Genomic DNA, 53,375 nt, shown 5'->3' with positions numbered 1-53,375 from the left:
AATCATCCCACCTCGACGCGGGAAAGGGCGCATGGCCAGCGACCGATGCGGCGGCGGGGGCGATCGAGCGGGAAGCTCTGTCGGATCCGGTCCGCGTTCGGTAGGGGCCGGAACAACCTCACATCTCTGGTGCCGGTCGGGCGTGGTCCACAGATACGACGTGATGTGAGGGTCGATCGAGCAGCAGGCGGGCTGTGACAGGCTCGCGGTCCGGGACTGGGTGTCGTTGATCCAGCCCGCCCGTCGGAGGCTTCAAGGCGGCGAGGTTCGAACAGGGCTCAGCGCCGCAGGCTTCCGGATAACGACCGCGCGGAGCGATCGGGCTTCGTCGAAACGGTATTCTCTAATTTCTTCCGGACGGTGTCCGGCGCTCCGCAACCCTTTCCATCCACTCAGCGGCTGGCCGCGTGAGATCGCGAAGCCATGCCCCCAAGATCCTCCCCCTGTGGGGGAGGTGGCCGAAGGCCGGAGGGGGGAGTGATCGGCGGATGGCCACAACCCGGATCTGCGACCCTAAAACTCCCCCCACCGATCGCTTCGCGATCGCCTCCCCCATAGGGGGAGGGACGCGGTCCGTAGGGGGCGAGGGGTGATCGCCCTAGTCCTCGAAGACCAGCACGTGCTTGCCCGCTTCAGGCCGGAACGTCGCTTCCTCCAGCGCCTGGCGATGGTCGTCGAGCGTCCAGCGGCCGGCGATGCGGACCTCGATCTCGGGATCGGCCAGCTCGGCCAGGACGCTGGCGAGATAGGCGGCGTCCTCCGGGGCCGGCGGGTCGAAGAAGTAGCGATAGACGTAGGAGCGGATTTCCTGCAGGTCCATCAGCACCTTGAGCGCGCCGGCCTGGAAAGGCCGCAGATCGTAGGCGCCGACCACGACCGCCCGGCCCTTGAACCCCAGGGCCTCGAGCAGCTGGGTCAGGACCTCGCCGCCCACCGCGTCGACCACGCCGCTCAGGTCCTCGCCGCCCGTCGCCGCGCGCACCGCCTCGGCCAGGGGTACGGTGAGATCGGCCAAGGCGATCACGGCCTCCGCGCCCAGGGCTGTAAGGTCGCGGCCTTCGATCCGCCGACGCACGATCGCCAGCACCCGCACGCCGCGTCGACGCGCCATCTGGATGACCAGGCTCGAGACCAGGGAATGGCCGGCCGTGACCGCCAGCCACTGTCCGGGGCCGACCTCGCTGGCCGTCAACACGTCGCGGGCGGTGATCGCGGGCATCAACTGGGCCGCGCGCTCGACGGGATAGTCGTCGGGCAGGGGGATCAGGGCCCGCGCGTCGATCGCCGCGAACTGCGCCCAGACGCGGCCGGCGCTGAACGCCACCAGCATTCCCGGCGCCAGGTCGGCGCGGCCGCCGGTCTCGACCACCCGGCCCACGCCGTGATTGCCGACGATCTGGCCGGGCAGGACCGGCCGCTTGGCCTCGGGATATTGGCCCTGGGTGAAGAAGAAGTCGCCGGGGTGGATCCCGGCGGCGACCATCCGCACCAGGGCCTCGCCCGGACCGGGGCGCGGCGTGGGCGCCTCCCGCAGTTCGACCACGTCGAGAGGCGGACCGAGACGATCCTGGACCAGCGCTTTCATCGGACTTGCTCCTGTCGCACCCGCCATCTCGCGGGGTGGAGGTCAGATGCGAGCGATCGCCGATCGGGACAATCGACCCGGATGGAGCGCTGTTTTCCAGATGAGCAACAATGGCGCCTTGCGTCGCTGACCGACGATCCCGATCTGCGGACCGGACGGAGAAGGCCAAAATGGGGATGGAACGGCGATGCTGGGATTCGACGACGCGGCGATCTTCCTGAAGGTGGCGCGGGAAGGCAGTTTCGTCGCCGCCGCGCGCGCCCTGGACCTGCCGACCAGCTCGGTCAGCCGCCGGGTCGCCGCCCTCGAGGCGCGGCTCAAGGTCCAGCTGCTGCGGCGGACCACCCGGGCGGTGGGCCTGACCGACGACGGCCGGGCCTTCGTCGACCGCTGCGCGGCCGCCATCGACGAGATCGAGGCCGCCGCCAAGGGTTTCGACACCAGCGAGGCGCGGCTCACGGGACGGCTGACCGTCACCGCCCCGCACCATGTCTGCAACGAGGAATTCGCGCCCAACCTGCTGGCCTTCGCCGCCGGCCATCCGGACCTGGTCATGGACCTGCGGCTGACCAACGGCGCGCCCGACCTGATCGAGGAGGGGATCGACGTGGCCTTCCAGCTGGCCCCGCTGCCCGAAGGCCGCCATGTGGCGCGCAAGCTGTGGTCCTCGCCCTACATGATCTGCGCCAGTCGCGAGTTCGTCGACCGCCATTCCGAGACCCGGCGGCTGGACCATCCCCGGCGCCTCTGCCCCCTGCCGGCGATCCTGACCCCGCCGATCCGCAACTGGCGTTTCGTCCACGCGAACGGCGAGACCTACGCCATGGCGCCGCGCACCCTGGGGGCGTCGGTGGACGATCTGTCCATGGGCGCCCTGGCCGCGCGCCGGGGTCTAGGGGTAGCCTATCTGCCCAGGGGCCTGGCCGGCCGCTTCCCCGACCTGGTCGAGCTGTCGTTCGGGGACTGGCGCGTCGAGGACCGCGAGCTCTACGCCCTCTATCCGGCCACCCGGCAGCTGTCGCCCAAGGTCCGGGCGGTCATCGACCACGCCCTGTCGACCCGCGCGGCGCATCAGTCCAGGCCGGCGGCCTAGGCTTCGCCGGCTACGACGCCCACGCCGAACTGGATCCAGACGGCCTTGTCCTTGAGGTTCTTCTTCACGAAGGCGGCGTGGATCTCGCGCTCTTCCTCGGTCGAACGCGGGGCCAACGGCCGGGCCCTCGCACCGTACGAACCGGCGCGGGCTATCGAGACGGCGGTGACGGCGACCGCGTGGGTCAGCTCCAGCGCCCGCTCCTTGCCGCCCTGCAGCTCGAGATAGACCTCGGCCAGCAGGTGGGCGTCGATCAGGGCGCCGTGCTTGTCGCGGCTGTCGAGGCTGATCTTGAACCGCTTACACAGCGCGTCGAGCGAGTTGTACATGCCCGGGAAGCGCTTCTTGGCCATGGCCAAGGTATCGACCCAGTTGGTCTCATGGATCGGGGCGCGGCCGCACTTCTCCAGTTCGAAATTGACGAAGCTGCGGTCGAAGGCGGCGTTGTGGGCGATGACCGGGGCGTCGCCGACGAACTCGAGGAACCGGTCGGCGATCTCCTCGAACTTCGGCTTGCCCTTCAGAAAGGCGCTGGACAGGCCGTGCACCTTCTCGGCCTCGGCCGGCATGTCGCGCAGCGGGTCGCAATATTCGTGGAACGACCGCCCGGTGGGCATGTAGTCGACCACCTCGATGCAACCGATCTCGACCAGCCGGTCGCCGGTCTTCGGGTCGAAGCCGGTGGTTTCGGTATCGAGGATGATTTCCCGCGCCATCGGATTTCAATGGCCCTGTTCGCGGCCGCCTTCAAGCGGAGCGGCGGCGCGCAGGCGAGTCAGGATGTCGCGGACCTGTTGACGGGCGTGGTCCAGGCCTCGGCCGGTGTCGATCACGAAGTCGGCGCGGGTGCGCTTCTCGGCGTCCGGCGTCTGGCGGGCCAGGATCGCCTCGAACTTGGCGAGGTCCATGCCCGGCCGAGCGAGGACCCGTTGCCGCTGGACGTCGGCGGGAGCCGAGACCACCACCACCTTGTCGACCTTCTTCTCGCCGCCGGTCTCGAACAGCAGGGGGATGTCGAGCACCACGATGTCGGCGCCCTGGGCCTGGGCGTCCTCGAAGAAGCCGATGCGATGGGCGCCGACCAGCGGGTGGACGATCGATTCCAGCACCGCCAGGGCCTCGGAGTTCCCCATCACCGCGGCGCTGAGCCTGGCGCGGTCGATGGCCCCGTCGACCACGACGCCCGGAAAGGCCGCCTCGACCGGCGCGACGGCCGCGCCGCCGGTGGCGTAGAGCGCATGGACCGCCGCGTCGGAGTCGTAGACCGGCACGCCGGCCTCGACGAACATCTGGGACGTCGTCGACTTGCCCATGCCGATCGAGCCGCTCAGGCCCAGGACGATCATTTCGCGGCCTCGCCGAGCTGGGCCAGGGCCAGGGCGCGAACGTCGACCTGGGCGGGCGGCGGGGCGCCGAAGAAGGCCTCGAAGCTGGGGACCGCTTGGCGCAGCAGCATCTCCAGCCCGTCCACCGTGCGGCGTCCGGCCGCCTCGGCGCGCTGCAGGAACTCGGTGCGGAGGGGCTTGTAGACCATGTCGACCACCACGGCGTTCCTCGGCGTCAGCTCCAGCTTCGCCGCCGGGCCGGCGCCGCCGCCCAGGCCTAGGGAGGTGGCGTTGATCACCAGGCCGGCCTGGGCGAGCAGGGCGTCCAGCTCGTCCTCCGACGCGGCCTCGACCACGCCGCCGATCGAGGTGGCGATGGCCTCGGCGCGGGCGAAGGTGCGGTTGACGATGCTGACCCGGGGCGCGCCGGCCAGGGCCAGGGCGGCGGCCGCGCCCCGGGCGGCACCGCCGGCGCCCAGGATCACCACCGGCGAAATGGCGAGGTCGAAGCCCGGCGCCTGGACGGCGATGGCGCCGATCAGGCCCGGACCGTCGGTGTTGTCGGCGGTGATCGTGCCGTCGGCCTCGAAGATCAGCAGGTTGGCCGCCCCGGCCAGCTTGGCCAGGTCGCTGCAGCGGTCGGCGCAGGCCAGGGCCTGCTCCTTGAACGGGATGGTGACGTTCAGCCCCCGGATCGCCCCGCCGCGCAGGCCCTCGGCGAAGGTCTCGAAATTGTCCTCGCCCGGTCCGAACGGGACGTACGCGGCGTTCAACCCGGCCGCGGCGATCCAGGCGGTGTGGATCACCGGGCTCATCGAGTGGCGGATCGGCTGGCCGCAGACCCCGGCGACGATGGCCGAACCCGTCACGCTCATGCTTCAAGGGCTCCATGCAGGCGAAGGAAATCGAGCAGGCCGGTGATCGGCAGGCCCAGGATGGTGAAATAGTCGCCGTCGATGCGGTCGAACAGCTGCACCCCCTCGCCCTCGAGGAAGTAGCAGCCGACCGACGACAGGACGTCCGGGGCGTTGCGGGCCAGATAGCCGTCCAGCCAGGTGTCGCTGAAGGGCCGTACCGACAGCCTGGCGGTCTCGACCACGCGCCAGATCGGCCGCCCGTCGCGGGCCACGACCACGGCCGAGTGCAGCTTGTGGATCTTGCCGCGCAGGCGGACCAGCTGGTCGCGGGCGGCCTCGACGGTGTCGACCTTGTCGAACAGCACGCCGTCCAGGTCCAGCGTCTGGTCCGTGCCGATCACCAGGCCAGGGCGCTTGGTCGAGACCTTGAACGCCTTCAGCTCGGCCAGGGCGTCGGCCACTTCGCGGGGCGAAGCCCCCTCGGCCAGCAGCCCGGCCTTGGCCGCGTCCTCGTCGACGCCGGACCTGACAGCCTCGAAGGCGACGCCGGCGTTGCGCAGGATCGCCTGGCGAGCCGAGCTGGTGGACGCCAGGGTGACGCCCAAAAGAGAGGAGGGGGTGCGGGACGATGACGTCATCCCAGGACCTCGACCTGGCCGCGGCCGCCCGACAGCAGGTTAATGATCGCCGCCGCGGTCTCCTCGACCGATCTGCGGGTCACGTCGATGATCGGCCAGCCCTGGCGCTCGAACAGCCGGCGGGCGGCGATGATCTCCTGCCGCACGGCGTCGGTGTCGATATAGTCGCTCTCGCGGTTCTCCTTCAGCGACAACAGGCGGTTGCGGCGGATCTGGATCAGCCGCTCGGGCGTCGTCATCAGGCCGACGATCAGGGTGTTCTTCAGCGTGAACAGCTCGTCGGGGGGCGGGCGGCCCGGCACCAGCGGCACGTTGGCGGCGCGCACGCCCCGGTGAGCCAGATAGATGCAGGTCGGCGTCTTGGAGGTGCGCGACACGCCCACCAGAATCACGTCGGCCTGGGTCAGGTCCTGGCCGCCCTGGCCGTCGTCGTGGGCGATGGCGTAGTCCAGGGCCTCGATCCGGTCGAAATAGTCGTTGTTCAGCGCGTGCTGGGCGCCGACCCGGGTCGAGATCCGCGCGCCCAGATAGCGCGACATGGCGCTGACCACCGGGTCGAGCGCGGCGATGCACGGCATCTCCAGCCGTCGGCAGCCTTCCTCCAGCGCCGCCCGCAGCCCCGGATCGATGATCGTGTGCATGACCACGCCCGGCGCCCCGGCGATCTCCTCCAGCGCCCGGTCGAGTTGGCGCGTGGAACGCACCAGGGCGTAGATGTGTTCAATCGGCAGGATGTCGGTGAAACGCGCGCAGACCGCCCTGGCCATGGCGTTCAGGGTCTCGCCCGTGGAGTCCGACACCAGGTGGATATGGAAGTAGGTCGCGAACCTCGGCGCGGCTCTTTCACCCTCAGGGGCGCCCGCTTCCTGTGGATCATCTGTTAAGGGTTGCTTAACCACTGGCTTGGCCCTTGGGGATGAGCGGGGGTGAATATGGGACGGTCACGGCGCGTCGAACTGACCCTGTGTTAAACGGTCACATTGATGCCGGACAATCCCCAGTCTCGGATCACCTCCACAGCCGGTGCGTTTTCGATTCCCCCAGAGCGGGGATGAGCGAACGCTCATGGTTACGGCGCCGTTCACCATCTTAACGTTTCATTAGGAATTACGAAGGCCTAGCGGACTATCCCCATAGTTCACAGGCGCGAGCCCACATGTGGGTCACGTTGGGATGGATTTCGGATGGGCAGGGGGCATGGTGCGCCGCACGCGGGTTTTCCCCGTTTGGCACTTGCCCACCATCTCCTACAATCTTCCTTAAAATCTTCTTAAAGAGAGAAGGAAGAAGGGAAGAAGGCCTCCGGGGAGATACGGGCTTGAGCCCACGGGCCTGACGGGATTTAAGGCCAGTATGACCTCGCTCGAAAAGCCCAAGCTCCTTTCCGTCCTGGATGGCACGATCGCCGAACGTCCGCCCGTGTGGTTCATGCGGCAGGCGGGACGCTATCTGCCGGAGTACCGGGCCGTTCGCGCCACCGAGCCGACCTTCATCGATTTCTGCCTGAATCCGGAGAAGGCCGCGGAGGTCACCCTGCAGCCCCTGCGTCGGTTCCCCTTCGATGCGGCCATCGTCTTCGCCGACATCCTGCTGATCCCCCAGGCCCTGGGCCAGAAGGTTTGGTTCGAGGCGGGCGAGGGGCCGAAGCTGGGCGAACTGCCGTCGATCGAGTCGATGCGCGACCTGACGGGCCAGGCCGGCCAGGCGCTGGGCGCGGTCGGCGAGACCCTGAGCCGCGTGCGCTCGGCGATGGACCCTGAGCGGACCCTGATCGGTTTCGCCGGCGCGCCCTGGACCGTGGCGACCTACATGATCGAGGGCGGATCCAGCGACCGTTCCGGCGCCCGGACCTTCGCCTACCAGCAGGCCGACAAGCTGGACGCCCTGATCCAGGTGCTGGTCGACGCGACCATCGACTACCTGGCCATGCAGGCGGCGTCGGGCGCCCAGGTGCTGAAGCTGTTCGAGAGCTGGGCCGAGGGCCTGTCCGAGCCGCTGTTCGAGCGTCTAGTGACCAAGCCGCACACCGCCATCATCGAAGGCCTGCGAGCCCGGGGCGTGACCACGCCGGTGATCGGCTTCCCGCGCGGGGCCGGGACCCTGGTCGAGACCTACGCCAAGGTCGCGCCCGTCCAGGGCGTGGCGCTGGACACCCAGGCCTCCGCGGCCCTGGGCCAGTCGATCCAGAAGACCAAGGCCATCCAGGGGGCGCTCGATCCGCTGCTGCTGCGGGCCGGCGGCGACGCGCTGATCGAGCGGGTCGACCAACTGCTGGAACAGTGGGGGCAGGGTCCCTACATCTTCAACCTGGGTCACGGCATCCTGCCCGACACGCCGATCGCCCATGTCGAGGCGGTACTGGCCCGGGTGACCGGCAAGTGACGAGCGTGAAGGGGCAGGGGCGTAGGATCGCCGTCGTCCTGTTCAACCTGGGCGGACCCGACGGGCCGGACGCGGTGCGGCCGTTCCTGTTCAACCTGTTCCGGGATCCGGCGATCATCGGCCTGCCGGCCCCGCTTCGCTATCCGATCGCGGCCATGATCGCCGCGACCCGCACGAAGCTCGCCAAGGAGAATTACGCCCTGATGGGCGGCGGTTCGCCCCTTCTGCCCGAGACGGAGAAGCAGGCGAGGGCGCTGGAGGCCGACCTGGCCGCGCGCTTCCCGGACGCCGAGACCCGCTGCTTCATCGCCATGCGCTACTGGAACCCGCTGACCAAGGCGACCGCCAGGGCCGTGAAGGCCTTCGCGCCGGACGAGGTGGTGCTGCTGCCGCTCTATCCGCAGTATTCGACGACCACGACCGGCTCGTCGCTGAAGGCGTGGAAGCGCGCGTACCGCAAGGGCCCGGGCCGGGTGTCGACGGTCTGCTGCTATCCGACGGACGAGGCTCTTGTTCAGGCGCATGCCGACCTGATCAGGGCTGCCTACGACAAAGCCGGACGTCCCGGTCCGGCGCGCCTGCTGTTTTCCGCCCACGGCCTGCCGGAGAAGGTGATCCTGGCCGGCGACCCCTATCAGAGCCAAGTCGAGGCCACGGCCGCGGCGGTGGCCGCCAGGCTGGGCGAGGGCTGGGACTGGCGGGTCACCTATCAGAGCCGCGTCGGACCGATGAAGTGGATCGGCCCGTCGACCGAGGACGAGATCCGCGCCGCCAGCCAGCAGGGCCTAGCCCTGGTGGTCACCCCGATCGCCTTCGTCTCCGAGCACATCGAGACCCTGGTCGAGCTGGACCACGAATATCGCCAGGTGGCGTTCGAGAACGGCTGCCCCGTCTATGTCCGTGTGCCGGCCCTGGGCGTCGCGCCCGGGTTCATCCGCGGTCTGGGCCGCGCTATCCAGGGCGCGATCGGATCGCCCGACCGTCTCGTCACCGCCTGCGCCTGGCGCTGTGGCCGCGACCGCACCCAATGTCCGAACAAGCAGGGAGCTTCGGCGTGATGGATTTCCTGGCCGGTCACTTCGACCTGATCCGCGGCCTGCACATCATCTTCGTGATGGCCTGGATCGCCGGCATGCTGATCCTGCCGCGCCTGTTCGTCTATCACATGAAGACCGAGCCCGGCTCGGAGATGGATGCGGTCTTCAAGCTGGCCGAGCTGCGCACCCTGCGGATCATCATCAATCCGGCGATGATCCTGGCCCTGCTGATGGGCCTGCTGCTGGCCATGATCGACACCCAGCGGTTGGGTCCGGACTTCTATCTGAAGCCCTGGGCCCTGACCAAGATCGCCGCCCTGATCTTCCTGTTCGCTTGGCACGGCTTCGTCTCGAAGGCCCGTCGCCAGTTCGCCGCCGGGACCAACACCCGCTCGGAGAAGTTCTGGCGGATGACCAACGAGCTGCCGTTCCTGGCGGCGATCGTCATCGTGCTGTCGGTGACGACCAAGTTCCTGGGCCACTAGCCCGGCCGCCGGACCGGGCGGCTTCGCTTGACCGGCGAGGCCGCTTGTGGTTCCCATCCAGGCAGACGGGTCGCCCGCGGCCCGTTCCCGCCTCTTACGGACCGGCGCTCGTCCTGACGCGCCCCCGGAGCCCGGCTCCGAAGGTCTGTCCCCCGATCGATACGCGCCGTCGTCATGGCGCGACCCGCTCGCCGCTTCGCCGCGACGAGTCCGTTTTAGAACCAAGGCCCGGCTCGCACCCTCGCGGGCCGAGCGACGTTGAGTGTCATCATGACCGACCAGACCGATACCCAAGACACGCCCGAGCTCGAACCCGTCGTCGACACGACGGTCGAGCCGGCCGCCGACACCGCCGGCAACGGCGACGACAACGGCGACGAAGACTCCGAGATCAGCGCCGCGGTGGCCGCCATGGGCCTGACGCGCATGTCGCTGCAGGAGCTGAAGGAAAAGTCGCCCGCCGACCTGCTGGCCTTCGCCGAGACCTTCGAGGTCGAGAACGCCAACTCCATGCGCAAGCAGGATATGATGTTCGCGATCCTGAAGACCCTCGCCGAGGAAGGCGTGGAGATCTTCGGCTCGGGCACCATGGAAGTGGTGCAGGACGGCTTCGGCTTCCTGCGCTCGCCGGAAGCCAACTACCTTCCGGGTCCGGACGATATCTACGTGTCGCCCTCGCAGATCCGCAAGTTCGGCCTGCGCACCGGCGACAGCGTCGAAGGCGCCATCCGCTCGCCGCGCGAGGGCGAGCGCTACTTCGCCCTGACCAGTGTCTCGAAGATCAATTTCGAGAGCCCCGAGAACGTGCGCCACAAGGTGCACTTCGACAACCTGACGCCGCTGTATCCCGAAGAGCGGCTGAACATGGAACTGCCCGATCCGACCATCAAGGATCGCTCGGGCCGGGTCATCGACATCGTCGCCCCGCTGGGCAAGGGCCAGCGCTGCCTGATCGTCGCCCCGCCGCGCGTCGGCAAGACGGTGATGCTGCAGAACATCGCCAAGTCGATCGAGACCAACCACCCCGAGTGCTACCTGATCGTCCTGCTGATCGACGAGCGCCCGGAAGAAGTCACCGACATGCAGCGCACGGTGAAGGGCGAGGTCATCGCCTCGACCTTCGACGAGCCGGCGACCCGCCACGTGCAGGTGGCCGAGATGGTCATCGAGAAGGCCAAGCGCCTGGTCGAGCACAAGCGCGACGTCGTCATCCTGCTGGACTCGGTCACTCGTCTGGGCCGCGCCTACAACACCACCGTCCCGTCGTCGGGCAAGGTGCTGACCGGCGGCGTCGACGCCAACGCCCTGCAGCGTCCCAAGCGCTTCTTCGGCGCGGCGCGCAACGTGGAGGAGGGCGGTTCGCTGTCGATCATCGCCACCGCCCTGATCGACACCGGCAGCCGCATGGACGAAGTCATCTTCGAAGAGTTCAAGGGCACCGGTAACTCGGAAATCGTCCTGGACCGCAAGGTCGCCGACAAGCGCATCTTCCCGGCCATCGACGTGCTCAAGTCGGGCACCCGCAAGGAAGAGCTCATCACCCCGCGCGACCAGCTGCAGAAGACCTACGTCCTGCGCCGGATCCTCAACCCGATGGGCGCCTCGGACGCCATCGAGTTCCTGCTGGAGAAGATGCGCCAGTCGAAGACGAACGGCGATTTCTTCCAGAGCATGAACACTTAAGCTTGGTGTTTCACGTGAAACACGAGGGGCGGCCGGTGCGAACCGGCCGCCTTTTTTGTTTACCGCTCGGATCAGTGCGGCGAACACTTGCCCCCTACGGACCGCCTCCCTCCCCGTGTGGGGGAGGTGATCGCGCAGCGATCGGTGGGGGGAGTTTTAGGATCGTCGATCCGGGGTGTGGCCATCGGCCGATCACTCCCCCCTCCGGCCTTCGGCCACCTCCCCCACAGGGGGAGGATCTTGGGGGCATGGCTTCGCGATCTCACGCGGCCAGCCGCTGAGTGGATGGAAAGGGACGCGGAGCGCCGGACACCGTCCGGAGTTTGAAAAAGAATACCGTTTCGACGAAGCCCGATCGCTCCGCGCGGTCGTTGTCCGGAAGCGCGGCGGCGCCGAGCCCTGTTCGGACCTCGCCGCCTTGAAGCCTCCGACGGGCGGGCTGGATCAACGAACCCCAGTCCCGGACCGCGAGCGTCTCACCGCTCGCCTGCTGCTCTTTCGACCCTCACGTCACGTCGTATCTGTGGACCACGCCCGACCGGCACCAGAGACATGAGGTGGACCTCGAAGGCCCGCCGACAGAGCTTCCCGCTCGATCGCCCCTCGCCGCCGCATCGGTCGCTGGCCATGCGCCCTTTCCCGCGTCGAGGTGAAGCCATTATGCGGCCGCCGGGAAACCCTGCGGGGAATAAAGATTTAGCGCAGCGATATCAGGGGCTTGATCGCCGCAGCGACGGGGACATGCGCTCGCGCGTGTCCCCAGCCGCTTGGCTCGGCGCGAAACCTGGGGACACGCCGCGAGGGCATGTCCCCGTCAGCGGGCGGCCTACGGGACCAGCACCGTCGCCCCGGTGGTCCGCCGGCCTTCCAGCGCCTCGTGCGCCGCCCGGGCCTGCGCCAGCGGGAAGGTCTGGCCGATCTCGATCTTCACCGCGCCGGACGCCAGCACCGCGAACAGCGCTTGGGCGCTCTCGTCCAGTTCGGCCGTCGTGGCGATGTAGTCGAACAGGCGCGGCCGCGTCAGGAACAGCGACTTGGTCCCCAGCTCCAGCGGCGCGATCGCGGGGGCGGGGCCCGAGGCGTTGCCGAAGGTGGCCAGCATGCCCCGCCGGCCCAGGCTCTTGAGGCTGGCCTCGAAGGTGTCCTTGCCGACGCCGTCATAGACCACGGCCACGCCCTGGCCGCCGGTGATCTCGGCCACCCGCGCGGCGACATCCTCCTCGCCGTAGAGGATCACGTGGTCGGCGCCATGGTCGCGGGCGAGGGCGGCCTTGGCCTGAGAACCGACCGTGGCGATCACGGTCGCGCCCAGGGCCTTGGCCCATTGCACCAGGATCGAGCCCACCCCGCCGGCGGCCGCGTGGATCAGGACGCTCGTGCCAGGCTCGACCTTGTGGCAGCGCCGGATCAGGAACTCGGCGGTCATGCCCTTGAGCAAGACAGCTGCAGCGGTCTCCAGGCTGACCCCGTCGGGGACCTTCACGGCCCGGTCGGCCGGGACGACCGCCGCCTCGGCATAGGCGCCGAGCGTGCCGTTGTAGGCGACGCGATCGCCGGCCTTGAACCGGGTGACGCCTTCGCCCAGGGCCTCGACGACCCCGGCGGCCTCCAGTCCCAGCACCGCCGGCATCTTCATCGGATAGAGGCCGGAGCGGTGATAGGTGTCGATGAAGTTCAGGCCCACCGCCTGGTGACGGACCAGGACCTGGCCCGGGCCGGGCGAGGGAACCGGCAAGTCGACGGCCTCGAGCACCTCGGGGCCGCCGGTGCGGACGGCTTGTATGGCCAGCATGACGGTCAGCCCAGGTTGGACTGGAAGAAGGTCAGACTGCGTCCGCCCGCCTTGGCCGCGTCGGCCGCGTCGTAGTGCGCGCCACCGACCCGGGCGAAGGCGTGGTCGCGGCCGGGATAGGTATGGATTTGGATCTGCGGGTGGTCCTTCAGCGCGGCCAGGATCACCTTCTGGGCTTCCTTCGGCACGAACTGGTCCTCCTCGGCGATGTGGATCAGCAGGGGCTTGGCCAGCTTCTCGGCCTCGGCCACGTACTTCTCGATCCCGACCCCGTAATAGGCGACAGCGGCGTCGACGTCGGTGCGGGTGGCGGTGAGGAAGGCCAGCAGGCCGCCCAGGCAGAAGCCCACGGCGCCGACCTTGCCGGTGACGCCTGGCAAATCGCGGACGGCGGCCACGGTGGCGGCGATGTCGGCCACGCCGTTGTCCACGTCGAACGCGTTATAGAGTTCGAAGGCCCGCTTCCACTCGGCCTCGCTCTGGTCGGTGATGTCGATGCCCGGCTCGATCCGCCAGAACAGGTCGGGGCAGACGGCGACGAAACCCTGGCCCGCCAGGCCGTCGCAGATGTCGCGCATCACCTGGTTGACGCCGAAGATCTCCTGGATGACGACGACGGCCGGAGCCTCGGCGGCCGCTTGGGGACGGGCCACATAGGCGGAGAAGTCGCCGTCGGGCGTGGTGATCGTGAGGGTCTCGCTCATTGGGGCTCTCCGTATCGTGGCGTCTCTGGGGGATCGCGCGGCGTCGATGGGACTTTCGACCGAAGCGCTCTAACGTGCGCCGATGCGGTCGCGGCATAACAACATCGTGCTTCGACGGCAGGGAACCCCAGATCATGAAGATGACCATTGAGATTGACTGCACGCCGGTGGAGGCCCGCGCCTTCCTGGGCCTGCCCGATGTGAGCGCCCTGAACGAGCACCTGGTCAAGGAGATGCAGGACCGCATGACCAGCAACATGGCCATGCTGGCGCCCGAGGAGCTGATGAAGAACTGGATGGCTTTCGGGACCGGAGCCCAGGACCAGTTCCGCAAGCTGATGACCGCGGCGGCCGGGGCGGCGATGACGGGCATGGGCGGCAAGTCGGAATGAACGACACGATCTACGCGCCGGCCACGGGCGCGGGCAGGGCGGCGGTCGCGGTGGTCCGGATCTCTGGACCGCGCGCCGCTGACGCCGTTCGTGCCCTGGCGGGGACCCTGCCCAAGCCGCGCCGAGCGGTGCTGCGTCAGCTGACCCATCGAGGCGTAGCCCTGGACGACGCCCTGGTGCTCTGGTTCGAGGGGCCGGCCAGCTATACCGGCGAGGACGCGGCGGAGTTTCACGTGCACGGCGGTAGGGCCGTGGTCGAGGCCCTGCTCGACGCCCTGTCCGCCGAAGGGCTGCGCCTGGCCGAGCCTGGCGAGTTCACGCGCCGCGCCTTCGAGAACGGCAAGCTGGACCTGACCCAGGCCGAGGGCGTGGCCGACCTGATCGACGCCGAAACCGAGGCGCAGCGTCGCCAGGCCTTGGGCCAGCTGGGCGGCGCGTTGAGCCAGCGCTACGACGCCTGGCGCGGTCTCCTGGTCCAGGCCCTGGCCATGCTGGAGGCGGCGGTCGACTTCCCGGACGAGGAGCTGCCCGAGGACGTGGCGGCGCGCGCCCGCCCCGGGCTGGAGGCGCTGGAGGCCGAGATCGCCGAGGCCCTGGCCGATGCTTCACGGGGACGACGGGTGCGCGACGGTTTCCGCATCGCGTTGGTCGGCGCGCCGAACGCCGGCAAGAGCACCCTGCTGAACGCCCTGGCGGAGCGGGACGCGGCCATCGTCACCTCCACGCCCGGCACCACCCGCGACATCATCGAAGTCCCGCTGACCCTGGGCGGCTACAAGACCCTGCTGGCTGATACGGCCGGCCTGCGCGAGACCGAGGACGCCATCGAGGCCGAAGGCGTTCGCCGGGCGAGGGCCTGGGCGGCTGGGGCCGACCTGCGGCTGTGGGTGATCGACGCGGCGATGTTCCACGTGAAACAGGACAACGATCTGGCGCTGTTGCAGTCCGGCGACTGGGCGGTGATCAACAAGATCGACCTGGTCGACGCCTATCGCCTGGAGGAGCTGCGCGAGGCTTTGGCCGTTCAGGGCCTGAGGGTGATCGAACTGGCGGCCCGCAAGCCCGGCGGCGCGGAAGCGGCGAGGGCGGCCCTGACCGACCACGTGGTCGACGCCCTATCCGGGGCCGAGTTCCCCGCCGCCACCCGCATCCGCCATGCGGAAAGCCTGACCGAGGCGCGCGGCTATCTGCAGCGCGCGCTTTCCGACGTCGGGCTGGAGGTGGAGCTGGCGGCGGAGGATGTTCGACTCGCCGCCAGGGCCTTGTCGCGTATCACCGGCCGCATCGATCCCGAGGATGTGCTCGACCGAGTGTTTTCAAGCTTCTGCATCGGGAAGTGATGTTTCACGTGAAACATCGCCTTGAACTATCCACAGGCTGATCACAGATGTCTCCGGCGTGTTTCACGTGAAACACCCGCGATCGACTCGCCGCTGAGGGGACTCTCGCGTATAAGGCTAATCGCGCCCCCGCCGAGACACCAATCTCGGGATGGGGGCGTTCGCATTGAGGCGCGCAAGCTTGTCCAACACCTGGGATGTCATTGTCATCGGCGGCGGTCACGCCGGCTGCGAGGCGGCGGCCGCCTCCGCGCGCGCCGGTGCGCGCACCTTGCTGCTGACCCACAAGCGCGAGACCGTGGGCGAGATGTCGTGCAACCCGGCCATCGGCGGCCTGGGCAAGGGTCACCTGGTCCGCGAGATCGACGCCCTGGACGGCCTGATGGGCCGGATCGGCGACAAGGCCGGCATCCAGTATCGCCTGCTGAACCGCTCCAAGGGTCCCGCCGTGCGCGGCCCGCGCTCGCAGATCGACCGCCGGCTCTACCGCGAGGCCATGCAGGCCGAACTGTTCGCCTATCCGAACCTGGACGTGATCGCCGCGGCCGCTGAGGACCTGATCGTCGAGGACGGCGTGGTCGCCGGCGTCGTGGACGGGGAGGGCGGCGTCTACCGCGCCCCGCGCGTGGTGCTGACCACCGGCACCTTCCTGAAGGGCGTGATCCACCAGGGCGAGACCCGCATCCCGGCCGGCCGGGTGGGCGACGCCCCGTCCATCGGCTTGTCGGACCGGCTGTACGCTCTGGGCTTCGACATGGGCCGGCTGAAGACCGGAACGCCCGCGCGCCTCGACGGCAAGACCATCGCCTGGGACCGCCTGGAGATGCAGGCCGCCGACGAGCAACCCGAGCCGTTCTCTTTCCTGACGTCTCACGTGGACGTGCCGCAGATCCAGTGCGGCATCACCTACACCACGGCGGAAACCCACAAGATCATCGCCGAACGCCTGGGCGAGTCGGCGGTCTATGGGGGCCGCGCCACCGGCATCGGCCCGCGCTATTGCCCGTCGATCGAGGACAAGGTCGTCCGCTTCGCCGACAAGACCAGCCACCAGGTGTTCCTGGAGCCGGAAGGCCTGGACGACGACACGGTCTATCCGAACGGGATCTCGACCTCGGTCTCGGCCGAGACCCAGCTGCTGTTCCTGCGCACCATGCCGGGCCTCGAGAACGTCGAGGTCATCCGGTACGGCTATGCGATCGAGTATGACTATGTCGATCCGCGCGAGCTCTACCCGACCCTGGAGACCAAGCGTCTGCCCGGGCTCTACCTGGCGGGCCAGATCAACGGCACGACGGGCTACGAGGAAGCCGGGGCCCAGGGCCTGATGGCCGGGCTGAACGCGGCGCTGGCGGCGCAGGGCAGGGACCCCGCCGTCTTCGCGCGCGACGAGGCCTATATCGGCGTGATGATCGACGACCTGGTCACCCGGGGCGTCACCGAGCCTTATCGGATGTTCACCAGCCGCGCCGAGTTCCGCCTGATCCTGCGGGCCGACAACGCCGACCAGCGCCTGACCGACAAGGGCCTGGCCCTGGGCGTGGTGGGCGACGTCCGCGCCGAGGCCTGGGCCGCCAAGAAGGCTGAACTGGGGGCCGTCCGCGCCTTCGCCCGCTCGGTCACCCTGACCCCGGCCGAGGCCAATCGCGCCGGCTTCAAGGTCAATCACGACGGCCAGCGACGCGACGTCCTGGCCATGCTGGCCCTGCCCGACGTGACCCTGGACGGGCTGACCTCGGTATGGCCGGAGATTTCCACGTGGAGCTCGATGGCCCGCGAGCAGATCGAGATCGAAGCGGCCTATGCCGGCTATCTCGACCGCCAGCGCAACGACGCCGAGGCCTTCCGCAAGGAAGAGGACCTGCGGCTGCCGGCCGATCTGGACTACGGCCTCGTCGGCAGCCTGTCGAACGAGGTGCGCGAGAAGCTGGCGCGGGTGAAGCCCCTGACCCTGGGCCAGGCGGCGCGGATCGAGGGCGTCACGCCTGGCGCCCTGACGGCCCTGCTGGCCCACGTCCGCCGCTCGAAGGCCGCTTGATGTCCGCTGCGTCCGCGCCGTTGGTCATCGAGGAGCTCGACCCGGTCGACGCCGCCGCCTTCCAGCGGCTGACCGGCTGCACCGATGCGCAACTGGCTGACCTGACGCGGTTCCAGGCCCTGCTGGCCGAGTGGAACGAAGTGATGAACCTGGTGGGCCCGGCGACGATCGCCACCTACTGGAACCGTCACGCCTGGGACAGCGCCCAGCTGCTGACCCTCGCGCCAGAGGCCAAGGTCTGGGCCGACCTGGGCGCCGGGGCCGGCCTGCCGGGCGTGGTGCTGGCGATCCTGCTGAAGGACACGCCCGGGGCCAAGGTTCACCTTGTCGAGAGCATGGCCAAGCGCTGCCGCTTCTTGCGCGTCGTGGCCGACGCGCTGAAGCTGCCCGTCGAAATCCACAACGCCCGCGCCGAAGAGCTGGACTTGAAGGTCGATGTCGTGACCGCGCGGGCCTGCGCGCCGATGGTCAGACTGCTGGGGTACGCCCAGCCCTACTTCAAGCGTGGCGCGGTCGCCTGGTTCCTGAAGGGACAAGATGTCGCTTCGGAGCTGGCCGAGGCCTCTACATATTGGAAATTCGAGTCGACCCTGCGGCCGTCCCTGAGCGACCCGCGAGGCCAGATCGTGCAAGTGAAGGGGCTTAAGAGTGTCCGTAAAGTCTGACCAACCGCTGCGCGTCCTCGCCATCGCCAATCAGAAGGGCGGGGTCGGCAAGACCACGACCGCCATCAACCTGGGCACCGCCCTGGCGGCCTGCGGCGAACGCGTGCTGCTGATCGACGCCGACCCGCAAGGCAACTGCTCGACGGGCCTGGGCATCACCCGCCTGCAGCGCCGCACCACCCTTTACGACGTCCTGATGGGCGAGGCCCCGGTGGTCGACGCCGCGGTGAAGACCGAGCTGCCGGGCCTGGACGTGATCCCCGCCGACGCCGACCTGTCGGGCGTCGAGATCGAGCTGGGCCAGCAGGCGCGCCGCTCGTACCGGCTGCGCGACGCCCTGGAGCCCCTGCGCGCCAACGGCCCCTACACCTATGTGCTGATCGACTGCCCGCCGTCGCTGAACGTGCTGACCGTCAACGCCATGACCGCCGCCGACGCGGTGTTCGTGCCCCTGCAGTGCGAGTTCTTCGCCCTCGAGGGCCTGACCCAGCTGATGCGGACCATCGAGCGAGTGCGCGGCAGCCTCAATCCCAAGCTGGAGATCCAGGGCGTGGTGCTGACCATGTACGATCGCCGCAACAGCCTGTCGGACCAGGTGGCGCGCGACGTGCGGGATCACTTCGGCGACAAGGTGTATGACGCGGTCATACCGCGGAACGTCCGGGTGTCCGAGGCGCCGTCGTTCGGTAAGCCCGTCCTGCTGTACGACCTCAAATGCGCCGGCAGCCAGGCCTACCTGCGGCTGGCGCGCGAGGTGATCAGCCGCGAACGCAGCCGTCAGGCCCAGGCGGCCTGAGCCGGCCGCGAGGCCGTCTGAGGATAACCATCCAAGTCATTGTCGAAATTGAGTGAAGAGCGCGTGAGGGAGTCGGTCGTGGTGGGAGAACCGGGGATGTCCGAAGGTCGTCGTGGTTTGGGTCGGGGCCTGTCCGCCTTGCTGGGCGAGGTCGATTCCGCTCCGGCCCAGGCGCCTGGTGATACCAGCCCCGGTTCGCGCGAGGCGCCGATCGAACTGGTACGACGCAACCCCGATCAGCCGCGCCGGACCTTCCGCGAGGAAGACCTGGTAGAACTTTCGGACTCCATCCGCGAGAAGGGCGTCCTGCAGCCGATCCTGGTGCGTCCGGCGCCGGGCGCCGCCGGCGAGTACCAGATCGTCGCCGGCGAGCGTCGCTGGCGCGCGGCCCAACGGGCCGGCCTGAAGACCATCCCGATCATGGTCCGCGAGCTGGACGACCTGGCCGTGCTCGAGATCGGCATCATCGAGAACGTCCAGCGCGCCGACCTGAACGCCATCGAAGAAGCGCTGAGCTACAAGGTGCTGATCGACAAGTTCGGCCAGACCCAGGAGATCATCGCCCAGACCGTGGGCAAGAGCCGCAGCCACGTGGCCAACACCCTGCGCCTGCTGTCGCTGCCGGACTCGGTCCAGCACTACGTCACCTCGGGCGAGATGACCGCCGGCCACGCCCGCGCCATCGCCAATGTGCCCGACCCGGCCGCCCTGGCCCGCGAGGTCATCGACAAGGGCCTGTCGGTCCGTGACGCCGAGGCCTTGGCCCGCCGCGCCCCGACCGCCGACGGCGAGGCCCGCGCCAAGTCCAGCGGCGGTCGTCCGCCCAAGACCAAGGATACCGACACCCAGGCCCTGGAAGCCGACTTGTCGTCGGTGCTGGGTCTCGACGTCGAGATCGACCATCGCGGCGGAACCGGCGCCCTGACCATCCGCTACGCGACGCTCGAGCAGCTGGACGATCTTTGCAACCGCCTGACGCGGGGCCACTAGAGGCCTCGCGGAGGGTCTTCTGTGGCGCACAGAAGAAGGCTCGCCCGTGTCCCTGGTCGAGCTGTTCTCCAGAATCGAGGCCGAGAAGGTGCGGGTTTTCGAATAAGGCCCTGAAAAACCGGCGTAAATCGCGAGATCAGCCGAAAATTCGATCGGGGCGTTTCGGACCCGTATCCGGAAGAATCCTGTGGATGAAGTCGCCGGCCGTTTGACGAATCGGCCGACTCTCCGCCTTCGGCCGAAGCGGCGGCGCTAGAGACCCAGCCGCCGCGCCTTGCCGGCGATCTGCAGGGCCAGGCGTTCGGAGATCAGTTGATCGGGCGAGCCGGAGGTCTTGCAGGCCTTGTCGGCCGCCAGCACCTCGGCCTGCACCATCAGCAGCTGATCCAGGGTCCAGGCCCGGGCCTGGCGCAGGAACTCGCGCTCCTGCTTCCAGAAGATACCCGAGGCCTTGGCCGCGGCCGCCAGGTCGACGCCGTTCTTGTGCAGGGTCAGGGTGCGGCGCAGCTTGCCCAGGTGGAAGCCCATGGCCCGCACGGCGGCGGGTCCGCCTTCGCCCTCGGCGGCGGCGCGGCGCAGGCCCGCCTGGGCGGGGCCCACGCGACCGCCGAACGCGTCGGAGGCCGCGTCGAACAACGAGGCCTCGGGCTCGACACCCAGGAAGTCGGTCAGGTCGGCCGGGGTGGCGACCACGCCGCTGCCCGGGCCGAGATAGAGGGCCAGGCGCTCGACCTCGGCGCGGGCCACGCCGCGTTCCTTGGGCAGTCGCGAGACGAACAGGTCCAGGGCTTCGCTGTTGAGGCTGACCTTGTCCTTGGCGAGGGTTTCGCGCGCGATGCGGGCCAGGTCTCCGGCCTCGTCCTCGTAGCAGGGGATCACCGCCGCGCCGGCGGCCTTCTCGGCGACCTTGCGCAGGGTGGAGTCGCGGCCCAGGGCGCCGGCCTCGATCAGGAAGAAGGCGTCGGGGTTCAGCTGGCCCTCGACATGGCGCGTCAGGGCCTCGGCGGCCTGCTTGTCGGGGCCGCCCTTCTCGCCGGTCAGGCGCAGGCGCACCAGGCGGCGGCCGCCCATCATGGAGAGCGCCGACAGCTCGTCCTCGAGCTTGCCGGCCTGGCTGTCCAGGTCGCTCTCGGTCAGCTGGGCGGTGTCGAACGGATCGTCGGGGTTCGCGAACAGCTTGTTGGCCAGCTGATCGGCGCGGTCGCGCACCACGCCGCGATCGCGGCCGTAGATGACCACGGCGCGGATATCGGCGGCGGGGTCCCGCAGGAAGCGTTCGATGTCCGGTCGCTTGGACAGGATCATGGCCAGCGTACTCGAGCGAAGTGGATACCGGTTCGCGTGAAGAGGACGCGCGAAAACAAAGAGAACCCTAGGTCTGGGACTTGCCCGCGATCCAGGTCGCCAGTTCCAGCTGGATCCGCCGGGCCAGTTCGGTGGCGGCGCGTTCCTGGCTGTCCTGCTGGGCGGCGATCGAGGAATAGGGCTGGTCGGCCGAGTCGTAGGTCACCGCGGCGCTGGTGACGCCCGACTTCACGTCCTTGCCGGTCTTGGCGTCGACCAGTCGCCAATAGGCGGTCAGGTTCAGCTCGTAGCGGTTGGCGACGTTGTCGACGCGGACGCCGCGCGCGTAGCGCTGCTCCTTCACCGAGTAGATGAACTTGTGCGACGGCAGGACATTGGCGTCCCGCGCGAAGGCGTCGTCCAGCTTCTCGCGCAGCAGGTAGCCGGCGCGGCCGGGGGCGGCGACCACCTCGATCGAACTGAGCCCCTTGGTGACCGTCTGGGGGCCGTACAGGGGGGTGAAGCCGCAGCCGGTGAGGCCCAGGGCCATGACGGCGACCAGGGCGGCCGGGAGGGTCTTGGAGAGCGGGAAGCGCTTCATGGATCAGCCGGCCACGATGTTGACGATACGGTCTTTCACCACGATCACCTTGCGAACGGTCAGGCCCTCAAGGTGGGCCATGACGTTGTGATCCGCCAGAGCGATTTTCTCGACCTCGGCCTCGGCTGTGCCGGCCTTGACCTTGATCTCGCCGCGGCGCTTGCCGTTGATCTGGATCGGCAGCACGCGCTCGTCGTCGGCGGCCAGGGCGGGGTCCGCCTTGGGCCAGGGGGCGTCGACGACCATGCCGGCCTTGCCCAGGTGGGCCCAGGCTTCTTCGGCCAGGTGCGGCGTGAAGGGCGAGATCAGGCGGGCCAGGATTTGCAGGGCCTCGGCGCGGGCCGCCAGGACGCCTTGCGAGGCGGCGCTTCCATCAGCTTGGGCAGCCGGCGCGGCCTTCAGCATGTTCAGGAACTCGTACAGGCGCGCCACGCCGCTGTTGAAGCGGAAGCCCTCGATGGAGTCGGTCACGAAGCCGATCAGGCGGTGCGCGCCCTTGCGCAAGGCCACGGCCGCCGCGTCGGCGTCGTCATGGGCGAAATCGCCGGCCGGCTGGCTCTCGAACTCGTTCCAGACCCGGTGGGTGAAGCGCCAGGAACCTTCGACGCCGCTGTTGGTCCATTGCACGTCGCGCTCGGGCGGGCTGTCGCTCATCACGAACAGGCGCGCGGCGTCCACGCCATAGGCCTCGAAGATGTCCTCGGGGGCGACGACGTTCTTCTTGGACTTCGACATCTTCTCGATGTCGCCGATGGTGATGGGCTCGCCGGTCGTGGCGTGGGCGGCGGTGCGCGTATTGCCCTCGACCGTGATGCGGATGTCCGACGGCTCGACCCACTCGCCGGCGGCGTTCTTATAGGCCTCGTGGGTGACCATGCCCTGGGTGAACAGGCCGGCGAACGGCTCCTCCACCGAGACCAGGCCCTCGTCCTTCAGGGCGCGGGTGATGAAGCGGGCGTACAGCAGGTGCAGCACCGCGTGCTCGACGCCGCCGATATACTGGTCGACCGGCATCCAGTGGTCGGCCGCGGCCCTGCTGATCGGCTCGGCGGCGGTCGGATCGGTGAAGCGGGCGAAGTACCAGCTGCTGTCCACGAAGGTGTCCAGCGTGTCGGTCTCGCGCTCGGCCTTGCCGCCGCAGGACGGGCAAGTGGTGTGACGCCAGGTGGGATGGCGCAGCAGCGGGTTGCCCGGCTTGTCGAAGCTGACGTCGTCGGGCAGCACCACCGGCAGCTGGTCTTCCGGCACGCCGACGGGACCGCAGGCCTCGCAGTGGATGACCGGGATCGGGCAGCCCCAGTAGCGCTGGCGTGAGACGCCCCAGTCGCGCAGGCGATAGACGGTCGCGCCCTGGCCCTGGTCCATGGCCTCGATGCGGTTGATCGCCTCGGTCTTGGCGGCCTCGATGTCCAGGCCGTCCAGGAATTCCGAATTGAAGATCGCGCCGGGGCCGACATAGGCCTCCTTGCCGACCTGGAAGCTCGCGGCGTCCTCGCCCGGCGGCAGGACCACCGGCAGCACCGGCAGGTCGTACTTGCGGGCGAAGTCCAGGTCGCGCTGGTCGTGGGCCGGGCAGGCGAAGATCGCGCCGGTGCCGTAGTCCATCAGGATGAAGTTGGCGATCCACACCGGCAGGGTCTGGGTCGGGTCCAGCGGGTGGACCACGCGCAGGCCGGTGTCACGGCCCAGCTTCTCGGCGCCCTCGATGTCGGCTTCCGAGGTGCCGCCCTTGCGGCATTCGGCGACGAAGGCGGCCACGGCCGGGTCGGCCGCCGCCAGCTGCTCGGCCAGCGGGTGCTCGGGGGCGATCCCGACGAAGCTGGCGCCGAACAGGGTGTCGGGGCGGGTGGTGTAGACCTCCAGGCCGTCGGCGTGGCCGGCGGGCGCCTCACCGTCGAACTTGAACGTGAACCGCAGGCCCTTGGACCGGCCGATCCAGTTCTCCTGCATGATCCGGACCTTCTCGGGCCAGCGATCCAGGGTCTTGAGGCCATCGATCAGGGCGTCGGCATAGTCGGTGATCCGCAGGAACCACTGGGTCAGCTTGCGCTTCTCCACGGTCGCGCCCGAGCGCCAGCCCTTGCCGTCGATGACCTGCTCGTTGGCCAGGACGGTCATGTCGACCGGATCCCAGTTGACCGAGGCTTCCTTGCGGTAGACCAGGCCGCGCTTCAGCAGGCGCAGGAACCAGGCCTGCTGCTTGCCGTAGTATTCCGGGTCGCAGGTGGCGAATTCGCGCGACCAGTCGACCGACAGGCCCAGGGCCTTCAGCTGCTCGCGCATGGCGGCGATGTTGTCGTAGGTCCAGCCCTTGGGGTGGACGCCGCGCTCCATGGCGGCGTTCTCGGCCGGCATGCCGAAGGCGTCCCAGCCCATCGGGTGCAGCACGTTGAAGCCCTGGGCGCGCTTGTAGCGGGCCACGACGTCGCCCATGGCGTAGTTGCGCACGTGGCCCATGTGGATGCGCCCCGACGGGTAGGGGAACATCTCGAGCACGTAGTACTTCGGACGCGCGTCGGGGGCGATCGGCGTCAGGAAGGTGTTGGCGTTCGCCCAGGCGGCGCGCCACTTCGGCTCGGTGTCTTTGGGATTGTAGCGGGCCATGAAACCAGACTGTTCGTGCGGGGGCTCGCACCCTCGGGCGCGGTCCGCGGAAGTCTTATGCGGTTTCGGCCTGGGCGCGTCCAAAAAAGGGGCGCGGTTCTAAGAATGCGAACGGGAGCCTTTTGTCACGCGGACAAAGGGCTCCCGCGAAGAACCAGGGCTGTGGCCCTAGTTCTTGATGTTGGAAAGTCGAAGCTGACGGGCGCGGGTCAGGATGGCGTTCTCGATGTCGGTCGCCGTCTGCTCGGTGGCGGCCGTATCGGTCCAGCCGCCCGAGGCGTCCTTGACCTGCTTGAAGATCGTGACGTTCAGGCCGTCCGCGCGCAGGCGGGTGTCCAGGATGTAGACCGTCGCCTTGAAGCGCTCGTCCGGCTTTTCCGGGTTGGTGTACCAGTCGGTGACGATCACGCCGCCGTACGGGTCGGCCGAGGCCAGGGGCATGAAGGCCAGGGTGTCCAGGCTGGCGCGCCACAGGAAGCTGTTGACGCCGATGGCGCCGGCCTGCGGGGCCGACTTGCCGCCGCCGCGACCCTTGAAGGGGTTGAACCCCGGCTCGTCGCTTTGGGTCGTGAACTGTCCGCCGCCCTTATTGCCGCCGCAGGCGGAAACCCCGGTCAGAACGGTCAACGCCAGAACGCCAGCGGCGACGCCGCGCAACACCGACCCACGCTCAAACGCCATAGTACCTCGCTCCAATGTATCACCCGGCGCCTTCGCGCGACCTGGCGCGCCCCCGCAGCCGGAAGCCGGTCTATAGCATGGTCGCGCTGCGTCAAAACAGGAATCGCGTGGCACGACCGCCACAGGCGCCGCTTGAATCGACTCCTGCGGCGTCTGGCGCAATCCAACTGCGGTTGACCGCGTTGTACTAGGGCCTTTAATCGATATTCAGGGAGCCCGCTCCTATATAGGGTTTTGACTCTATCAGGCGCGGGTTGAGGGATTGGGTTCGAGTAAGATGTTCGCCGCACGGTACTTGATGGCAGGAGCCGCCGCGCTGATCCTGGTGGGATCGGCTTCGGGCGTCCATGCCCAGAGCAAGCCGCGTACGAGCACGCCTGACTTCGCCGTGAAGAGCGACTTCAGCAATCCGACCCCCGTCGCCCCGTTCAACCCGACGCAAGGCCCGAAGAAGTCCCTGAAATGGGACGACAAGAAGGGCAAGTGGGGCCTCAAGCTCGATCTGGACCAGCCCGTGGGCCGGCAGATGGAGATGCAGGACGTCCAGGCCGGCGCGTACTACAGCGTCACCCCGTCGATCCGCGTCGGCGGCGCCGTGGCCCTGGGCGACCAGAACCCGGCCCTGGCGGCTCGCAAGAACGAAATCCAGGAGCCCGCCCCGCGGGTGAAGCTGGAAACCGCGTTCAAGTTCTAGAACGCTAGGCGCTGAGCGCCTCCACCGCCGCGACCCCCACGATCCCCGTGTCCAGCAGGCGCTCGACCGTGCCCGCGTGCACGCCGCCCAGGGCGTAGACCGGCGTTTCCACCGCCCCGACGATCCGTTTCAGGCCCTCGACGCCCAGCGGCGCCCCGGCCGACGGGCTGCGGCTGGGGAAGACCGGCGAGACCACCAGGGCGTCGACCCCCGCCGCGACGCCCGACCGCGCGGCGGTCTCGTCATGGGCGGCGGCGGTGATCAACCAGTCGGGATGGGCGGCGCGCAGCTTGGGCGCCTCGGCCGCCAGCCGTTCGGGCAGGTGGACGCCGTCAGCCGCGATCGCCACGGCCAGGTCCGCGTCGGCCCCGACCAGCAGCGTCAGGCCCCGCCGCCGGGTGATCTCCCGCAGACGCGCGCCGCGCGCCGCCGCGTCCGGCGCCCCGAAGGCGCGGAACACCACGGCCGACCCCGGAGGCAGGCGCTCGGCGACCGCTTCCGGATCGGGCGTCCGCTCGGGATCGGTGAAGAACAGCAGGTTCGGCAGGGCCTTTCCGCGAACGAGCCATGGGCGAAGCCGCGCCGCCGTTCTAGACAGGGCGTCCATCTCGTCGATCGTCTGTTCCGAGCCCATGTCCGACGCCTACTCTTCGATCCAGTCCCGTATCCAGGCCGCCGCCGTCGCCGCCGGCCGACCGGCCGACGCGGTCACCCTGGTGGCGGTGTCCAAGCTGCAGCCCTGGGACCATATCGCGCCTGTTCTCGCCGCGGGCCAGCGGGTGTTCGGGGAAAATCGCGTCCAGGAGGCCATGGGCCGCTGGAGCGAGCGCCGTTCGCAGGTCGAGTTGCGCCTGATCGGGCCGCTGCAGACGAATAAGGCCAGAGATGCGGTGGCCTTCTTCGACGTGATCGAGAGCCTCGACCGCGAGAAGCTGGCCCGGGTGCTGGCCGACGAGGTCCAGGCCCAGGGCCGGGCGCCGCGCCTGTTCGTCCAGGTCAACACGGGGAAGGAGCCCCAGAAGGCCGGCGTCAGTCCGGACGAAGCCGACGGCTTCATCGCCCTGTGCCGGGGCCTGGACCTGCCCGTGGAGGGCCTGATGTGCATCCCGCCGGCCGAGCTGGATCCGGCCCCGCATTTCCGCCTGCTGGGCCAGATCGCGGCCCGCAACGGCCTTTCCAGGCTGTCGATGGGCATGAGCGACGATTTCGAGACCGCCATCGCCTGCGGGGCCACCTCGGTGCGGGTCGGCTCGGCCCTGTTCGGGTCAAGAACCTGATCCCTCTCCCCTTGCGGGAGAGGGTGGCCGCCGTAGGCGGTCGGGTGAGGGGTTGAAGGCCCTGTCCGCAGCTAGCGGCGGTCGTTCGCGCGACCCCTCATCCGGCGCTTCGCGCCACCTTCTCCCGCAAGGGGAGAAGGATCATTCGGCGATCTCCACCACGTCCCCCGGCCGGGCCGCCGCCAGCAGGGCCTCGACGTCCTCGCGGGCCAGGGCCACGCAGCCCTCGGTGCCCGGATAGCCGTCGCGCGCCAGGTGCAGGAAGATCGCCGAGCCCAGGCCGGGGACCGGCGGATCGTCGTTGTGCCCCAGCACCACGACCAGGTCGTAGACCTGGTCGTCGCGCCACAGCCGCTCGGCGCTGGCGGGGTAGGGCAGCTTGACGGGCCGGTTGTAGGCCGGGTCGCCCGGGGCGTCGCACCAGCCGTCGTCCGGCGCCATCGGCCGGGCCTCCAGCGTCGTCGCCGGGCCGTCCGGATAGACGTCGGGGCGATAGAGCACGTAGCGGATCGGCCAGGCGCCGGCCGGGCTGCGGTTGTCGCCCTCGCGCTTGTCGGCCCCGGCCACCGCCCCGGCCTTGCCCAGGGCGGCGCGCCGGACCTGTCCGTCCCAGGCGATCCGGCCGTCCCAGGGGTTGGAGCCGTCGGGGCCGGCGCGAAAGATCGTCAAGACGGGGTCTCCCAAGGCGTTGTCTCTAGGGGCGTCATGCGACGCCAGACGAGAACCGCCTTGGCGCCGGGGGCCGCAGCGGTGCATGTTCCCGCTCATGGCGCAACGCAAAACCCTTCTCCTGGTCGACGACGACGATGATCTGCGCGGGGCTCTGGCCGAGCAGCTCGCCCTCCACGAGGAGTTCGCGGTCGCCGAGGCTCCGACGGCCGGCGAGGGCGTGCGGATGGCCAAGGAGCTCAAGCCGGACCTCGTCCTGCTGGACGTCGACCTGCCCGACATGGACGGCCGCGAGGCCTGCCGCCTGATGCGCAAGAACGGCGTCACCGCGCCGGTGATCATGCTGACGGCGGCCGCCAGCGACAGCGACACCATCCTGGGCCTGGAATCCGGCGCCAACGATTACGTCACCAAGCCCTTCCGCTTCGGCGTGCTGCTGGCCCGCATCCGCGCCCAGCTGCGTAGCTACGAGGCGTCGGAAGACGCCCTGTTCCGCATCGGCCCCTACGAGTTCCGGCCGTCGGCCAAGCTGCTGATCGACGAGAAGCAGAAGAAGGTCCGGCTGACCGAGAAGGAAACCAACATCCTCAAGTACCTCTATCGCGCCGGCTCCAAGCCGGTGTCGCGCGAGGAGCTGCTGACTGAGGTCTGGGGCTACAACGCCGGGGTCACCACCCACACGCTGGAGACCCATGTCTACCGCCTGCGCCAGAAGATCGAGCCCGATCCGGCGGTCGCGAGAATCCTGATCACCGAGATGGGCGGCTATCGGCTGCAGCCGTGACCACGATTGGGGACAGTCGCATGCGACTGTCCCCGGCTCAGCAAAAAGCCCCGGCCGCTTCGAGCGACCGGGGCTTTTGTCTTTCAGCGCTGCGCCTGGGATCAGGCGTTGCCGACCACCACGCCTTCGCTCTGGGCCTTGCGGGCGGCGTAGACGCCGGCGAAGTCGATCGGGTCGATCAGGAAGGGCGGGAAGCCGCCTTCGGTGGTGACGTCCGAGATCAGGCGACGGGCATAGGGGAACAGGAAGCGCGGGCACTCGATCAGCAGGACCGGCTCCAGCTGGTCTTCCGGCACGCCGGCGATGTGGAACAGGCCGCCGTACATCACCTCGACGTGGAACACGGGCTGATCGTCGCGGGTGGCGCGGGCCGACAGCTTCAGGTCCACTTCGAACAGGCCGTCCTGGCGGCCGCGGGCGTTCATTTCCACGCCCATGTCGATAGCGGGCGGAGGGCCGCCGGCGCGCAGGGAATCCGGAGCGTGCGGGCTCTCGAACGAGAAGTCGCGGACGAACTGGGCGATGATGCGGATGCCGGTTTCGCCGGGCGCGCCGTCTTCGGGAGCGGCGGGCGGAGCGGCGGTCGTGTCGGTCATGTGCGATAAATCCGTATTCGGCGTCGAAATTGGCCGCTAGGAGAGAGCCGGGCTGCTAACACGCGGGCGGCTGGCGCGCAACGCCAGGCGCCTGACGCGCGAGCCCGTAATCGCCTATATAGGCAGGATGTTTCGTCCAGGTCGCGCACCTTGGCCAACGAGCGGAAAATATCGTGTCTAACGTGTTCGAATGGGTTGTCCTGGCCGTCCTGGCCGCGGTCATCCTCTATCAACTCTACGCCACCCTGGGTCGCCGGGTCGGCCGCCAGCCCGAGGACGCTCCTGCTGTGGTCCCGGCCAACGGGCCGGCGCGCGACCTGAAGGCGCTGGAAACGCCGCCCGAGGCGCTGTCGGGCCTGGCCGCCCTGCGCGCCCGCCAGTCCGACTTCGACGTCGGCCATTTCCTGAGCGGCGCCCGCCAGGCGTACGAGATGATCGTCAAGGCGTTCACCGCCGGTGACCGCGAGACGCTCCGGCCGCTGCTGTCGTCGGATGTCATGGCCAATTTCGAGGCCGCCATCGCGGCCCGCGAGGCCCAGAACCGCGTCGAGAGCGCCGAATTCCTGGTCACGCCGCGCACCGACCTGGATTCCATCACCGTCGAGGGCGACGTCGCCAAGGCGGTGGTCCGCATCCTGGCCGAGATCCGCACCCGCTCGACCAGCGCCGAGGGCGAGGCGGTCGATGACCGCCGCACGGCCGACCTCTGGACCTTCCAGCGCGACCTGAAGAACAAGAACCCGAACTGGACCCTGGTCCGCGTCGACGTCGCGGAGGCGTGATGCCGCGCCTTCCTGGTGTGCGAGGGGGGCTTGTCGCCGCCTTCGCCCTGCTGCTGGCGGCGTGCACGACCACGTCCGTGACACCGACGGCGCCGGTCACGCCCCCGGTTCCGACCCAGCCCCCGGTCACGCCGCCCGTGACGCCCCCTGGGACCATTGGGGAAACTGCGCGTCACGTGTCGTTCGAGGACCTGCCCGGCTGGGCGCAGGAGGACCACCTGGGCGCCCTGGACGCCTTCCGCCAGGGCTGCGGCGTGGCCAAGGACCCGGCCATGGCCGAGGTCTGCCGCCAGGCCCGGGCCGAGCGGCCGGGCAATGACGCCGACGCCCGGCGGTTCCTGGAAGCCCATTTCCGCGCCGAGGCCCTTCCTGGCCAAGGCCTGCTGACCGCCTATTTCGCCCCCGAATACGAGGCGCGGATGTCGCGCTCGGCCGAGTTCAGCGCGCCGATGCGCGGTAAGCCGGCCGACCTGGTGACCGTGGACCTGGGCCAGTTCAACCTCGGCGGCGTCGGCCAGAAGGTTTCCGGCGAGATCGAGGGCGGCCAGGTGGTGCCCTATCCCGACCGCGCGGCCATCGAGGCCACGACCGAGACCCGGCCCCTGGCCTGGATGCGGCCCGAGGACTTGTTCTTCCTGCAGATCCAGGGCTCGGGCATCCTGGTGATGCCTGACGGCCGCCGGGTGCGCGCCGCCTTCGCGGCCCACAACGGCCGGCCGTTCGTGGGCATCGCCACGCCGATGCGCGATCGCGGCCTGCTGCCCGACAACAACACCTCCGGCGACGCTATCCGCACCTGGCTGGCCGATCATCGCGGGCCCGAGGCCGACGCGATCATGCAGCTGAACCCGCGCTACGTGTTCTTCCAGACCCTGCCCGATGACGGCCGCCAGGCCGTGGGCGCGGCGGGGATTCCGCTGCCGGCCGGGCGGGCCGTCGCCGTGGACGCCAGCAAGCACGCCCTGGGCGAGCTCTTCTGGCTGGATGCCGGCGCGCCGAAGCTGGCGGGAGCTTTCCCGACCTATCGCCGCCTGGCGCTGGCCCTGGACGTGGGCGGGGCGATCAAGGGCGACGTACGCGCCGACCTCTATACCGGCACGGGCGCGGCGGCCGGGGCCGAGGCGGGGCGCGTGCGCCACGACCTGCGCCTGTACCGCCTGGTCCCCAAGGGTTGATCGGAGGGGGCTAGGGTGGCCAAGAAACCTCCGTCCGACGACGAGGGCCTGCGTCTCTGGCGCATGGTGGCCTCCACGGTGACCGGCCGTGCGCCCGACCGCCCGGACAAGATGCGGGTCAAGGCCAAGCCGCGTCCGGCCGTGAGGGCCGAGCTCCTGTCCCATGTGGCCGAGGCGGCCTTGCCCACGCGCCTGGAGTCGATCGCGCCGCTGCGGATCGATCCGGCCGAGATCAAGGCGCTCAGGCCCAGGGCGGCCAAACCGCCGCCGGGCCATATCGAACCCAATCGCAAGCGGCGCATCGCCAAGGAGCACGATCCGATCGGCGCGCGGCTGGACATGCACGGCCTGGACCAGGACCGCGCCCGGGCGACGCTGGAAGCCTTCGTGCGCCGGGCCTTCGACGAGGGCCACCGCGCCGTGCTGGTGATCACCGGCAAGGGCAAGGTGGGTCATGGGGTGCTCAAGCAGCGGACGCCCGAGTGGCTGGCCGATCCGGCGCTGAGGGAGATGATCGCCGGAGTGTCGGTCGCGGACCAGCGGCACGGCGGGGAAGGGGCGCTTTACGTGGCGCTGAAGCGGAAGAGTTAGAAGGTCTGGGGGGCAAGTGGGTGAGCTGCTAGGCCCGTGAAGCCTTCTCGGCGATCCCGGAAATCCCCTCGCGCGCCGCCAGCTTGTCAGCCACGGCGTCCAGCGAGACGCCCGAAGCGGCCATCAGGGCCAGCCAGTGGTACAGGAGGTCGGCGCTTTCCGACGCGAGCGCATCAGGCCCCCCTCCTTGAGATTCGGGGGCCACGGCGGCGATCACCGTCTCGACGGCTTCCTCGCCCAGCTTCTTGGCGGCCAGGGCCGGGTCGTTCAGCAGCTTGGCGGTATAGGACGTGGCCGGATCGCCGCCCTTGCGGGCTTCGATCGTCGCGGCCAGGCGCTCCAGGACTTCGAACAGAGTGCTCATGCCGCCCCCTTCAGGTCGTCCAGGCGCACCGGGATGCCGGCGGCGGCCATGGCCCGCTTGGCCTCGCCGATGCTGATCTCGCCGAAGTGGAAGATCGAGGCGGCCAGCACGGCGGCGGCGTGGCCGTCGCGGGCGGCTTCGACCAGGTGTTCGGTCTTGCCGGCCCCGCCCGAGGCGATCACCGGCACGGTCACCGCGCCCGTCACCGCCTTCAGCAGGGGGATGTCGTAGCCGATCTTGGCGCCGTCGCGATCCATCGAGGTCAGCAGGATCTCGCCCGCGCCGCGCTCGACCACCTTGGCGGCCCAGTCGACCACGTCGATGCCGGTGTCCTTGCGGCCGCCATAGGTCCAGACGTTCCAGCCCGAGCCGCCCTCGCGGGCCTTGGCGTCGATGGCCACCACCACGCACTGGGCACCGAAGGCGTCGGCCCCGGCGGCCACCAGGTCGGGGTTCTCGACGGCGGCGGTGTTGACCGAGACCTTGTCGGCGCCGGCCAGCAGCAGGCGGCGCATGTCGGCCACCTGGCGCACGCCCCCGCCCACCGAGACCGGCATGAAACAGACCTCGGCGGTGCGCGAGATCACATCCAGGATCAGGCCGCGGCCCTCGCTGGAGGCGGTGATGTCCAGGAACATCAGCTCGTCGGCCCCGGCGGCGTCATAGGCCCGGGCCTGCTCCACCGGGTCGCCGGCGTCGCGCAGGGAGACGAAGTTGACCCCCTTGACCACCCGGCCGTCCTTGACGTCCAGGCAAGGAATGATCCGGGTCTTCAGCATCAGGCGGCCGCTATGGTCAGGGCTTCGGCCGGCCGGATGGTGCCGGCGTAGAGCGAGCGGCCCAGGATGGCGCCGGCGATCTCGACGCCCTGGCGGGCCTTCAGCCGCTCGATGTCGGCTACCGAGGCCACGCCGCCCGAGGCGATGACCGGGATCGAGACCGCGTCAGCCAGCTCGCCCACGCCCTCGACATTGACGCCGGTCAGGGCGCCGTCGCGGCTGATGTCGGTGACGATCAGGGCGGCCACGCCCACGTCCTCGAAGCGCTTGCCCAGGGTGATGGCGTCCAGGTCCGACAGGCCGGTCCAGCCGTCGACCGCCACCTTGCCGTCGCGCACGTCGACGGCCACGGCGATCTGCTCGGGCCACAGGCGGGCGGCCTTGCGGACCAGTTCGGGATCGTGGACGGCGATGGTGCCCAGGATCACGCGGCTGACGCCGGCCTCGATCCAGGCCTCGATGCCTTCCAGGGTGCGGATGCCGCCGCCCAGCTGCACGGGGATCGAGATCGATTCCAGGATCGACTGCACGGCGGCGGTGTTGACCGACTTGCCCTCGATGGCGCCGTTCAGGTCGACCACGTGCAGCCACGAGAAGCCGTCGCGCACGAAGCGCTCGGCCTGGTCGGCGGGGCTGTTGTTGAAGACGGTGGCCTTTTCCATGTCGCCATGGAGCAGACGCACGCACTGGCCGTCCTTCAGGTCGATGGCGGGATAGAGGATCATGGGCGCCATTCCAGGAAGTTGGCGAGCAGGGCGAGCCCCGCGGCTTGGGATTTTTCGGGGTGGAACTGTACGCCCGCCACGTTGCCCTTGGCCACAGCGGCCGTGAACGGCCCGCCGTGGTCGCTGGTGGCGACGATGTCGGCCGGGTCGGCCGGGGTCAGGGCGAAGGAGTTGGCGTAGTACATGTGGGCGCCGTCCGGGACGCCCTGGAACAGCACGTGGTCGCGCGCGAAGGCGATCGCGTTCCAGCCCATGTGCGGGATGGTCAGCGACGGATCTCTGGGCTCCAGCTTCTTCACCTGGCCGTGGATCCAGTCCAGGCCGGGGGTGACGCCGAACTCCAGGCCCTCGCTCGCCAACAGTTGATGGCCGACGCAGATGCCCATGAAGGGGACGCCACGACCGTGCACGGCCTCGTTCATGGCCTCGTAGACGCCGGTGGCGTCCAGGCCCGCGCGGCACGAGGCGAAGGCGCCCACGCCCGGCAGGAACACGCGGTCGGCGGCGGCCACGACCGAGGGTTCGGCGGTGACAACGATGTCAGCGTCGATCCCATGGCGGCGGGCCGCCTCGCGCAGGGCTTTCTCGGCCGAGCGCAGGTTGCCCGACCCGTAATCGATCAGGGCGACGGTCTGCATGAAATCAGCTTCCTACAGCACGCCCTTGGTGGAGGGGGCATGGCCGCCGGTCTTGGGATCCAGCTCGACCGCCTGACGCAGCGCCCGGGCCAGGGCCTTGAACCCGCTCTCGGCGACGTGGTGGGTGTTGTCGCCGTACAACGTCTCCAGGTGCACGCAGGCTCCGCAGTTCATCGCGAAGGCGTGGTGGAACTCCTTGAAGAGCTCGGTGTCCATCTCGCCGACCTTGGGCCGCTTGAAGTCGACCTTCCAGATCAGATAGGGCCGGTTGGACAGGTCGATGGCGCAGCGCGTCAGGGTCTCGTCCATCGGGATATAGGCGTGGCCGAAGCGCCGGATGCCCTTGAAGCCGTCCAGCGCCTTGTTGATCGCCAGGCCCAGCACGATCCCGGTGTCCTCCACCGTGTGGTGCATGTCGATGTGCAGGTCGCCCTTGGTCTCGACCTTCAGGTCGAAGCCGCCGTGGCGCGCGAAGCTCTCCAGCATGTGGTCGTAGAAACCGATGCCGGTGGAGATCGTCGAGGCGCCGGTCCCGTCGAGATCGATCCAGACCCGGATCTGGGTCTCCTTCGTCTCGCGGACCACTTCAGCGGTGCGGGCCATCTGAATCCTTACAGTCCGTTCTTGGCGGCCAGTTCCCGCAGGCTGACCTGCGGACGCGGACCGTAGTGGTCGATCACCTCGGCGGCGGCCAGGGAGCCCAGCTGGCCGCAGACCGGCAGCGGGCGGCCCTGGGAGAGGCCGTAGAGGAAACCTGCGGCGTATTGGTCGCCCGCGCCGGTCGTGTCCACGACTTTTTCCACCGGATAGGCCGAGATTTCGTGCAAGGCCGCTCCGGAGGCGACGATCGAGCCCTTTTCGCTGCGGGTGACCGCGGCGATCTCGACCCGGCTGGCCAGGGCCTTCACGGCGGCGTCGAAGTCGGTGGTCTCGAACAGCGAGCAGATCTCGCTCTCGTTGGCGAAGACGATGTCGCACTGGGTCTCGATGAAGCCCAGCAGGCCGCCGCGGTGGCGGTCGACGACGAAGCTGTCGCTGAGGGTCAGGGCGATCTTGCGACCGGCGCCGTGGCTGAGGGCGGCGGCCTTGGCGAAGGCGCGGCGGGCTTCGGGCGGGTCGAACAGATAGCCTTCCAGGTACGAATAGCTGGCGGCCTCGATGATCGCCGGATCGACGTCGGCCGGGTTCAGCTCGACGCAGGCGCCCAGATAGGTCGACATCGTGCGCTGGGCGTCGGGGGTGACGTTGATCAGGCTCTGGGCCGTGGCCGGGCCTTCGGCCAGCGGCGGGGTGGTGAAGGCGCAGCCGATGGCCTGCATGTCGTGGCGGAACACGCCGCCCAGCTGGTCGTCGGCGACCTTGCCGATGAAGGCCACCTTGCCGCCGAAGCTGGCGACGCCGGCGGCGGTGTTGGCGGCGCTGCCGCCCGAGGCCTCGATGGCCGCCGACATGACGTCGTAGAGGCTGGCCGCGCGGGCCGGGTCGATCAGGGCCATCGAGCCCTTCACCAGGCCCTCCCGCTCCAGGAACGCGTCGTCGCACTGGGCGATGACGTCGACGATGGCGTTGCCGATGGCGGCGACGTCGTAGAGAGCGGTCATGGAAGGCCTTTTCCGAATGGGCGACGCGCGCGAAGTACCGGATCGGGGCCCGCAAGGCAACGCGAGCCTTGCCCCGGCGATCACGGCGTTCTACCGGCAGAAGTATGACCGACGTCCTTATCCTCAGCCCCGCGCCCGATGAGCCCCGCTTCGCCAACAGCTGGTCGCCGCTCTTTGAGCGCCTGGCGGCGCCGCTGCGAGCCCGAGGACTGGAGGTCTCGGCCGCCAGCTGGGTGGACGCCGACACGGCCGGCGCCGGCGTGGTGCTGCCGCTGCTCAGCTGGGGCTATCACCTGCGGTCCGACGAGTGGTTCGCCCGGCTCGACGCCCTGGAGGCGGCCGGCGCGCGCCTGGCCAATCCGGTGTCGGTGCTGCGCTGGAACACCACCAAGACCTATCTGGCCGACCTGGCGGATAAGGGCGCGCCGGTGGTGCCGACCCACGCCGTGGACCGTCTGACCCAGGAGGCCCTGGACCACGCCCGCGACGTGTTCGGCGTCGACGTGCTGGTGACCAAGCCGCAGATCTCCGGCGGCTCGCAGGACACCGTCAAGCTGCGCCACGCCGACGGCCTGACGGGCTGCACGACGGGCCCGGCCCTGATCCAGCCCTTCCTGCCGGCCGTGGGCGAGGAGGGCGAGCTGTCGCTGTTCTATTTTGACGGCGTCTTCAGCCATGCGGTGGCCAAGGTGGCCGTGGACGGCGACTTCAGGGTCCAGCCGCAGTTCGGCGGCCGGGTCAGCGGCGTCGCGCCCGAGCCCGAGGCCCTGCATGCGGCCGAGATGGTGCTGAAGGCGGCCGGGGCGCCCCTGACCTACGCCCGGGTCGACCTGATCCGCGGCCTGGACGGCGCGCCGCAGCTGATGGAGCTGGAGGTCATCGAGCCCGACCTGTTCCTGGAGCACGTGCACGACGACGGGGCGGCGTTCGCCGACGCCGTCATGAGGGCGCTGTAGCTCACCCCCTTGCCCCCCCCTGGCGGCTTCGCCGCCTATGCGCCGAGGAATAGTTCTCTAGACGGACACAGGTCCGAAATCCGGCAGACCTCGCATTTCGGCTTCCGCGCCACGCACACGTACCGCCCGTGCAGGATCAGCCAATGGTGCGCGCGGGTCTTGTAGCGGTCTGGGACGATGCGCATCAGGTCGTCCTCCACCGCGTCCGGCGTCTTGCCGGCCGACAGCTTCAGGCGGTGCGAGACGCGGAACACGTGGGTGTCCACCGCGATGGCCGGCTCGATGTCCAGTTCGTTCAGCACCACGCTGGCGGTCTTGCGGCCCACGCCGGGCAGGCTTTCCAGCGCCTGGCGGTTCAGAGGCACCTCACCGCCGTACTGGTCGACCAGGATGCGGGCCGCGGCGATGACGTTCTTGGCCTTGGTGCGGAACAGGCCGATCGAGGCGATGTAGGGGACCATCCCCTCTTCCCCCAGCGCCAGCATCTTGGCGGCGCTGTCGACCTTGGCGAACAGCGGGCCGGTGGCCTTGTTGACCTGCACGTCGGTGGCCTGGGCCGACAGGGCCACGGCGGTCACCAGGGTGTAGGGGTTGGAATAGTTCAGCTCGGTCTTGGGATGGTCGTCCAGGCTCTCGAACCGCGAGAACAGCACCTCGACCCGCTCGCGCTCAGCCGGCGAGACCCGCTTGGCGGCGGGGCGTTTCTTCGTGAGGGTCTTGGGCTTGGCCATGGGCGGCGACCATGCCGTGATGCGCCAAAATCGCCAAGCAAAGAGCCTCGCCAAGACGTAGGTCGAGGCCTAAATCACCGTCATGGCCCAGCCGCTCTATATGGACGCCGTGATCAAGCCCAACCGCTCGATGAGCCGGCGGGGGCTCTACGTCGTGCTGGGCGTGATGATCGCCTTCAACCTGATGGTGGCGGTGTTCCTGCTGGTGGTCGGGGCGCCGCCGGTGCTGCCGTTCCTGGGGCTGGACGTCCTGGCGGTGATGCTGGCGATGCGGGCCAGCTTCCGGGCCGCCGAGCGCTCTGAGCGGGTGCGGGTCACCGCCGAGGCCGTGACCGTCAGCCGCGAGGACGAGAAGGGCGCGCGGGTGATCTGGACCTCGCCCACCGCCTTCACCCGCGTCGGCGTCGACCAGCCCGGCGAGCACGAGACCCGCGTGCGGCTGATGATGTCGCGCAAGCGCCTGACCCTGGGCCGCGCGCTGAGCCCGCCCGAACGCGTGGACTTCGCCGACGCCCTGGAGCGGGCGATCCTGAAGGCCCGCGCCGAACGGCACGCCTAAGGCCGCAAGAACCGGGCGGACGGCGTTCTCCCGACGCACTATCTTCTCCCCATGGCCCTCGATATCTCGCCCTCGCAAGCCTTCGCCCACCTGACCGAGCGGTCGGCCGACTACGACCGCATGGCCAAGGCCCTGGCCTGGCTGGCCGACCGCTGGCAGGAGCGCCCGTCGCTGGACGAGGCCGCCCAGGCCGTCGGCCTGTCGCCTTTCCATTTCCAGCGGGTGTTCAGCCGCTGGGCGGGGGTCAGTCCCAAGACCTTCGTCGCCGCCATCGCCCATGCCGAGGCCCGGCGGTCGCTGGAGGAGGGGGCCAGCGTGCTTGACGCCGCCTATGACGCCGGGCTTTCCGGGCCCTCGCGCCTGCACGACCTGTTCATCGCCCAGGAGGCGGTGACCCCCGGCGACGTGCGCCGGCGCGGGGAAGGCATCAGCCTGACCTGGGGCTGGGCGCCGACGCCCTACGGCAAGGGCCTGTTCGTCATGGCCCCGCGCGGCCTGGCGGGCCTGGCCTTCTCGGACGGCGACGACGAGGCGACCTTCGACGACATGCACCGGCGCTTTCCGGCCGCCGACTGGCGCCGCGACGACGAGGCGGCGGCCCAGACCGCCATCCACGCCTTCCACGGCGGCGACCAGCCCCTGCCGGTGGTGCTGATCGGCTCGCCGTTCAACGTCCAGGTCTGGAAGGCCCTGCTGCGCATCCCGCCGGGCCAGACCAGCACCTATGGCGAGATCGCCGCCTGGGCCGGCAAGCCGCGCGCCTACCAGGCCACCGGCGGGGCGATCGGGGCCAATCCGATCTCGCTGCTGATCCCCTGCCATCGGGCCATCGCCAAGGACGGCCGGCTGACCGGCTATCACTGGGGTCTGGGCCGCAAGGCGGCGATGCTGGGCATGGAGGCCGTCGGGGCCAGCGGCCGGCTTTCGGCCTGACGCCCCAGGGCCTAGTCTCACGGACGACCGCCGCCGCCCCGGAACCGCCCATGACCGCCTCGATCAAGGCTTCGGCCAAGGCCTACGAGACCTGGCTGGGCGCGGCCCTGGGCGGCGACCTGGTCGAGGCCGACCTGGCCGAGAAGCACGACAAGATGCGCCAGGGGCCGTTCCCGTTCCTGCGGGCCACCTACTGGCGCTGGGCCGAGACCGTCCTCGAGGTCTGCCCGGACCTGGCCTCGGCCCCGCCGGTGCTGGCGATCGGCGACACCCATGTCGAGAACTTCGGCTGCTGGCGCGACGCCGAGGGACGCCTCGTCTGGGGCGCCAACGATTTCGACGACGCGGCCGTCATGCCCTGGCCGCTGGACATGGTGCGCCTGGCCGCCAGCGCCCTGTTGGCCCGCCAGGGCGACGCGCCCGGCTCGCGCGACATCTGCCAGGCGATCCTGGCCGGATACGCCGCGGGCCTGGCCGATCCCCAGCCGTTCATCCTGGAGCGTGACCACAAATGGCTGCGCAAGGCGGTGGTCCTGCCCGAGCCCGACCGCGCCGCCTACTGGGCCAAGTTCGCGACGCCACCGTCGCGACCGATCCCGCCGCGCTATCGCCAGGCCCTGCGGGCCGCCTTGCCGGACCCCGACGGCGCCTTCGAGACCTTCCCGCGCACGGCTGGGGTCGGCAGCCTGGGCCGGCCGCGCTTCGTCGCCCGGGCCGAGTGGCGAGGCGGTCCGGTGCTGCGCGAGGTCAAGGCGATGGTGGTCTCGGCCTGGACGCTGCGACACGGCGGCGACCCGACGATCCGCGTGGCCGAGGTCGCCGGCGGCCGGTTCCGGGCGGTCGATCCGCATTACCAGGTCGCCGACGGCCTGGCGGTCCGCCGGCTGTCGCCCAACAGCCGCAAGATCGAGGCCCGGGATTCGGGCGAGGACCTGCTGTCCATGGACATGCTGACCGCCATGGGCCGCGAGATCGCCGCCTGCCACGCGGGGGATGTGGCCCGGGCCGCGGCCGTGCCGGCGCATCTGCGGACCCTGCCCGCCGACTGGTTGCGCGACCACGCCAAGGCGGCCGCGCAGCAGATCGAAACGGACCAGGCGGCGTTTTCCTGAACCCTCTTCCTCAGGGAGAAGGAATTTACAGGATGAACCGGCTCAGATCGGCGTTGCCGGCCAGGGCGCCGATGCGGTCGTTCACATAGGCCGCGTCGACGGTCACCGTCTCGCCGGAGCGATCCGCCGCCGAGAAGCTGATCTCCTCGACCACCTTCTCCAGGATGGTCTGCAGGCGGCGAGCGCCGATGTTCTCGACCGAGGCGTTGACCGCCACGGCCGCGTCGGCGACGGCGTCGATGGCCTCGTCGCTGAACACCAGGGTCACGCCCTCGGTCAGCATCAGGGCCTGGTGCTGGCGGATCAGGTTGGCTTCCGGCTCGGTCAGGATGCGGCGCAGGTCGTCGCGGGTCAGGCCCTTCAGCTCCACCCGGATCGGCAGGCGGCCTTGCAGCTCGGGCAGCAGGTCGCTGGGCTTGGCCACGTGGAAGGCGCCCGAGGCGATGAACAGGATGTGGTCGGTCTTCACCGGCCCGTACTTGGTCGAGACCGTCGTGCCCTCGATCAGCGGCAGCAGGTCGCGCTGGACGCCCTCGCGCGAGACGTCGGCGCCGCCGCGCTGACTGGACGAAGCGACCTTGTCGATCTCGTCCAGGAAGACGATGCCGTGGTTCTCGGCCAGCTCGAGGGCCTCCTGCGTCAGGGCCTCCTGGTCCAGCAGCTTGTCGCTCTCCTCGGCGATCAGCGGGGCCCAGGCGCCGACGACGGTGGTCTTGTGGGTCTTGGTGCGTCCGCCGCCGCCGAACGACTTCATCATCTCCGACAGGTTCAGCACCGAGGCGCCGGGCTGGCCGGGGATTTCGAACATGCCGCCGCCGCCCGTGTCGGCCAGCTGCAGCTCCACTTCCTTGTCGTCCAGCTCGCCGGCCCGCAGCTTCTTGCGGAAGCTGTCGCGGGCCGCGCTGGCGCCGGGACCGGTCAGGGCGTCCAGGATGCGCTCCTCGGCGGCCGCCTCGGCCTTGGCCTTCACGCCCGCCCGGCGCTTGTCGCGGACCATGGACAGGGCGCTCTCGACCAGGTCGCGGACGATCTGGTCGACGTCGCGGCCGACATAGCCGACCTCGGTGAACTTGGTGGCCTCGACCTTCAGGAACGGGGCCTGGGCCAGCTTGGCCAGGCGGCGGGCGATCTCGGTCTTGCCCACGCCCGTCGGGCCGATCAGCAGGATGTTCTTGGGGGTGACCTCGTCACGCAGGTCGTCCGGCACGCGGCGGCGGCGCCAGCGGTTGCGCAGGGCCACGGCGACGGCCTTCTTCGCCTCGGTATGGCCGACGATGTAGCGATCCAGCTCGGAGACGATTTCGCGGGGGGAGAATTCGGTCATGTGTCGTTGATCAGGGTCTCGAAGATCAGGCGCCACCCTTCGGCGCGCCTTTGCCAGACATGCATATAGTGCGCGGCGACGGGTTTGGGACCGTCGGCCGTCCAATGGGCCTGGCCGTGGATCCAGACCAGGTCGCCGGCCCGCGACGCGCCGCCGCCGACCGGCGTCAGGGTCAGGGCGGCCGGACGCAGCTTGCGGCGGCCCGCCAGGTCGTCGACGGCCAAGGCCTTGGTCCCGCCGGGACCGGTCAGCAGGGCGTCCGCGCTGAGCACGGCGTCATAGGCGCCCGCCGCGTCGTGGGCGGCGGCCTCGGCGAGTTGATCCTCGGCGGCGCGGGCCTCCTCGAAGCCGGCGGCCGGGCTTCCGGCGCCCTGGGCGGCGATCGGGCCCTGGGTGGACGGGGTGGCGGGATCGGGACCCTTGGTCCCGTCGGCGTCGCCGCCGCCGTCATAGACCCACTTCCAGGTCCCGTCGGGCGCCTTGCGCCAGATCGTGGCGTAATAGGCGCCGCGCTTGCCGTTGATCGCCCAGGGCCCAACCGACAGGCCCAGATCGCCCGAACGGGCGATGACCACGCGCTGCGGCCACCATTCCAGCTTCGGGGTCTTGCTGGACGGGCGGGCGGCGTACAGCGCCTTGGCGCTGACCGGTCCGGGCGAGAAGACGATGGCGTCGTCGGCCATGTGGGCCAGGAACGAGTCCCGGATCCCCAGCGCCGCGCCGTCGGCCGCGAAGGCGCGCTCGGCCTTCTCGATCTCGGCAGGGGACGGGCGCGCGGCCAGGGCGGGTGTCGCGGCCAGCAGGGCGCAGGCGATCAGAGCGGTCTTGAGCATGAAGGGTGCCTCCCGCCCGCAGCTAAGCGCGCGGACGCGCGGTCCGCTCGTGAATTCGCCGTAACTTGAAGGCCTTACAGGCTTTCCCCTAAAGGCTTTCTACCGTCAGGTTGCCGTTGGTGTAGACGCAGATCTCGGCGGCGATGGCCATCGAGCGCCGGGCGATCTCCTCGGCGCTCAGGTCCTGGTCGATCAGGGCCTTGGCCGCCGCCAGGGCGTAGTTGCCGCCCGAGCCGATGGCCGCCACCGAGCCGCCGCCCTGGCTTTCGCCCGGCTCCAGCACGTCGCCGACGCCGGTCACGGTGTAGATCGAGGTGGCGTCGGCCACCAGCAGCATGGCCTCCAGGCGGCGCAGGTAGCGGTCGGTGCGCCAGTCCTTGGCCAGGTCCACGCAGGCCCGGGCCAGCTGGTCGGGATACTGCTCCAGCTTGGCTTCCAGCCGCTCGATCAGGGTGAAGGCGTCGGCCGTGGCGCCGGCGAACCCGGCCACCACCTTGCCGCCGGCCAGGCGGCGCACCTTGCGGGCGTTGCCCTTGACGACGGTTGGGCCCATGGAGACCTGTCCGTCGCCGGCGATCACGGTCTGACCGTTCTTGCGCACCGCCAGAATGGTCGTGCCGTGCCAGTCGGGGAAGGAATTGCTGTTTTGCATGGCTTCGCATGTGGCGAGGCCGGGCACGAGGGTCAAGCGCCATGAGCTTTTCCGACGCCGAGGTCGAACGATACGCCCGCCACCTGGTGCTGCGCGAGATCGGCGGGCCGGGCCAGCAGAAGCTGAAGGCGGCGCGGGTGCTGGTGGTCGGGGCCGGGGGGCTGGGCGCGCCCGCCGCCCTCTACCTGGCCGCCGCCGGGGTGGGGACCCTGGGCCTGGTCGACGCCGACACCGTCTCGCTGTCGAACCTGCAGCGCCAGGTGCTGTTCGCCACCGCCGACACGGGCCGGCCCAAGGTCGAGGCCGCCGCCGAGCACCTGACGGCCCTGAACCCGCATCTGACCATCGAAACCCATCCGGTATGGCTGGGTGAGGCCAACGCCCGCGTGGTCATATCGCGGTATGACCTGGTGCTGGACGGCACGGACGACTTCGCCACCCGCTTCGCCGTCAGCGACGCCTGCCTGGCCGAGGGCAAGACCCTGGTCAGCGGGGCCCTGGGCCGCTGGACCGGCCAGGTCGGGGTGTTCCAGGGCAAGCCCTGCTACCGCTGCCTGGTGCCCGAGATCCCGCCGGACGCCGAGACCTGCGCCCTGGTCGGGGTGGTCGGGGCCCTGGCCGGTGTGATCGGCTCGATGATGGCCCTGGAGGCGGTCAAGGCGATCACCGGCGCCGGCCATACCCTGGCCGGACGCCTGCTGATCTACGACGCCCTGGCCGCCGAGACCCGGACGGTGCGGATCGGGGCGGATCCGGCGTGTCCCAGCTGCGGGGCTGGCTAGGCGAAGCCTCGCCGGATGTGCGCCACCGACTTCTCGAGCAGCATCTTCCAGTTGGCGTCGGTCCAATCGCGGTGGCCCACGCCCTTCATCTCGACCAGCTCGCACGACTTTCCGGCCGCCTTGAGGGCCTTGGCCATGATCCGCGACTGGCGGGGCGTGACGATGGTGTCTTCCGTGCCGTGGATCAGCAGCACCGGGGCCTTGAACTCGGCCGCGCGTAGGGCTGGCGAGGCCTTGGCCAGCATGGCCTTGTCGGCCTTCGGATCGCCGATGGTCTCCACCCAGTACTCGTAGGTCCGCGAGTCCGAACCGTCTTCCTGGCGCGAGAAGGCCAAGGTTTCGTCGAGATCGGCGTCGCCGGCGATCGAGACCACGGCCTTGTAGAGGTCGGGTCGGCGCACCGCGCCCATCAGGGCCGCGTAGCCGCCGTAGCTGGCCCCGCAGATCGCGACCTTGGCCGGGTCGGCGAGGCCGGCGGCGATCACGTGGTCGACGCTGTCCTCGACGTCTTCCTGCATCCGGTCGCCCCAATGGCGGCGACCCTGGTCGGCGAAGGCCTTGCCGTAGCCGCCCGACCCTCGGAAGTTCGGCTGCAGCACCAGCCAGCCCTGGGCGGCGAAGGTCTGGGCGAACAGGTCGAAGTCCAGCCGGTCGCGCACCTCGGGGCCGCCGTGCGGCAGCACAACCAGCGGGCGGGGGCCCTTGGCCGGGGTGATCGGCGTCGTCAGATAGGCGGTGATGGTCGCCCCGTCGCGGGTCTTGACCGACAGGGTCGTCATCGGCGCCAGGCGGTCGGCCGTCAGCCAGGGACGTCTTTCGCCCAGCAACTCCAGGTTCTTCTTGTCCACGTCGTAGAGCCAGAAGGCCCCGGGCTGGCGCGGCCCGGACACGTCGAAGATGAAGTGCTTGTGGTCGCTGCTGACGTCGAAGGGCTGGACGCTGCATTCGTTGCCGAAATAGGCGTTCACGGCCTTGTAGTGCTTGGCCAGGGTGGGATCGAAGAAGGTGTAGTTGGTGCGGTCGTCGCTGAGGCTGACCCCCAGGGCGACGTCGGCTTCGTCGGTGAAGACGCCGCGGATCTGCCGGGACTTGTTCTCGGCGACCAGGTCTCCGACCTTCATGGTGCGGGTGTCGAACTTGCGGATCGAGGGCATGTCGGCGCCCTCGTCCATGCCCAGCATCAGGATCACGCCGGGATCGGGGGTGGGGGCGACGAACTCTAGGTCGGCCAGCTGCTCCAGCTCGTTGCGGCGGACCTTCCGGAACAGCTTCCACTCGGTTTCGCCCGGCGCGCGCACATAGATCGTCACCGTGGTGCCGCGCGGATTGCTGTCATAGCGGATGACCGGCACCCCGCTCTGGGTGAACCAGCCGTCGGTCGCCTGGCGGCCCTTTTCGACCAGCACCGCCTCGCCGCTGTAGACGTCGACCCGGTACAGGGCCTCGGCCTCGGCGTTGACGTCCCACAGCTGCATCAGGATGTTGCGTGGATCGTCGTTCATCCGGTCGACGACGTTGCTGAGGTTGAACTGGCGCTTGACCAGGCCTTTCTGGTTGTTGAACAGCACCGTGGCGTCCTTGCCGTCGGCGTTGATCGACAGGAGGCGGCGGACGGGGATCGGCACGAACTCGTCGTAGAACACGCGGCCGGTGGGCTTGCCGTCCTCGTTCTTGTCCATCCGGACCCAGATCAGCAGCCGGTCGTTGCTGGCCCATTCGACCTGTTCGACCACGATCGCGCCCAGGAGCACGGGCTTGGTGTCCGTGCGGGTTCCGGTTTGGTAGAAGTCGATGCGCGAGTACACCTTGCCGTCGATCGTCCTGCTGACCAGGACGGCGGCCCGCTTGCCGTCCGGCGACAGGGCCGAATCCAGGACCTCGGCGTCCTTCAGCAGTTCGTCGATGGTGGGTGGAACAAGCGGCGCGGTTTCGGCGGCGAAGGCGTGTTCAAGAGCCAGCGGCGCCGTCGCGGCGGCCGCCATCATAAAACGTCGAGTCAGCAAGCTTGCGGCCCCCCGGTCGCGAAATCGGTTACAGGCGCGGCCTACGGCCACGCTTGGTCCAACATCGTCGGGTCCGCGGTCTTTTGCAACCGGGCGTCGCGCCCGGAGGATCTACAGCATCGACGGGATGACGCGGTCCGGCGGACGGTGGCCGTCCATGAAGGTCTTCACGTTGACGATGACCTTCTCGCCCATGTCGACGCGGCCCTCGACCGTGGCCGAGCCCATGTGGGGCAGGAGCACGACGTTGGGCAGCTTGAGCAGCTTGGGATTGATGGCCGGCTCGTGCTCGTAGACGTCCAGCCCCGCCCCGGCGATCTCGCCGCGCGCCAGCATGTTGGCCAGGGCCCCCTCGTCGATCACCTCGCCGCGGGCGGTGTTGACGATGATGCTCTGGGGCCGCAACAGCTTGAGCCGGCGGGCCGACAGCAGGTGGTAGGTGGCCGGGGTGTGCGGGCAGTTGACCGAGATGAAGTCCATCCGGGCCAGCATCTGGTCCAGGCTCTCCCAGTAGGTGGCCCCGACCTCCTCGGCGATGCGAGGGCTGACCGGCTTGCGGTTGTGGTAGTGCACCTGCATGCCGAAGGCCTTGGCGCGGCGGGCCACGGCCTGGCCGATGCGGCCCATGCCGATGATGCCCAGGCGCTTGCCCCACAGGCGGCGGCCCAGCATCCAGGTCGGCGACCAGCCGTGGAAGCCGCCCGCCTTGACCACCTCCGCGCCCTCGACCACCCGGCGCGAGGCGGCCATGATCAGGGTCATGGTCAGGTCGGCGGTGTCCTCGGTCAGCACGCCGGGCGTGTTGGTGACGATGATGCCCCGGGCGTTGGCCGTGGCGACGTCGATATTGTCGACCCCGGCCCCGAAATTGGCGATCAGCTTGAGCCGGTCGCCGGATCGCGACAGAAGACGGCTGTCGATGCGGTCGGTGATGGTGGGCACCAGCACGTCGGCCTGGGTCATCGCCTCGACCAGTTCATCGGCCGTCAAGGGTTTGTCGGTGACGTTCAGCTGGGTGTCGAACAGCTCGCACATCCGCGTCTCCACCGGATCGGGGAGTTTGCGGGTGACGATGACTTTGAGCTTGCGAGCTGACATGAGCGGTTCGAAAAGCCTTCCCCTGCTGGGCGTTTCCCCAAATGGGGTTTCCGGGCGGGTGTTCGAAATCTGTAGCAAAGGGGCCCCATGCGGCCAAGCAACATGCCGACGAATTGCAAACATCGTTCGCTCGGCGCCCGTTCCTCGCTTGGCGGATGGGCCGTCGTCGCCGTCGGTCTGGTCACGCTCGCGGGAAGCGCCGCCCTGGCCCAGGCCCCGAAGGTCACGCCCTCGGGCATGGAGGTGCCGCGCTACGTGTCGCTGAAGTACGGCGAGGTGAACGCGCGCGTCGGGCCCGACGAGGCCCATCGCCTGCTGTGGATCTACAAGGTCAAGGGCCTGCCGGTGCAGGTGGTGGCCGAGACCCGCGAATGGCGGCGCATCTGCGATCCGGAGGGCAACCTGGCCTGGGTGCACAAGCGCACGACCGACGGTCGCCGCACCGCCATGCGGGTCCAGGCCACGCCGCTGCCGCTGCGGGCCCAGCCCAAGGCGGGGGCCCGGGTGACCGCCTATCTGGCCGGCCGCGCCACGGCCAATCTCGACCGTTGCGAAAAGGGCTGGTGCAAGCTGAAGGCCGACGGCGAATCGGGCTGGGCGCCGCAGGACCAGATCTGGGGCGCGGCCCCCGGGGTGCAGTGCAAGGAATAGGGCGTTTTCGCCCCGTTTAAGGCCTTGGGCAGCGTTTGGCGATCACAGGCGTTACCGAAAGTAACATTGAGGCGCGGCCCGCCGCCGTGCTAGGGCGAGGCCATGCAACAAAGTTCCTTCACCTACGACGAACTTCTGGCCTGCGGCCGCGGCGAATTGTTCGGCCCCGGCAACGCCCAGCTGCCGGCGCCGCCGATGCTGATGTTCAACCGCATCGTCCGCATCGAGTCCGAGGGCGGCAAGTACGGCAAGGGCTATGTCGAGGCCGAATTCGACATCAATCCGGACCTCTGGTTCTTCGCCTGCCACTTCATCGGCGACCCCGTCATGCCCGGCTGCCTGGGCTTGGACGCCCTGTGGCAGCTGGTCGGCTTCTTCCTGGGCTGGTCGGGCGGTCCCGGCCGCGGCCGCGCCCTCGGCGTCGGCGAGGTGAAGTTCACCGGCCAGGTCACGCCGGACATCAAGAAGGTCACCTACAAGATCGATCTGAAGCGCGTGATCATGCGCAAGCTGGTGATGGGCATCGCCGACGGCGTCATGGAAGCCGACGGCAAGGTCATCTACGAAACCAAGGACCTGAAGGTCGGCCTGTTCACCGCCGATCAGATGGCGTCTTGATCCCGTCGCAGGGTCGGCCGTCCTAGAGCCGACCCCTTCGGGATCAGGGGAAGAGAAGAGGATTATTCATGCGTCGCGTCGTCGTCACCGGACTGGGAATCGTCTCGTCCATCGGCAACAACGCCAATGAGGTGCTCGCCTCACTGCGTGAAGCCAAGTCCGGCGTGGTCTCCGCGCCGGAATACGCTGAGCTGGGCTTCCGCTGCCAGGTCCACGCCACGGTCAAGCTCGACAGCTGGGAAGCCCTGGTCGACCGCCGCGCGGCGCGCTTCCTGGCGCCGGGCACGGCCTATGCGCACATCGCCATGGAGCAGGCGATCGCCGACGCCGGGCTGGAAGAGGCCCAGGTCTCCAACGAGCGCACCGGCCTGATCGTCGGTTCGGGCGGTCCGTCCACCCGGGTGATCGTCGAGGCGGCGGCCACCACCCAGGAAAAGGGCCCCAAGCGGATCGGCCCGTTCGCGGTGCCCAAGGCGATGAGCTCGGGTCCGTCGGCCGTGCTGTCGACCTGGTTCAAGATCCGCGGGATCAACTATTCGATCAGCTCGGCCTGCGCGACCAGCGCCCACTGCATCGGCGCGGGCGCCGAGCAGATCCAGATGGGCAAGCAGGACATCGTCTTCGCCGGCGGCTGCGAGGAGCTGGACTGGACCCTGTCCAACCTGTTCGACGCCATGGGCGCGATGAGCAGCAACTTCAACGACCGCCCGGCCGTGGCCAGCCGCGCCTATGACAAGGACCGCGACGGCTTCGTGATCGCCGGCGGCGCGGGCATCGTCGTCCTGGAAGAGTACGAGCACGCCAAGGCGCGCGGGGCCAAGATCTATGGCGAGGTCGTGGGCTACGCGGCCAATTCCGACGGCTACGACATGGTCGCCCCGTCGGGCGAGGGCGCGGCGCGCTGCATGAAGCTGGCCATGGCCCAGGCCGGCGGCCGGACCATCGACTACCTGAACCCGCACGGCACCTCGACCCCCGTCGGCGACAGCAAGGAGATGGGCGCCGTCCGCGACGTGTTCGGCGACAAGGCCCCGCTGATCTCGTCGACCAAGTCGCTGACCGGCCACAGCCTGGGCGCGGCCGGGGCGCAGGAGGCGATCTATTCGATCCTGATGCTCGACAACGGCTTCGCGGCCGAGAGCGCCAACATCGAAAACCTCGACCCCGAGTTCGCCGACCTGCCGATCCTTCTGGAGCGGTCGGACAAGCCGCTGACCACGGTGATGTCCAACAGCTTCGGCTTCGGCGGCACCAACGGCACGCTGATCTTCAGCAAGGTCGACTGACCCTGACCGCTCGCCAGGCCTTCGACCTCTACCGGGCCGGACGGCCGGCGGAGGCGGCGGCCCTGTGCGAACGCCTGGTCCGTGACGATCCCGGCGCGATCGCCGCCTGGCATGTGCTGGGCGTGTCGCACCTGGCCCTGGGGTCGACGGGTCAAGCGCTGGAGGCCCTCGACCGCGCCCTGGCCCTTGATCCCGCCCGGTCCGGCGTCCTGTCGGCCCGCGCCGCCGCCCTGGTCGCGCTGGAGCGGTTCGAGGAGGCCCTGCCGGCCTGCGCCGCGGCCCTGGCGGCCGATCCCGACAATCCGCCGGTCCTGAACGCCCAGGGCGTGGCCCTGCGCCGCCTGGGGCGTCCGGCCGAGGCCCTGGCGGCCTATGATCACGCCCTGGACCTGTCGCCGGGCTTCGGGGACGCCCTGTCCAACCTGGGGGCAGCCCTGACCGATCTCGGCCGGTTCAACGAGGCCCTGGCCGCCCACGACCGGGCCTGCGTCGCCGCGCCGCGCGACCCCAGGACCCTGGCCAACCGTGCGGCCCTGCTGACCCTGCTGGGGCGTCCGGTCGAGGCGGCCCGCGACCTGGGGGCGGTGGTCGCGCTCGATCCCCGCCATCCCCGCGCGCTGGGCGACCTGCTGCATGTCCGCCGCCAGGCCTGCGACTGGCGCGACGACGCGGCCCTGCGCCAGGCCGTGCGAAGCGAGCTGGAGGCAGGCCGTCCCGCGATCAGCCCGTTCGCGGCGCTGGCGGTGTTCGACGATCCAGCCCTGCACCGGACCTGCGCCGCCCTGGCCGCGCCGCCCGAGGCTCGGCCGGACAGGCCCGGCTCCAAGCCCGGTTCACCGATCCTGGTCGCCTATCTTTCGGCCGATCTCCACGACCACGCCACGGCCAGGCTGATGGCGGGGCTGCTGGAGGCCCACGATCCCGAGGTCGTGGAGGCCATCGCCCTGTCGTACGGCCCGGACCTGGGCGGGGACCTGCGCCGGCGGATCGGCAAGGCGGTCCATCGCTGGATCGACGTGCGCGGCCTGACCGACACTGAAATCGCAACCCTGATCGGCGAGCTCGGCGTCGAGATCCTGGTGGACCTCAAGGGCTACACCCAGGACGGCCGCCCCGGAATCCTGGCCCATCGGGCCGCGCCGGTCCAGGTCAGCTGGCTGGGCTATCCCGGGACCCTGGCCGCGGCCTATGTGGACTATGTCATCGCCGATCCGGTCGTTTTGCCGCCCGGGGCGGAGGCCGACTGGAGCGAGGCGGTGGTCCGCCTGCCGCTCTACCAGCCCAACGACGCCCTGGCCGATCCAGAGGAGCAACGCCCGACCCGCGCCGACGAGGGCCTGCCGGACGACGCCTTCGTCTTCGGCTGCCTGAACAATCCGGGCAAGATCACGCCCGAGACCTTCGCCGTCTGGATGCGGATCCTCTCGGCGGCGCCGCGATCGGTCCTCTGGCTCTATGAGGGCTCGCCCGGCGCGGCCGCCAACCTGGCGACCCAGGCCGTGAGCGCGGGGGTCGATCCCGCGCGCCTGATGTTCGCCAAGCCCGTCCCGCACGCCCGGCACCTGGCGCGGCAGGGCCTGGCCGACCTGATGCTGGACACCTGGCCCTACGGCGCCCACACCACGGCCAGCGACGCCCTGCGGATGGGCGTTCCGCTGCTGACCCTGCCGGGACGAAGCTTCGCCAGTCGCGTGGCCGCCAGTCTCCTGACGCGCCTGGGCCTGACCGATCTGGTCGCCGCCGATGTCGAGGCCTATGTCGCCACGGCCGTCCGGATGACGACGGATCAGGCGGCGCTGGAGGCCCTCGGGGGGCGGTTGAAGGAGGCTCTTCACGCGACCTCGGTGTTCGATCCGGCGGCCTTCGCGGCGACGCTGGAGAGCGCCTTCGGGACCATGGCCCAGCGGATCTGGGCCGGTCTGCCGCACGAGAGCTTCGACATCGAACCCGCCTGAAGGGTTCCGTGAAGGCAATGCGCCTGCTAGCTAGCGCTCACGAATTCCAGGAGAGCCGACCAATGGCCGACGATTACGCATTCCCCAAGGGCGAGCTGATGCGGGGCAAGAAGGGCCTCGTCATGGGCGTGGCCAACCACAATTCGATCGCCTGGGGCATCGCCAGCCAACTGGCCGCCCAGGGCGCCGAGATGGCCTTCACCTACCAGGGCGAAGAGCTGGAGCGCCGCGTGCGCCCGCTGGCCGAGAGCATCGGCGTCAAGACGATGATCCCGGCCGACGTCACCGATGACGCCTCGATGGACGCCGCCTTCGCCGAAATCGAGAAGGTGTTCGGTACGATCGACTTCGTGATCCACTCGGTGGCCTTCGCCAACAAGAACGAGCTGAAGGGTTCGTTCGTGGACAACACCACCCGCGAGGGTTTCCTGCTGGCCATGAACATCTCGGCCTTCAGCTTCGTGGACGTGGCCAAGCGGGCCAGCAAGATCATGCCGAACGGCGGCTCGCTGATCACCATGACCTATCTGGGGTCGGAGCGGACCATCCCGAACTACAACACCATGGGCGTGGCCAAGGCGGCTCTTGAGGCCTCGACCCGCTATATCGCCCGCGACCTGGGTCCCAAGGGCATCCGCTGCAACGCCATCTCGGCCGGCGCCATGCGCACCCTGGCCCTGGCCGGCATCTCGGGCGGTCGCGGCATGATCGCCCAGGGCCGGGCGTTCTCAGCGATGAAGGAAGACACCTCGATGGAAGGCGTCGCCGGCGCGGCCCTGTGGCTGGCCTCGGACCTGGGCCGGTCGACCACCGGCGAGGTGGTCCACGTCGACGCGGGCTTCCACATGATGGGCATGCCCGACGAGGCGGAAGCCTAGGACGACAAAGCCCCCGCTCCTCCGGAGCGGGGGCTTTTTTCAAAGCGCTTTCGAGCGAAGTGGAAGCCGGTTCGCGTGAAGAAAGCGCGACAAAGCAAAAACTAGGCCGCGTAGGCCTTCATGAAGCGCTCGGCGGCTTCGCGGGCCAGGCGGCGATAGTCGTCCGGCGTCTTGTCGGACGGCAGGCGCAGCAGAGAGCGCATCTGGGCCTGGCCCATGACCATGCCGGAGAACAGCTCGGCGGCCTGCTCGAAGTCCTCGACCTTCATCCGGCCCAGCTCGGTCTCGGCCTTGAGGAAGGCGGCCAGCTGGCGGCGGGCGCTGAGGGGGCCGGCCTCGTAGACCTCCTGGGCCACGTCGGGCATCTCGCCCGCGCCCAGCATGACCACCCGCATCATCGAATAGCTCTTGTTGGTGATCACCGTGTCCAGCAGCGAGAGGGCGTAGGCCTCCAGGGTCTCGGTGGGATTGTCCACGGCGCCGGGATCGCGCAGCGGGGCGGTGATCGACTCCACCCGCCGGTGCATCAGGGCGCGCATCAGCTCGGCCTTGGAGCCGTAGTGGTTGTAGACGGTCTGCTTGGAGACGCCCGCCCGCTTGGCGATGGCCTCCATGGGCGCGCCCAGGCCGCGCTGGCCGATCACCTCGACGGCGGCGTCGAGGATGGCTTCGGTCTTGGCGACGTCAATCTGTCCCGCAACTCTAGGCATTGGCGACTCTGGGCATCAGTGGGCGTCCGAGGGCGGGGGAGGGGCGTTCTTGGCCGGCTTGGCCAGCAGCGAGACGATGGCGGCGAGGAAGCAGCCGTAGGCCAGCAGGGTGAAGCTGTCGCCGAAGGCCAGCACCGTGGCCTGCTGGCTCAGCATGCCGCTGATCGCCTTGCGCGCCGCGCCGTCGGGATCGGCCACGCCCAGCTGCTGCATGCGCGCGGCCAGGCCCGCCATCATGCCGGCCGCATTGCTGCCTTGGCCGACCTGGTCCGACAGGCCCATGTAGTAGAGCGCCGTCTGGTTGGTGATCGTCGTGGCCAACAGGGCCAGGCCGACCGCGCCGCCGGTGTTGCGCGACAGGTTCACCAGGCCCGAGGCGTTCTTGACCATCTGCTGGGGCAGGGTGCTCATCGTCACCTGCTGGGTGGCGATCATAGCGATCATCACGCCCACGCCCCGGCAGGCCTGGACCCCGGCGAACTGCCAGAAGCCCCAGTCCTTGGTCACGCCGTGGGCCATGTACATGCCGAAACCCGCCAGCATGAAGCCGATGAACATCGGCACGCGCGGGTCCATCTGGCGCACCAGGCGGCCGGCGATCGGTCCGGTGGCGAACATCGACAGGCCCGAGACCACCATGGTGGTGC

Annotated in this window: 56 protein-coding genes and 1 pseudogene (1 of these 57 cut by a window edge); 27 read left to right on the top strand and 30 right to left on the bottom strand. The window is 69.5% G+C overall.

Annotated features, from left to right (window positions below; genetic code table 11):
- Positions 1–598 precede the first annotated feature (598 nt).
- A complete protein-coding gene (locus AC1U89_RS17590; protein WP_479900959.1) occupies positions 599–1,585 on the bottom strand; it encodes a quinone oxidoreductase family protein in 987 nt (328 codons plus the stop codon).
- A gap of 187 nt (positions 1,586–1,772) precedes the next feature.
- Here AC1U89_RS17590 and AC1U89_RS17585 point away from each other — a divergent pair, with 187 nt between their 5' ends.
- Positions 1,773–2,678: a LysR family transcriptional regulator gene (locus AC1U89_RS17585; protein WP_479900958.1), complete on the top strand. Its 906-nt coding sequence runs from the start codon at positions 1,773–1,775 to the stop codon at positions 2,676–2,678.
- Here AC1U89_RS17585 and dnaQ read toward each other — a convergent pair.
- From dnaQ to AC1U89_RS17560, 5 genes are read right to left on the bottom strand one after another with little or no spacing between them, the layout of a single operon-like run.
- Entirely contained in the window at positions 2,675–3,394 is a 720-nt protein-coding gene (dnaQ, locus tag AC1U89_RS17580; protein WP_479900957.1) for a DNA polymerase III subunit epsilon, read from the bottom strand. The two genes, AC1U89_RS17585 and dnaQ, sit on opposite strands and share 4 nt — an antisense overlap.
- 6 nt (positions 3,395–3,400) lie before the next feature.
- Positions 3,401–4,024: a dephospho-CoA kinase gene (gene coaE / locus AC1U89_RS17575; protein ID WP_479900956.1), complete on the bottom strand. Its 624-nt coding sequence runs from the start codon at positions 4,022–4,024 to the stop codon at positions 3,401–3,403.
- Positions 4,021–4,878 carry a shikimate dehydrogenase gene (gene aroE / locus AC1U89_RS17570; RefSeq protein WP_479900955.1) on the bottom strand — a complete coding sequence of 286 codons (858 nt, stop codon included), beginning with the start codon at positions 4,876–4,878 and terminating at the stop codon, positions 4,021–4,023. Before aroE ends, coaE begins: the two co-directional genes overlap by 4 nt.
- Positions 4,875–5,498 (bottom strand): Maf family protein, encoded by a 624-nt coding sequence (locus AC1U89_RS17565; protein WP_479900954.1) that lies wholly within the window; start codon positions 5,496–5,498, stop codon positions 4,875–4,877. Before AC1U89_RS17565 ends, aroE begins: the two co-directional genes overlap by 4 nt.
- Entirely contained in the window at positions 5,495–6,397 is a 903-nt protein-coding gene (locus AC1U89_RS17560; protein ID WP_337685603.1) for a pyruvate, water dikinase regulatory protein, read from the bottom strand. Before AC1U89_RS17560 ends, AC1U89_RS17565 begins: the two co-directional genes overlap by 4 nt.
- A gap of 454 nt (positions 6,398–6,851) precedes the next feature.
- Here AC1U89_RS17560 and hemE point away from each other — a divergent pair, with 454 nt between their 5' ends.
- The 4 genes from hemE (at position 6,852) to rho (ending at position 11,085) form a co-directional block, all read left to right on the top strand.
- Positions 6,852–7,880 carry a uroporphyrinogen decarboxylase gene (hemE, locus tag AC1U89_RS17555; protein ID WP_479900953.1) on the top strand — a complete coding sequence of 343 codons (1,029 nt, stop codon included), beginning with the start codon at positions 6,852–6,854 and terminating at the stop codon, positions 7,878–7,880.
- Positions 7,881–7,885: 5 nt separating this feature from the next.
- The gene (gene hemH, locus AC1U89_RS17550) at positions 7,886–8,938 is read left to right on the top strand and encodes a ferrochelatase (RefSeq protein ID WP_479900965.1); all 1,053 of its coding nucleotides are present in this window, start codon (positions 7,886–7,888) and stop codon (positions 8,936–8,938) included.
- Entirely contained in the window at positions 8,938–9,402 is a 465-nt protein-coding gene (locus AC1U89_RS17545; RefSeq protein WP_479900964.1) for a CopD family protein, read from the top strand. The genes hemH and AC1U89_RS17545 overlap by 1 nt, the downstream gene beginning before the upstream one ends.
- A gap of 270 nt (positions 9,403–9,672) precedes the next feature.
- Positions 9,673–11,085 carry a transcription termination factor Rho gene (gene rho, locus AC1U89_RS17540; protein WP_479900952.1) on the top strand — a complete coding sequence of 471 codons (1,413 nt, stop codon included), beginning with the start codon at positions 9,673–9,675 and terminating at the stop codon, positions 11,083–11,085.
- An 826-nt stretch (positions 11,086–11,911) separates the two neighbouring features.
- Here the strand turns inward: rho and AC1U89_RS17535 are convergent.
- Both AC1U89_RS17535 and AC1U89_RS17530 read right to left on the bottom strand, forming a co-directional pair.
- Complete coding sequence (locus AC1U89_RS17535) at positions 11,912–12,877, bottom strand: quinone oxidoreductase family protein (protein ID WP_479900951.1); 966 nt, start codon at positions 12,875–12,877, stop codon at positions 11,912–11,914.
- Between the two features lie 5 nt (positions 12,878–12,882).
- The gene (locus AC1U89_RS17530) at positions 12,883–13,581 is read right to left on the bottom strand and encodes a dienelactone hydrolase family protein (protein WP_479900950.1); all 699 of its coding nucleotides are present in this window, start codon (positions 13,579–13,581) and stop codon (positions 12,883–12,885) included.
- A gap of 134 nt (positions 13,582–13,715) precedes the next feature.
- On the opposite strand from AC1U89_RS17530, the gene AC1U89_RS17525 reads away from it, so the two are divergent.
- The 6 genes from AC1U89_RS17525 to AC1U89_RS17500 all read left to right on the top strand — a co-directional run bounded on the left by AC1U89_RS17525 (position 13,716) and on the right by AC1U89_RS17500 (position 19,802).
- Positions 13,716–13,973, top strand: coding sequence for a DUF6489 family protein (locus AC1U89_RS17525; RefSeq protein ID WP_479900949.1), 258 nt, complete (start codon positions 13,716–13,718; stop codon positions 13,971–13,973).
- Positions 13,970–15,313: a tRNA uridine-5-carboxymethylaminomethyl(34) synthesis GTPase MnmE gene (gene mnmE, locus AC1U89_RS17520; RefSeq protein WP_479900948.1), complete on the top strand. Its 1,344-nt coding sequence runs from the start codon at positions 13,970–13,972 to the stop codon at positions 15,311–15,313. Before AC1U89_RS17525 ends, mnmE begins: the two co-directional genes overlap by 4 nt.
- A gap of 181 nt (positions 15,314–15,494) precedes the next feature.
- Positions 15,495–17,351 (top strand): tRNA uridine-5-carboxymethylaminomethyl(34) synthesis enzyme MnmG, encoded by a 1,857-nt coding sequence (gene mnmG / locus AC1U89_RS17515; protein WP_479900947.1) that lies wholly within the window; start codon positions 15,495–15,497, stop codon positions 17,349–17,351.
- Positions 17,351–18,016 (top strand): 16S rRNA (guanine(527)-N(7))-methyltransferase RsmG, encoded by a 666-nt coding sequence (gene rsmG / locus AC1U89_RS17510; protein ID WP_479900946.1) that lies wholly within the window; start codon positions 17,351–17,353, stop codon positions 18,014–18,016. The genes mnmG and rsmG overlap by 1 nt, the downstream gene beginning before the upstream one ends.
- Complete coding sequence (locus AC1U89_RS17505) at positions 18,000–18,812, top strand: ParA family protein (RefSeq protein WP_479900945.1); 813 nt, start codon at positions 18,000–18,002, stop codon at positions 18,810–18,812. Before rsmG ends, AC1U89_RS17505 begins: the two co-directional genes overlap by 17 nt.
- Before the next feature lie 96 nt (positions 18,813–18,908).
- Positions 18,909–19,802: a ParB/RepB/Spo0J family partition protein gene (locus AC1U89_RS17500; RefSeq protein ID WP_479900944.1), complete on the top strand. Its 894-nt coding sequence runs from the start codon at positions 18,909–18,911 to the stop codon at positions 19,800–19,802.
- Between the two features lie 252 nt (positions 19,803–20,054).
- Here the strand turns inward: AC1U89_RS17500 and holA are convergent, their stop codons facing one another.
- From holA to AC1U89_RS17480, 4 genes are all read right to left on the bottom strand, one after another.
- Positions 20,055–21,107, bottom strand: a complete 1,053-nt coding sequence (gene holA, locus AC1U89_RS17495) for a DNA polymerase III subunit delta (protein WP_479900943.1) — start codon at positions 21,105–21,107, stop codon at positions 20,055–20,057.
- A gap of 67 nt (positions 21,108–21,174) precedes the next feature.
- Positions 21,175–21,687: an LPS assembly lipoprotein LptE gene (lptE, locus tag AC1U89_RS17490; RefSeq protein WP_479900942.1), complete on the bottom strand. Its 513-nt coding sequence runs from the start codon at positions 21,685–21,687 to the stop codon at positions 21,175–21,177.
- 3 nt (positions 21,688–21,690) lie between these two features.
- Positions 21,691–24,291, bottom strand: a complete 2,601-nt coding sequence (leuS, locus tag AC1U89_RS17485; RefSeq protein ID WP_479900941.1) for a leucine--tRNA ligase — start codon at positions 24,289–24,291, stop codon at positions 21,691–21,693.
- Positions 24,292–24,459: 168 nt separating this feature from the next.
- Positions 24,460–24,987, bottom strand: coding sequence for a DUF3576 domain-containing protein (locus AC1U89_RS17480; protein WP_156035669.1), 528 nt, complete (start codon positions 24,985–24,987; stop codon positions 24,460–24,462).
- Between the two features lie 283 nt (positions 24,988–25,270).
- On the opposite strand from AC1U89_RS17480, the gene AC1U89_RS17475 reads away from it, so the two are divergent.
- Positions 25,271–25,666 (top strand): NtrZ family periplasmic regulatory protein, encoded by a 396-nt coding sequence (locus AC1U89_RS17475; protein ID WP_479900940.1) that lies wholly within the window; start codon positions 25,271–25,273, stop codon positions 25,664–25,666.
- A 4-nt stretch (positions 25,667–25,670) separates the two neighbouring features.
- Here the strand turns inward: AC1U89_RS17475 and AC1U89_RS17470 are convergent, their stop codons facing one another.
- Positions 25,671–26,300: a thiamine phosphate synthase gene (locus AC1U89_RS17470; protein ID WP_479900939.1), complete on the bottom strand. Its 630-nt coding sequence runs from the start codon at positions 26,298–26,300 to the stop codon at positions 25,671–25,673.
- Between AC1U89_RS17470 and AC1U89_RS17465 the strand changes: the two genes are divergently transcribed.
- A complete protein-coding gene (locus AC1U89_RS17465; protein WP_479900938.1) occupies positions 26,299–26,943 on the top strand; it encodes a YggS family pyridoxal phosphate-dependent enzyme in 645 nt (214 codons plus the stop codon). The two genes, AC1U89_RS17470 and AC1U89_RS17465, sit on opposite strands and share 2 nt — an antisense overlap.
- On the opposite strand, the pseudogene AC1U89_RS17460 reads toward AC1U89_RS17465, so the two are convergent.
- Positions 26,932–27,088: pseudogene (locus tag AC1U89_RS17460) on the bottom strand (hypothetical protein). The gene AC1U89_RS17465 and the pseudogene AC1U89_RS17460 overlap by 12 nt on opposite strands.
- Positions 27,085–27,612 (bottom strand): L,D-transpeptidase family protein, encoded by a 528-nt coding sequence (locus AC1U89_RS17455; RefSeq protein WP_479900937.1) that lies wholly within the window; start codon positions 27,610–27,612, stop codon positions 27,085–27,087. The pseudogene AC1U89_RS17460 and the gene AC1U89_RS17455 overlap by 4 nt, the downstream one beginning before the upstream one ends.
- A 97-nt stretch (positions 27,613–27,709) precedes the next feature.
- Here AC1U89_RS17455 and AC1U89_RS17450 point away from each other — a divergent pair, with 97 nt between their 5' ends.
- Positions 27,710–28,396, top strand: coding sequence for a response regulator transcription factor (locus AC1U89_RS17450; RefSeq protein ID WP_028039644.1), 687 nt, complete (start codon positions 27,710–27,712; stop codon positions 28,394–28,396).
- A 101-nt stretch (positions 28,397–28,497) separates the two neighbouring features.
- Here AC1U89_RS17450 and secB read toward each other — a convergent pair whose 3' ends face one another.
- On the bottom strand, positions 28,498–28,992 hold the full coding sequence (gene secB / locus AC1U89_RS17445; protein ID WP_479900936.1) for a protein-export chaperone SecB: 495 nt from the start codon (positions 28,990–28,992) through the stop codon (positions 28,498–28,500).
- Between the two features lie 182 nt (positions 28,993–29,174).
- Here secB and timA point away from each other — a divergent pair, with 182 nt between their 5' ends.
- Genes timA through AC1U89_RS17430 form a run of 3 tightly spaced genes read left to right on the top strand, consistent with a single transcriptional unit; the run spans position 29,175 to position 31,540 of the window.
- Complete coding sequence (timA, locus tag AC1U89_RS17440; protein ID WP_479900963.1) at positions 29,175–29,774, top strand: TIM44-related membrane protein TimA; 600 nt, start codon at positions 29,175–29,177, stop codon at positions 29,772–29,774.
- Positions 29,774–30,949: an MltA domain-containing protein gene (locus tag AC1U89_RS17435; protein WP_479900935.1), complete on the top strand. Its 1,176-nt coding sequence runs from the start codon at positions 29,774–29,776 to the stop codon at positions 30,947–30,949. The genes timA and AC1U89_RS17435 overlap by 1 nt, the downstream gene beginning before the upstream one ends.
- Before the next feature lie 15 nt (positions 30,950–30,964).
- Positions 30,965–31,540, top strand: a complete 576-nt coding sequence (locus AC1U89_RS17430; protein WP_479900934.1) for a Smr/MutS family protein — start codon at positions 30,965–30,967, stop codon at positions 31,538–31,540.
- Positions 31,541–31,568: 28 nt separating this feature from the next.
- Here AC1U89_RS17430 and AC1U89_RS17425 read toward each other — a convergent pair whose 3' ends face one another.
- The 6 genes from AC1U89_RS17425 to AC1U89_RS17400 are packed head-to-tail and all read right to left on the bottom strand — an operon-like array spanning position 31,569 to position 35,647.
- Positions 31,569–31,904: a phosphoribosyl-ATP diphosphatase gene (locus AC1U89_RS17425; RefSeq protein ID WP_479900933.1), complete on the bottom strand. Its 336-nt coding sequence runs from the start codon at positions 31,902–31,904 to the stop codon at positions 31,569–31,571.
- On the bottom strand, positions 31,901–32,683 hold the full coding sequence (hisF, locus tag AC1U89_RS17420) for an imidazole glycerol phosphate synthase subunit HisF (protein WP_479900932.1): 783 nt from the start codon (positions 32,681–32,683) through the stop codon (positions 31,901–31,903). Before hisF ends, AC1U89_RS17425 begins: the two co-directional genes overlap by 4 nt.
- Positions 32,683–33,417: a 1-(5-phosphoribosyl)-5-[(5-phosphoribosylamino)methylideneamino]imidazole-4-carboxamide isomerase gene (gene hisA, locus AC1U89_RS17415; RefSeq protein ID WP_479900931.1), complete on the bottom strand. Its 735-nt coding sequence runs from the start codon at positions 33,415–33,417 to the stop codon at positions 32,683–32,685. Before hisA ends, hisF begins: the two co-directional genes overlap by 1 nt.
- Entirely contained in the window at positions 33,405–34,046 is a 642-nt protein-coding gene (gene hisH, locus AC1U89_RS17410; protein WP_479900930.1) for an imidazole glycerol phosphate synthase subunit HisH, read from the bottom strand. The genes hisA and hisH overlap by 13 nt, the downstream gene beginning before the upstream one ends.
- Before the next feature lie 12 nt (positions 34,047–34,058).
- Positions 34,059–34,649, bottom strand: coding sequence for an imidazoleglycerol-phosphate dehydratase HisB (hisB, locus tag AC1U89_RS17405; RefSeq protein ID WP_479900929.1), 591 nt, complete (start codon positions 34,647–34,649; stop codon positions 34,059–34,061).
- An 8-nt stretch (positions 34,650–34,657) separates the two neighbouring features.
- A complete protein-coding gene (locus AC1U89_RS17400; RefSeq protein ID WP_029910111.1) occupies positions 34,658–35,647 on the bottom strand; it encodes an adenosine kinase in 990 nt (329 codons plus the stop codon).
- Between the two features lie 104 nt (positions 35,648–35,751).
- Between AC1U89_RS17400 and AC1U89_RS17395 the strand changes: the two genes are divergently transcribed.
- Positions 35,752–36,603, top strand: coding sequence for an ATP-grasp domain-containing protein (locus AC1U89_RS17395; RefSeq protein ID WP_479900928.1), 852 nt, complete (start codon positions 35,752–35,754; stop codon positions 36,601–36,603).
- 35 nt (positions 36,604–36,638) lie between these two features.
- Here the strand turns inward: AC1U89_RS17395 and nth are convergent, their stop codons facing one another.
- Positions 36,639–37,334: an endonuclease III gene (gene nth / locus AC1U89_RS17390; RefSeq protein WP_479900927.1), complete on the bottom strand. Its 696-nt coding sequence runs from the start codon at positions 37,332–37,334 to the stop codon at positions 36,639–36,641.
- Positions 37,335–37,416: 82 nt separating this feature from the next.
- Between nth and AC1U89_RS17385 the strand changes: the two genes are divergently transcribed.
- From AC1U89_RS17385 to AC1U89_RS17375, 3 genes are read left to right on the top strand one after another with little or no spacing between them, the layout of a single operon-like run.
- Positions 37,417–37,893, top strand: coding sequence for a DUF2244 domain-containing protein (locus tag AC1U89_RS17385; protein WP_479900926.1), 477 nt, complete (start codon positions 37,417–37,419; stop codon positions 37,891–37,893).
- A gap of 51 nt (positions 37,894–37,944) precedes the next feature.
- The gene (locus AC1U89_RS17380) at positions 37,945–38,826 is read left to right on the top strand and encodes a methylated-DNA--[protein]-cysteine S-methyltransferase (protein ID WP_479900925.1); all 882 of its coding nucleotides are present in this window, start codon (positions 37,945–37,947) and stop codon (positions 38,824–38,826) included.
- Positions 38,827–38,876: 50 nt separating this feature from the next.
- Entirely contained in the window at positions 38,877–39,938 is a 1,062-nt protein-coding gene (locus AC1U89_RS17375) for a DUF2252 family protein (RefSeq protein WP_479900924.1), read from the top strand.
- A gap of 25 nt (positions 39,939–39,963) precedes the next feature.
- Here AC1U89_RS17375 and hslU read toward each other — a convergent pair whose 3' ends face one another.
- The 3 genes from hslU to hslV all read right to left on the bottom strand — a co-directional run bounded on the left by hslU (position 39,964) and on the right by hslV (position 42,783).
- The gene (hslU, locus tag AC1U89_RS17370; RefSeq protein ID WP_337685581.1) at positions 39,964–41,262 is read right to left on the bottom strand and encodes an ATP-dependent protease ATPase subunit HslU; all 1,299 of its coding nucleotides are present in this window, start codon (positions 41,260–41,262) and stop codon (positions 39,964–39,966) included.
- On the bottom strand, positions 41,259–42,095 hold the full coding sequence (locus AC1U89_RS17365; RefSeq protein ID WP_479900923.1) for a DUF4440 domain-containing protein: 837 nt from the start codon (positions 42,093–42,095) through the stop codon (positions 41,259–41,261). The genes hslU and AC1U89_RS17365 overlap by 4 nt, the downstream gene beginning before the upstream one ends.
- Positions 42,096–42,183: 88 nt before the next feature.
- Positions 42,184–42,783 (bottom strand): ATP-dependent protease subunit HslV, encoded by a 600-nt coding sequence (hslV, locus tag AC1U89_RS17360; RefSeq protein WP_479900922.1) that lies wholly within the window; start codon positions 42,781–42,783, stop codon positions 42,184–42,186.
- A gap of 5 nt (positions 42,784–42,788) precedes the next feature.
- On the opposite strand from hslV, the gene AC1U89_RS17355 reads away from it, so the two are divergent.
- The gene (locus AC1U89_RS17355; RefSeq protein ID WP_479900921.1) at positions 42,789–43,529 is read left to right on the top strand and encodes a HesA/MoeB/ThiF family protein; all 741 of its coding nucleotides are present in this window, start codon (positions 42,789–42,791) and stop codon (positions 43,527–43,529) included.
- Here AC1U89_RS17355 and AC1U89_RS17350 read toward each other — a convergent pair.
- Complete coding sequence (locus AC1U89_RS17350; RefSeq protein WP_479900920.1) at positions 43,526–45,511, bottom strand: alpha/beta hydrolase family protein; 1,986 nt, start codon at positions 45,509–45,511, stop codon at positions 43,526–43,528. The genes AC1U89_RS17355 and AC1U89_RS17350 overlap by 4 nt on opposite strands.
- A gap of 132 nt (positions 45,512–45,643) precedes the next feature.
- Positions 45,644–46,630, bottom strand: coding sequence for a 2-hydroxyacid dehydrogenase (locus tag AC1U89_RS17345; RefSeq protein WP_479900919.1), 987 nt, complete (start codon positions 46,628–46,630; stop codon positions 45,644–45,646).
- Between the two features lie 102 nt (positions 46,631–46,732).
- Between AC1U89_RS17345 and AC1U89_RS17340 the strand changes: the two genes are divergently transcribed.
- From AC1U89_RS17340 to AC1U89_RS17320, 5 genes are all read left to right on the top strand, one after another.
- Entirely contained in the window at positions 46,733–47,281 is a 549-nt protein-coding gene (locus AC1U89_RS17340; protein WP_479900918.1) for an SH3 domain-containing protein, read from the top strand.
- A 102-nt stretch (positions 47,282–47,383) separates the two neighbouring features.
- The gene (fabA, locus tag AC1U89_RS17335; RefSeq protein ID WP_479900917.1) at positions 47,384–47,899 is read left to right on the top strand and encodes a 3-hydroxyacyl-[acyl-carrier-protein] dehydratase FabA; all 516 of its coding nucleotides are present in this window, start codon (positions 47,384–47,386) and stop codon (positions 47,897–47,899) included.
- 68 nt (positions 47,900–47,967) lie between these two features.
- Positions 47,968–49,185 carry a beta-ketoacyl-ACP synthase I gene (fabB, locus tag AC1U89_RS17330; protein ID WP_479900916.1) on the top strand — a complete coding sequence of 406 codons (1,218 nt, stop codon included), beginning with the start codon at positions 47,968–47,970 and terminating at the stop codon, positions 49,183–49,185.
- Entirely contained in the window at positions 49,182–51,140 is a 1,959-nt protein-coding gene (locus AC1U89_RS17325; RefSeq protein WP_479900962.1) for an O-linked N-acetylglucosamine transferase, SPINDLY family protein, read from the top strand. Before fabB ends, AC1U89_RS17325 begins: the two co-directional genes overlap by 4 nt.
- A gap of 62 nt (positions 51,141–51,202) precedes the next feature.
- Positions 51,203–52,018: an enoyl-ACP reductase FabI gene (locus tag AC1U89_RS17320; RefSeq protein ID WP_479900915.1), complete on the top strand. Its 816-nt coding sequence runs from the start codon at positions 51,203–51,205 to the stop codon at positions 52,016–52,018.
- A 101-nt stretch (positions 52,019–52,119) separates the two neighbouring features.
- Here the strand turns inward: AC1U89_RS17320 and AC1U89_RS17315 are convergent, their stop codons facing one another.
- Both AC1U89_RS17315 and AC1U89_RS17310 read right to left on the bottom strand, forming a co-directional pair.
- Positions 52,120–52,728, bottom strand: coding sequence for a TetR/AcrR family transcriptional regulator (locus tag AC1U89_RS17315; RefSeq protein ID WP_479900914.1), 609 nt, complete (start codon positions 52,726–52,728; stop codon positions 52,120–52,122).
- Positions 52,729–52,743: 15 nt separating this feature from the next.
- Positions 52,744–53,375 carry the final stretch of a DHA2 family efflux MFS transporter permease subunit gene (locus AC1U89_RS17310; RefSeq protein ID WP_479900913.1) on the bottom strand. It continues 973 nt past the right edge of the window, so 632 of the gene's 1,605 nt are visible here — the last part of the coding sequence; the start codon falls outside the window, past its right edge; its stop codon occupies positions 52,744–52,746.

The organism is Caulobacter sp. 05T431 (genome assembly GCF_056665975.1).
Note: the sequence above shows the minus strand (reverse complement) of the source record. Positions and strands in the feature narration are given on the sequence as shown.

Bases quoted from the DNA above. Each gene is read 5' to 3' on its own strand.
- AC1U89_RS17590 (WP_479900959.1), bottom strand. From the start codon at position 1,585: ATGAAAGCGCTGGTCCAGGATCGTCTCGGTCCGCCTCTCGACGTGGTC.
- AC1U89_RS17585 (WP_479900958.1), top strand. From the start codon at position 1,773: ATGCTGGGATTCGACGACGCGGCGATCTTCCTGAAGGTGGCGCGGGAA.
- dnaQ (WP_479900957.1), bottom strand. From the start codon at position 3,394: ATGGCGCGGGAAATCATCCTCGATACCGAAACCACCGGCTTCGACCCG.
- coaE (WP_479900956.1), bottom strand. From the start codon at position 4,024: ATGATCGTCCTGGGCCTGAGCGGCTCGATCGGCATGGGCAAGTCGACG.
- aroE (WP_479900955.1), bottom strand. From the start codon at position 4,878: ATGAGCGTGACGGGTTCGGCCATCGTCGCCGGGGTCTGCGGCCAGCCG.
- AC1U89_RS17565 (WP_479900954.1), bottom strand. From the start codon at position 5,498: ATGACGTCATCGTCCCGCACCCCCTCCTCTCTTTTGGGCGTCACCCTG.
- hemE (WP_479900953.1), top strand. From the start codon at position 6,852: ATGACCTCGCTCGAAAAGCCCAAGCTCCTTTCCGTCCTGGATGGCACG.
- AC1U89_RS17545 (WP_479900964.1), top strand. From the start codon at position 8,938: ATGGATTTCCTGGCCGGTCACTTCGACCTGATCCGCGGCCTGCACATC.
- rho (WP_479900952.1), top strand. From the start codon at position 9,673: ATGACCGACCAGACCGATACCCAAGACACGCCCGAGCTCGAACCCGTC.
- AC1U89_RS17535 (WP_479900951.1), bottom strand. From the start codon at position 12,877: ATGCTGGCCATACAAGCCGTCCGCACCGGCGGCCCCGAGGTGCTCGAG.
- AC1U89_RS17530 (WP_479900950.1), bottom strand. From the start codon at position 13,581: ATGAGCGAGACCCTCACGATCACCACGCCCGACGGCGACTTCTCCGCC.
- AC1U89_RS17525 (WP_479900949.1), top strand. From the start codon at position 13,716: ATGAAGATGACCATTGAGATTGACTGCACGCCGGTGGAGGCCCGCGCC.
- mnmE (WP_479900948.1), top strand. From the start codon at position 13,970: ATGAACGACACGATCTACGCGCCGGCCACGGGCGCGGGCAGGGCGGCG.
- rsmG (WP_479900946.1), top strand. From the start codon at position 17,351: ATGTCCGCTGCGTCCGCGCCGTTGGTCATCGAGGAGCTCGACCCGGTC.
- AC1U89_RS17500 (WP_479900944.1), top strand. From the start codon at position 18,909: ATGTCCGAAGGTCGTCGTGGTTTGGGTCGGGGCCTGTCCGCCTTGCTG.
- holA (WP_479900943.1), bottom strand. From the start codon at position 21,107: ATGATCCTGTCCAAGCGACCGGACATCGAACGCTTCCTGCGGGACCCC.
- lptE (WP_479900942.1), bottom strand. From the start codon at position 21,687: ATGAAGCGCTTCCCGCTCTCCAAGACCCTCCCGGCCGCCCTGGTCGCC.
- leuS (WP_479900941.1), bottom strand. From the start codon at position 24,291: ATGGCCCGCTACAATCCCAAAGACACCGAGCCGAAGTGGCGCGCCGCC.
- AC1U89_RS17475 (WP_479900940.1), top strand. From the start codon at position 25,271: ATGGCAGGAGCCGCCGCGCTGATCCTGGTGGGATCGGCTTCGGGCGTC.
- AC1U89_RS17465 (WP_479900938.1), top strand. From the start codon at position 26,299: ATGTCCGACGCCTACTCTTCGATCCAGTCCCGTATCCAGGCCGCCGCC.
- AC1U89_RS17470 (WP_479900939.1), bottom strand. From the start codon at position 26,300: ATGGGCTCGGAACAGACGATCGACGAGATGGACGCCCTGTCTAGAACG.
- AC1U89_RS17450 (WP_028039644.1), top strand. From the start codon at position 27,710: ATGGCGCAACGCAAAACCCTTCTCCTGGTCGACGACGACGATGATCTG.
- secB (WP_479900936.1), bottom strand. From the start codon at position 28,992: ATGACCGACACGACCGCCGCTCCGCCCGCCGCTCCCGAAGACGGCGCG.
- AC1U89_RS17435 (WP_479900935.1), top strand. From the start codon at position 29,774: ATGCCGCGCCTTCCTGGTGTGCGAGGGGGGCTTGTCGCCGCCTTCGCC.
- AC1U89_RS17425 (WP_479900933.1), bottom strand. From the start codon at position 31,904: ATGAGCACTCTGTTCGAAGTCCTGGAGCGCCTGGCCGCGACGATCGAA.
- hisF (WP_479900932.1), bottom strand. From the start codon at position 32,683: ATGCTGAAGACCCGGATCATTCCTTGCCTGGACGTCAAGGACGGCCGG.
- hisA (WP_479900931.1), bottom strand. From the start codon at position 33,417: ATGGCGCCCATGATCCTCTATCCCGCCATCGACCTGAAGGACGGCCAG.
- hisH (WP_479900930.1), bottom strand. From the start codon at position 34,046: ATGCAGACCGTCGCCCTGATCGATTACGGGTCGGGCAACCTGCGCTCG.
- hisB (WP_479900929.1), bottom strand. From the start codon at position 34,649: ATGGCCCGCACCGCTGAAGTGGTCCGCGAGACGAAGGAGACCCAGATC.
- AC1U89_RS17400 (WP_029910111.1), bottom strand. From the start codon at position 35,647: ATGACCGCTCTCTACGACGTCGCCGCCATCGGCAACGCCATCGTCGAC.
- AC1U89_RS17395 (WP_479900928.1), top strand. From the start codon at position 35,752: ATGACCGACGTCCTTATCCTCAGCCCCGCGCCCGATGAGCCCCGCTTC.
- nth (WP_479900927.1), bottom strand. From the start codon at position 37,334: ATGGCCAAGCCCAAGACCCTCACGAAGAAACGCCCCGCCGCCAAGCGG.
- AC1U89_RS17385 (WP_479900926.1), top strand. From the start codon at position 37,417: ATGGCCCAGCCGCTCTATATGGACGCCGTGATCAAGCCCAACCGCTCG.
- AC1U89_RS17380 (WP_479900925.1), top strand. From the start codon at position 37,945: ATGGCCCTCGATATCTCGCCCTCGCAAGCCTTCGCCCACCTGACCGAG.
- AC1U89_RS17375 (WP_479900924.1), top strand. From the start codon at position 38,877: ATGACCGCCTCGATCAAGGCTTCGGCCAAGGCCTACGAGACCTGGCTG.
- hslU (WP_337685581.1), bottom strand. From the start codon at position 41,262: ATGACCGAATTCTCCCCCCGCGAAATCGTCTCCGAGCTGGATCGCTAC.
- AC1U89_RS17365 (WP_479900923.1), bottom strand. From the start codon at position 42,095: ATGCTCAAGACCGCTCTGATCGCCTGCGCCCTGCTGGCCGCGACACCC.
- AC1U89_RS17355 (WP_479900921.1), top strand. From the start codon at position 42,789: ATGAGCTTTTCCGACGCCGAGGTCGAACGATACGCCCGCCACCTGGTG.
- AC1U89_RS17350 (WP_479900920.1), bottom strand. From the start codon at position 45,511: ATGGCGGCCGCCGCGACGGCGCCGCTGGCTCTTGAACACGCCTTCGCC.
- AC1U89_RS17345 (WP_479900919.1), bottom strand. From the start codon at position 46,630: ATGTCAGCTCGCAAGCTCAAAGTCATCGTCACCCGCAAACTCCCCGAT.
- AC1U89_RS17340 (WP_479900918.1), top strand. From the start codon at position 46,733: ATGCCGACGAATTGCAAACATCGTTCGCTCGGCGCCCGTTCCTCGCTT.
- fabA (WP_479900917.1), top strand. From the start codon at position 47,384: ATGCAACAAAGTTCCTTCACCTACGACGAACTTCTGGCCTGCGGCCGC.
- fabB (WP_479900916.1), top strand. From the start codon at position 47,968: ATGCGTCGCGTCGTCGTCACCGGACTGGGAATCGTCTCGTCCATCGGC.
- AC1U89_RS17320 (WP_479900915.1), top strand. From the start codon at position 51,203: ATGGCCGACGATTACGCATTCCCCAAGGGCGAGCTGATGCGGGGCAAG.
- AC1U89_RS17315 (WP_479900914.1), bottom strand. From the start codon at position 52,728: ATGCCTAGAGTTGCGGGACAGATTGACGTCGCCAAGACCGAAGCCATC.